Annotated in this window: 45 protein-coding genes and 8 pseudogenes (2 of these 53 cut by a window edge); 27 read left to right on the top strand and 26 right to left on the bottom strand. The window is 70.0% G+C overall.

The window, feature by feature from the left end; all coding sequences use genetic code 11:
• Positions 1-272: the 5' portion of a hypothetical protein gene (locus tag ACPT94_RS26370; protein WP_360351792.1), read on the bottom strand. It extends 166 nt beyond the left edge of the window; 272 of the gene's 438 nt are visible here — the first part of the coding sequence; it begins with the start codon at positions 270-272; its stop codon lies off the left edge, out of view.
• 84 nt (positions 273-356) lie between these two features.
• Here ACPT94_RS26370 and ACPT94_RS26365 point away from each other — a divergent pair, with 84 nt between their 5' ends.
• The 5 genes and pseudogenes from ACPT94_RS26365 to ACPT94_RS26345 all read left to right on the top strand — a co-directional run.
• Complete coding sequence (locus ACPT94_RS26365) at positions 357-1,055, top strand: helix-turn-helix transcriptional regulator (RefSeq protein ID WP_360351809.1); 699 nt, start codon at positions 357-359, stop codon at positions 1,053-1,055.
• Between the two features lie 309 nt (positions 1,056-1,364).
• Positions 1,365-1,493, top strand: a complete 129-nt coding sequence (locus ACPT94_RS26360) for a hypothetical protein (RefSeq protein WP_425246978.1) — start codon at positions 1,365-1,367, stop codon at positions 1,491-1,493.
• Positions 1,487-1,873 carry a hypothetical protein gene (locus ACPT94_RS26355; RefSeq protein WP_425246977.1) on the top strand — a complete coding sequence of 129 codons (387 nt, stop codon included), beginning with the start codon at positions 1,487-1,489 and terminating at the stop codon, positions 1,871-1,873. The genes ACPT94_RS26360 and ACPT94_RS26355 overlap by 7 nt, the downstream gene beginning before the upstream one ends.
• 131 nt (positions 1,874-2,004) lie before the next feature.
• Complete coding sequence (locus ACPT94_RS26350) at positions 2,005-2,898, top strand: phosphorothioated DNA-binding restriction endonuclease (RefSeq protein ID WP_360351787.1); 894 nt, start codon at positions 2,005-2,007, stop codon at positions 2,896-2,898.
• A 740-nt stretch (positions 2,899-3,638) separates the two neighbouring features.
• Positions 3,639-3,881: pseudogene (locus tag ACPT94_RS26345) on the top strand (hypothetical protein); the annotation flags it as partial.
• Here the strand turns inward: ACPT94_RS26345 and ACPT94_RS26340 are convergent.
• Positions 3,842-4,246, bottom strand: coding sequence for a winged helix-turn-helix transcriptional regulator (locus ACPT94_RS26340; RefSeq protein ID WP_360351784.1), 405 nt, complete (start codon positions 4,244-4,246; stop codon positions 3,842-3,844). The pseudogene ACPT94_RS26345 and the gene ACPT94_RS26340 overlap by 40 nt on opposite strands.
• Before the next feature lie 93 nt (positions 4,247-4,339).
• Between ACPT94_RS26340 and ACPT94_RS26335 the strand changes: the two genes are divergently transcribed.
• The gene (locus tag ACPT94_RS26335) at positions 4,340-5,167 is read left to right on the top strand and encodes an NAD(P)H-binding protein (RefSeq protein WP_425246976.1); all 828 of its coding nucleotides are present in this window, start codon (positions 4,340-4,342) and stop codon (positions 5,165-5,167) included.
• Between the two features lie 174 nt (positions 5,168-5,341).
• Here ACPT94_RS26335 and ACPT94_RS26330 read toward each other — a convergent pair whose 3' ends face one another.
• Entirely contained in the window at positions 5,342-6,676 is a 1,335-nt protein-coding gene (locus ACPT94_RS26330; protein ID WP_360351778.1) for an alpha/beta fold hydrolase, read from the bottom strand.
• 68 nt (positions 6,677-6,744) lie between these two features.
• Between ACPT94_RS26330 and ACPT94_RS26325 the strand changes: the two genes are divergently transcribed.
• Positions 6,745-7,362 carry a TetR-like C-terminal domain-containing protein gene (locus ACPT94_RS26325; RefSeq protein ID WP_360351775.1) on the top strand — a complete coding sequence of 206 codons (618 nt, stop codon included), beginning with the start codon at positions 6,745-6,747 and terminating at the stop codon, positions 7,360-7,362.
• 14 nt (positions 7,363-7,376) lie between these two features.
• Here ACPT94_RS26325 and ACPT94_RS42125 read toward each other — a convergent pair.
• The 4 genes and pseudogenes from ACPT94_RS42125 to ACPT94_RS26310 all read right to left on the bottom strand — a co-directional run.
• Positions 7,377-7,469, bottom strand: a pseudogene (locus tag ACPT94_RS42125) (integrase); the annotation flags it as partial.
• A gap of 568 nt (positions 7,470-8,037) precedes the next feature.
• Positions 8,038-8,487: pseudogene (locus ACPT94_RS26320) on the bottom strand (transposase); the annotation flags it as partial.
• Positions 8,488-8,570: 83 nt separating this feature from the next.
• Positions 8,571-9,086, bottom strand: a complete 516-nt coding sequence (locus ACPT94_RS26315; protein ID WP_425246975.1) for a GNAT family N-acetyltransferase — start codon at positions 9,084-9,086, stop codon at positions 8,571-8,573.
• A 350-nt stretch (positions 9,087-9,436) separates the two neighbouring features.
• Complete coding sequence (locus tag ACPT94_RS26310) at positions 9,437-10,117, bottom strand: hypothetical protein (protein ID WP_360352313.1); 681 nt, start codon at positions 10,115-10,117, stop codon at positions 9,437-9,439.
• Positions 10,118-10,154: 37 nt separating this feature from the next.
• Between ACPT94_RS26310 and ACPT94_RS26305 the strand changes: the two genes are divergently transcribed.
• Positions 10,155-10,673: a CGNR zinc finger domain-containing protein gene (locus ACPT94_RS26305; protein ID WP_360352310.1), complete on the top strand. Its 519-nt coding sequence runs from the start codon at positions 10,155-10,157 to the stop codon at positions 10,671-10,673.
• Positions 10,674-10,839: 166 nt separating this feature from the next.
• On the opposite strand, the gene ACPT94_RS26300 is transcribed toward ACPT94_RS26305, so the two are convergent.
• From ACPT94_RS26300 to ACPT94_RS26285, 4 genes are all read right to left on the bottom strand, one after another.
• The gene (locus ACPT94_RS26300) at positions 10,840-12,375 is read right to left on the bottom strand and encodes a carboxylesterase/lipase family protein (RefSeq protein WP_425246974.1); all 1,536 of its coding nucleotides are present in this window, start codon (positions 12,373-12,375) and stop codon (positions 10,840-10,842) included.
• Between the two features lie 445 nt (positions 12,376-12,820).
• Positions 12,821-14,320 carry a S1 RNA-binding domain-containing protein gene (locus tag ACPT94_RS26295; protein ID WP_425246973.1) on the bottom strand — a complete coding sequence of 500 codons (1,500 nt, stop codon included), beginning with the start codon at positions 14,318-14,320 and terminating at the stop codon, positions 12,821-12,823.
• A gap of 253 nt (positions 14,321-14,573) precedes the next feature.
• Entirely contained in the window at positions 14,574-16,922 is a 2,349-nt protein-coding gene (locus ACPT94_RS26290; protein WP_425246972.1) for a PKD domain-containing protein, read from the bottom strand.
• A gap of 856 nt (positions 16,923-17,778) precedes the next feature.
• Positions 17,779-17,946, bottom strand: a complete 168-nt coding sequence (locus ACPT94_RS26285; RefSeq protein WP_425247004.1) for an aldo/keto reductase — start codon at positions 17,944-17,946, stop codon at positions 17,779-17,781.
• A 170-nt stretch (positions 17,947-18,116) separates the two neighbouring features.
• Here ACPT94_RS26285 and ACPT94_RS26280 point away from each other — a divergent pair, with 170 nt between their 5' ends.
• Both ACPT94_RS26280 and ACPT94_RS26275 read left to right on the top strand, forming a co-directional pair.
• Complete coding sequence (locus ACPT94_RS26280) at positions 18,117-19,439, top strand: glycoside hydrolase family 36 N-terminal domain-containing protein (protein ID WP_425246971.1); 1,323 nt, start codon at positions 18,117-18,119, stop codon at positions 19,437-19,439.
• Positions 19,348-20,310 (top strand): glycoside hydrolase family 36 protein, encoded by a 963-nt coding sequence (locus ACPT94_RS26275; protein ID WP_425247003.1) that lies wholly within the window; start codon positions 19,348-19,350, stop codon positions 20,308-20,310. Before ACPT94_RS26280 ends, ACPT94_RS26275 begins: the two co-directional genes overlap by 92 nt.
• Before the next feature lie 15 nt (positions 20,311-20,325).
• On the opposite strand, the gene ACPT94_RS26270 is transcribed toward ACPT94_RS26275, so the two are convergent.
• The 3 genes from ACPT94_RS26270 to ACPT94_RS26260 all read right to left on the bottom strand — a co-directional run bounded on the left by ACPT94_RS26270 (position 20,326) and on the right by ACPT94_RS26260 (position 24,423).
• Positions 20,326-22,290 (bottom strand): glycoside hydrolase family 127 protein, encoded by a 1,965-nt coding sequence (locus ACPT94_RS26270; protein WP_425247002.1) that lies wholly within the window; start codon positions 22,288-22,290, stop codon positions 20,326-20,328.
• A 110-nt stretch (positions 22,291-22,400) separates the two neighbouring features.
• The gene (locus ACPT94_RS26265; RefSeq protein WP_425246970.1) at positions 22,401-23,411 is read right to left on the bottom strand and encodes a hydroxyacid dehydrogenase; all 1,011 of its coding nucleotides are present in this window, start codon (positions 23,409-23,411) and stop codon (positions 22,401-22,403) included.
• A gap of 400 nt (positions 23,412-23,811) precedes the next feature.
• Positions 23,812-24,423 carry a TetR/AcrR family transcriptional regulator gene (locus ACPT94_RS26260; RefSeq protein ID WP_425246969.1) on the bottom strand — a complete coding sequence of 204 codons (612 nt, stop codon included), beginning with the start codon at positions 24,421-24,423 and terminating at the stop codon, positions 23,812-23,814.
• A gap of 152 nt (positions 24,424-24,575) precedes the next feature.
• Here ACPT94_RS26260 and ACPT94_RS26255 point away from each other — a divergent pair, with 152 nt between their 5' ends.
• The 4 genes from ACPT94_RS26255 to ACPT94_RS26240 all read left to right on the top strand — a co-directional run bounded on the left by ACPT94_RS26255 (position 24,576) and on the right by ACPT94_RS26240 (position 30,041).
• On the top strand, positions 24,576-26,231 hold the full coding sequence (locus ACPT94_RS26255; protein WP_425246968.1) for an amidohydrolase: 1,656 nt from the start codon (positions 24,576-24,578) through the stop codon (positions 26,229-26,231).
• 80 nt (positions 26,232-26,311) lie between these two features.
• On the top strand, positions 26,312-27,799 hold the full coding sequence (locus tag ACPT94_RS26250) for an APC family permease (protein ID WP_425246967.1): 1,488 nt from the start codon (positions 26,312-26,314) through the stop codon (positions 27,797-27,799).
• A 346-nt stretch (positions 27,800-28,145) separates the two neighbouring features.
• The gene (locus tag ACPT94_RS26245; protein ID WP_360346789.1) at positions 28,146-28,580 is read left to right on the top strand and encodes a VOC family protein; all 435 of its coding nucleotides are present in this window, start codon (positions 28,146-28,148) and stop codon (positions 28,578-28,580) included.
• Positions 28,581-28,589: 9 nt separating this feature from the next.
• Complete coding sequence (locus ACPT94_RS26240) at positions 28,590-30,041, top strand: peptidase M16 family protein (protein WP_425246966.1); 1,452 nt, start codon at positions 28,590-28,592, stop codon at positions 30,039-30,041.
• A 354-nt stretch (positions 30,042-30,395) separates the two neighbouring features.
• Here the strand turns inward: ACPT94_RS26240 and ACPT94_RS26235 are convergent, their stop codons facing one another.
• From ACPT94_RS26235 to ACPT94_RS26205, 7 genes and pseudogenes are all read right to left on the bottom strand, one after another.
• Positions 30,396-30,659, bottom strand: a complete 264-nt coding sequence (locus tag ACPT94_RS26235; RefSeq protein ID WP_360346793.1) for a hypothetical protein — start codon at positions 30,657-30,659, stop codon at positions 30,396-30,398.
• A 580-nt stretch (positions 30,660-31,239) separates the two neighbouring features.
• Positions 31,240-32,136 carry an aminoglycoside phosphotransferase family protein gene (locus tag ACPT94_RS26230; RefSeq protein WP_425246965.1) on the bottom strand — a complete coding sequence of 299 codons (897 nt, stop codon included), beginning with the start codon at positions 32,134-32,136 and terminating at the stop codon, positions 31,240-31,242.
• 328 nt (positions 32,137-32,464) lie between these two features.
• Positions 32,465-33,280: pseudogene (locus ACPT94_RS26225) on the bottom strand (oxidoreductase).
• A gap of 515 nt (positions 33,281-33,795) precedes the next feature.
• Positions 33,796-34,365, bottom strand: coding sequence for a TetR/AcrR family transcriptional regulator (locus ACPT94_RS26220; protein WP_425246964.1), 570 nt, complete (start codon positions 34,363-34,365; stop codon positions 33,796-33,798).
• Positions 34,366-34,562: 197 nt separating this feature from the next.
• Positions 34,563-35,861 (bottom strand): SNG1 family protein, encoded by a 1,299-nt coding sequence (locus tag ACPT94_RS26215; protein WP_425246963.1) that lies wholly within the window; start codon positions 35,859-35,861, stop codon positions 34,563-34,565.
• Positions 35,858-36,982 (bottom strand): 4Fe-4S binding protein, encoded by a 1,125-nt coding sequence (locus tag ACPT94_RS26210; RefSeq protein WP_425246962.1) that lies wholly within the window; start codon positions 36,980-36,982, stop codon positions 35,858-35,860. The genes ACPT94_RS26215 and ACPT94_RS26210 overlap by 4 nt, the downstream gene beginning before the upstream one ends.
• A 214-nt stretch (positions 36,983-37,196) precedes the next feature.
• On the bottom strand, positions 37,197-38,696 hold the full coding sequence (locus ACPT94_RS26205; protein ID WP_360346805.1) for an MFS transporter: 1,500 nt from the start codon (positions 38,694-38,696) through the stop codon (positions 37,197-37,199).
• Positions 38,697-39,155: 459 nt separating this feature from the next.
• Here ACPT94_RS26205 and ACPT94_RS26200 point away from each other — a divergent pair, with 459 nt between their 5' ends.
• Together ACPT94_RS26200 and ACPT94_RS26195 are read left to right on the top strand one after the other, a co-directional pair.
• Positions 39,156-39,857: an SDR family oxidoreductase gene (locus ACPT94_RS26200; RefSeq protein WP_360346807.1), complete on the top strand. Its 702-nt coding sequence runs from the start codon at positions 39,156-39,158 to the stop codon at positions 39,855-39,857.
• Between the two features lie 26 nt (positions 39,858-39,883).
• Complete coding sequence (locus ACPT94_RS26195) at positions 39,884-40,759, top strand: alpha/beta fold hydrolase (RefSeq protein ID WP_425246961.1); 876 nt, start codon at positions 39,884-39,886, stop codon at positions 40,757-40,759.
• Positions 40,760-40,997: 238 nt separating this feature from the next.
• On the opposite strand, the pseudogene ACPT94_RS26190 reads toward ACPT94_RS26195, so the two are convergent.
• Both ACPT94_RS26190 and ACPT94_RS26185 read right to left on the bottom strand, forming a co-directional pair.
• Positions 40,998-41,174 (bottom strand): annotated as a pseudogene (locus ACPT94_RS26190) (MmyB family transcriptional regulator); the annotation flags it as partial.
• 105 nt (positions 41,175-41,279) lie between these two features.
• On the bottom strand, positions 41,280-42,281 hold the full coding sequence (locus ACPT94_RS26185; protein ID WP_360346811.1) for a LacI family DNA-binding transcriptional regulator: 1,002 nt from the start codon (positions 42,279-42,281) through the stop codon (positions 41,280-41,282).
• 294 nt (positions 42,282-42,575) lie between these two features.
• Here ACPT94_RS26185 and ACPT94_RS26180 point away from each other — a divergent pair, with 294 nt between their 5' ends.
• From ACPT94_RS26180 to ACPT94_RS26170, 3 genes are all read left to right on the top strand, one after another.
• On the top strand, positions 42,576-45,554 hold the full coding sequence (locus tag ACPT94_RS26180; protein ID WP_425246960.1) for a glycoside hydrolase family 2 TIM barrel-domain containing protein: 2,979 nt from the start codon (positions 42,576-42,578) through the stop codon (positions 45,552-45,554).
• Positions 45,555-45,693: 139 nt separating this feature from the next.
• Positions 45,694-46,065, top strand: a complete 372-nt coding sequence (locus ACPT94_RS26175) for a hypothetical protein (protein ID WP_360346815.1) — start codon at positions 45,694-45,696, stop codon at positions 46,063-46,065.
• Positions 46,066-46,216: 151 nt separating this feature from the next.
• Positions 46,217-47,398: an MFS transporter gene (locus ACPT94_RS26170; protein ID WP_425246959.1), complete on the top strand. Its 1,182-nt coding sequence runs from the start codon at positions 46,217-46,219 to the stop codon at positions 47,396-47,398.
• Between the two features lie 211 nt (positions 47,399-47,609).
• Here the strand turns inward: ACPT94_RS26170 and ACPT94_RS26165 are convergent.
• Positions 47,610-47,956, bottom strand: a pseudogene (locus ACPT94_RS26165) (transposase); the annotation flags it as partial.
• 126 nt (positions 47,957-48,082) lie between these two features.
• Between ACPT94_RS26165 and ACPT94_RS26160 the strand changes: the two are divergent.
• Positions 48,083-48,400, top strand: a complete 318-nt coding sequence (locus tag ACPT94_RS26160; RefSeq protein ID WP_360346819.1) for a DUF6234 family protein — start codon at positions 48,083-48,085, stop codon at positions 48,398-48,400.
• A gap of 172 nt (positions 48,401-48,572) precedes the next feature.
• Here the strand turns inward: ACPT94_RS26160 and ACPT94_RS26155 are convergent.
• Positions 48,573-48,866: pseudogene (locus tag ACPT94_RS26155) on the bottom strand (inositol monophosphatase family protein); the annotation flags it as partial.
• A gap of 61 nt (positions 48,867-48,927) precedes the next feature.
• On the opposite strand from ACPT94_RS26155, the pseudogene ACPT94_RS26150 reads away from it, so the two are divergent.
• Positions 48,928-49,173, top strand: a pseudogene (locus ACPT94_RS26150) (IS110 family transposase); the annotation flags it as partial.
• On the opposite strand, the gene ACPT94_RS26145 reads toward ACPT94_RS26150, so the two are convergent.
• The gene (locus ACPT94_RS26145) at positions 49,149-50,015 is read right to left on the bottom strand and encodes an alpha/beta hydrolase (protein WP_425246958.1); all 867 of its coding nucleotides are present in this window, start codon (positions 50,013-50,015) and stop codon (positions 49,149-49,151) included. The pseudogene ACPT94_RS26150 and the gene ACPT94_RS26145 sit on opposite strands and share 25 nt — an antisense overlap.
• Before the next feature lie 330 nt (positions 50,016-50,345).
• Between ACPT94_RS26145 and ligA the strand changes: the two genes are divergently transcribed.
• The 6 genes from ligA to ACPT94_RS26115 form a co-directional block, all read left to right on the top strand.
• Positions 50,346-52,433, top strand: coding sequence for an NAD-dependent DNA ligase LigA (ligA, locus tag ACPT94_RS26140; RefSeq protein ID WP_425246957.1), 2,088 nt, complete (start codon positions 50,346-50,348; stop codon positions 52,431-52,433).
• Positions 52,434-53,349: 916 nt separating this feature from the next.
• Positions 53,350-54,606, top strand: a complete 1,257-nt coding sequence (locus tag ACPT94_RS26135) for an ATP-grasp domain-containing protein (RefSeq protein ID WP_360346825.1) — start codon at positions 53,350-53,352, stop codon at positions 54,604-54,606.
• Entirely contained in the window at positions 54,603-55,466 is an 864-nt protein-coding gene (locus ACPT94_RS26130; RefSeq protein ID WP_360346827.1) for a Rossmann-like domain-containing protein, read from the top strand. The genes ACPT94_RS26135 and ACPT94_RS26130 overlap by 4 nt, the downstream gene beginning before the upstream one ends.
• Positions 55,463-56,551: a PLP-dependent cysteine synthase family protein gene (locus ACPT94_RS26125; RefSeq protein WP_360346829.1), complete on the top strand. Its 1,089-nt coding sequence runs from the start codon at positions 55,463-55,465 to the stop codon at positions 56,549-56,551. The genes ACPT94_RS26130 and ACPT94_RS26125 overlap by 4 nt, the downstream gene beginning before the upstream one ends.
• Positions 56,548-57,597 (top strand): dipeptide epimerase, encoded by a 1,050-nt coding sequence (locus ACPT94_RS26120; RefSeq protein WP_360346831.1) that lies wholly within the window; start codon positions 56,548-56,550, stop codon positions 57,595-57,597. Before ACPT94_RS26125 ends, ACPT94_RS26120 begins: the two co-directional genes overlap by 4 nt.
• Positions 57,581-57,671, top strand: partial view of an MFS transporter gene (locus ACPT94_RS26115; protein WP_425246956.1) — the 5' portion only. The gene runs 1,154 nt beyond the window's last position; only the first 91 of its 1,245 coding nucleotides appear in the window; the start codon lies at positions 57,581-57,583; its stop codon lies beyond the right edge, outside the window. Before ACPT94_RS26120 ends, ACPT94_RS26115 begins: the two co-directional genes overlap by 17 nt.

The raw sequence follows: 57,671 nt of genomic DNA, 5'->3' as shown, positions 1-57,671 counted from the left end.
CGCGGGACCAGGGCGACGACGAGGCCCGCCGCGATCTCGATGACGCCCACGGCGTACATGGCGGCCTGAGCGCTGCCGGGAACGACGTCGTTGATCCACGGCGCCAGGTAGGTGGGCCAGTCCACGAGCAGGTTGGTGAATTTGTCCAGCCCGAACAGGATCGGCGCCACGGTGAACCCCGTACGCAGGATGACGAACGCCTGGTAGCCGGGGTCGGCGAGCACACGGTGCCGGGAGCCGGCGGACGTGGTGGTTGAGGTTGCGGACGACATGACGCCCTTCTTTCTATTGACAACTCTCACTAACCATAGAAGCCCCCAAACCTTCTTTAGTCAATGGCTGTGGCTTTTACACTGATGCTCGTGGACCACCCGAAAGAAGCACCCCACTCCGACATCTCCGCCGTCGCCGCTCTCGACGAGCCGACCCGCAGGAGGCTGTACGACCACGTCGTGCGCCGGCCTGGACCGGTCAGCCGCGACGAAGCCGCCGCCGCACTCGGCCTCGCGCGCCAGACCGCGGCCTTCCACCTGGACCGCCTGGCAGACGAATCACTGCTGGACGTCGTCTACGAGCGGCGCAGCGGGCGCACCGGGCCGGGAGCCGGCAGACCGGCCAAGCTCTACAAGCGCTCCACCAAACAGGTCTCCGTCAGCCTGCCCGAGCGGCACTACGACCTGGCCGGACGGCTCCTGGCCCAGGCGCTGGAGGAATCCGAGGCCACCGGCGAACCGGTGCGGACCGCCCTGCACCGAAAGGCCCACGAGCTGGGCAGACAGCTCGGACATGAGCAGGCAGGTGTCTTTGCCCTGCTGGAAAGCAACGGGTTCGAACCCCGCTACGACGATGACGCCATCGTCCTGGGCAACTGCCCCTTCCACGCGCTCGCCCGCGAACACACCCGGACGGTGTGCGGCATGAACCTCCACCTGCTCAGCGGCCTACTGGAAGGGCTCCACGAAACCACGCTCCAGGCGTGCCCAGCGCCCACTCCCGGTCACTGCTGCGTCCGCCTGGAGCCGGCTTCCTCCCCGCCGACGACCGCGGATTCCTGACGCAACACTCGCCGCCCTGCAGCCCCATTCCCATCACACGGGGAGAACGTCACGTACGTCGCCGCATCACTCACCGACCATGCGTCGCAGAGCGCTGACCTGCACGCAATCCGGACGGTGGCGGAGACGACCGGCCCCACTGCGACGTTCCCGAAGTGGCCCGCGCGGGATGAGCAAGAGGTGGCCCTCGCCGCAGCCGCGGCGGCCACATCTGTCGCCTCGGGGCAGCGTCGGGTACCCGGGGCTGGACAGCTGGTCCACCCCGACGGACCTCGCCGTCCACACCCTTCCGCCGGGCGTCCGAGCCTGATGCCGAGCTTCGAGACGTGGTTCCGCCTGCTCGACGAGCAGTTCGGCGAGAGGTCGGCGTACCCCCTCGCGACCCTGGTGGACCTCGTCGTCGCCTACTCCCGGCTCGCAGGGACGAGGACGTGGTGAACGCGTTCCAGAAGGTGACCGGCTGCCGGCGTAACGAGTTGCTTCGGGGAGCGGCCCCTTCAGCGGCCATCGGCTGCAATCGCTCCTTCCTCGGTGCGCCGGCCGCCGCCGGGCCGTCCCCCTACGAGGGCGGCGAATGCAAGACGTGCTTCGCCAACTTCCAGTCCCGCTACCGCGGCCCCAGGGATGCCGCGGCCCTGGAGGGCGCGCTGTACCAGTGCCAGGACGCCAGCTTCGTCAACACCGGCGCCGGGCTCGGCTACAACACCTACGCCAACCCGTTCGTGTGCAAGCCCGCCGCCCGGCAGTCCGTACGGGAGAGGTACACCGGCAGGGAGTTCATCGTCCCCAACGCCTCGTTCGCCGCTCTCCCGGCGTGACGCATCTCTTCTCCGGCCGGCTCCGCGAACGTCGCTGCGATTGGCTCCTGCGCGAGGCCGTGACCGCCCGACCCTCGGTTTTTGCTGGGGCCTCCCCCATGCCCAGCAGAACCTCACTACGATCACCAGTCATGGACTGGCTCGAGCGCGCCGCGAAGCTCCGACAGTGGGCCAGGAGCGGAACGCGCGCCCCGCACAAGCCGCTGCTGTTCCTGTACGCGCTCAGCCGGTTCCAGCAGGACGCCGACAGCGAGCTGCGATACAGCGCGGTGGAGGAGGAACTGCAGCGGCTGCTGACCGAGTACGGGCCGCCGAACAAGACGACGCCTGCCTACCCGTTCCACCATCTCGTCAGTGACGGTGTGTGGGAGGTGCGTACCGACCGCGGGCACGGGAGTCCAGGAAGCGGAGTACGAGATCTCCGGGCGACGGGTGCCACCGGCCGGCTCGCACCAGAGCTGAGAGTTTCTCTGCGACGCGAACCCCAACTGCTGGGCCGTATAGCGCGGTTACTGCTCGATCTTCACTTTCCGCCCTCGCTCCACGGCGAGTTGTGTGAAGCCGTGGGCTTGGACCTGGAGCCGATGGAGAACGAGCGGCTGACGACTGTGCGGAGGCAGCGGGACCGGCGCATGCGCGAGCTGGTGCTGACCGCTTACGAGTACCAGTGTGCGTTCTGCGGCTACGACGGCAGAATCGGCGCCGTTCCGGTCGGTCTGGAGGCCGCGCATGTGCGCTGGTGGGCGTTCGGCGGCCCGGACGACGTCGACAACGGGCTGTGCCTGTGCCCACTGCACCACAAGCTCTTCGACAAGGGCGTCCTCGGCGTCGACGACGGCCACCGCATCCTGGTCTCCCAGCGCTTCGTCGGTCACAGCCCCGCCGCCCGCGAGCACGTCATAGCACTCGCGGGCCGCCCGCTGGTCGGCCCGCAACCGGGCGCACGCCGTGTCGCGGCGGACCACCTCGCCTGGCATATCAGCCAGGTCTTCCACGGCACTCCACGCCCCGCCACCGCGGCCTGATGGATCTGCCGTTGTCAGGCTTGTTTCCGCTCAGAAGCAATTGCAGGACCAGGCGTAGGCGATGAGTAGCGCTGCTACGGCAAACGTAGCGGCCGCTACGCCAGCCAGTCGGCCGCTCCGTCCTGGCTTGGGGGAACGAAGCAGCTCCCAGCCGCCATAGCCAAGGAAGGCCAGCAGGGCACCACCAACACCCCCCGTGACGAGCGAACTGCGCTCCCATCCCCAGACAAACGCCAGAGCCAGACCCGCCACGGCAAGGCAGGCGACCACCGTCAGCGCTGCTTCTCCGAGAAGCTCGCCCAGGAGCTCTTTCAAGAACGAACCAACGCCGCGGATCACGCGCAGGACCCGACTCCGCACCGCATGAACAGCCACACTCCCCCCAGAGTCAGTCTCGAATGTTCGGACCCTACGAAATCGCGTTGCGTCGGGGAAGAGTGATCAAGGCCATCTGTCCAGCAGCGCAACAGCGCGACCAGCGGTGGTCGGCGACAGCTGTTCCCGCTCCATACCACCACCGCACTGAGGGTCTTGCTGTCCAGCAGGCAGACGCAGCAAGCGCCCCAGCCGGTAGCGCCCTCCCCGGCCGTGCATCGCCATCAGCTTGCAGGCGAAGCCGGTTCGTCACTACAACCGGTTCTGCTGACAAGCAATCACCTCGGTCCAGAACGAACCAACCTGAACTGGCAAGGCACCGCCATGACCAAGCAGAACGCCGCCTGGTCCGGGCTCTCGGCGTGAAGCCACTGATCTCCCGCCGCGGTAGCTTGCACGGCTCCGGCCTGGGCACCCGCCTGGGTCGTGGAGTGCCCGCTGGCGCACCTGCACTGGTTCCGCCGTCTGCGGATCCGATGGGAGATGCGCCCGACGACGTCCACGAAGCCTTCCTCATCCTGGGATGTGCACTGATCTGCTGGAGGCGGTTGAACAGCGTGTCCCGTCGTCAGGTGGAGCGGCTACCGGTCCGTTCCCTTGCGTCGTAGGCCCGGCGGGCTTGTTCGACGTTGTCCAGGTTGGGCGACCACTCGGCGAGGGCCGCGAACAACGGCGCCAGACTGCGGCCAAGTTCGCTGATCTCGTATTCCACCCGTGGCGGGACCTCGGGGTGATAGGCGCGCAGGACGAGTCCATCGCGCTCCAACTGCCGCAGTCGCTGGGTCAGCACCTTGGGCGTGATGGTGGCGATCCGGCGTTCCAGCTCCACGAATCGCTGTCGTCCGTACTCGTTGAGCGTCCACAGGATCGGCGTGGTCCAGCGGCTGAAGACGATGTCGACCACCGGAGCGATCGGGCAGGCATTGTTCGGCGAGACCTCAATCCGGCCGTCTTGAGCTGTGCTCTCCGTCACATCGACCCCTTTCGCCCATTACTTTCCTCTAGGTACCTACTGGCCTCGCGATAGTAGCTTCGCCGTGCACCAGAAACTCGGAAGGGAGAGAACATGATCGTGGTGACCGGCGCAGGGGGTAATGTCGGGCGGCCGCTGGTGCGGGCGCTCCTCGCAGCGGGTGAGCAGGTGACGGCAGTCTCCCGGCGGATCTCGATGACACAACCGTCGGCGGGGGTACGACATCATCAGGCCGACCTGACCGAACCCAAGAGCCTGAAGCCCGTCCTCGACGGAGCTGAGACGCTGTTCCTGCTGACATCCGGCGACTTCATGGCCGCCGGCGGCAACCTCAACGACGTCGTCGAGGTCATCGGCACCGCCGGCGTCCAACGCATCGTCCTGCTGTCCTCGCAGGGTGTCAGCGCCGGAGTGCACACCTCCGCGTTGGAGGACGCCGTCACGCAGTCGGGCCTGGATTGGACCATCCTGCGGCCGGGGAGCTTCCATTCCAACACGCTGCAGTGGGCGGATACGGTGCGCGGGCAACGGACGGTGATGGCTCCGTTCGGTGATGTCGCGCTGCCGACCATCGACCCAGCCGATATCGCCCAGGTCGCCGCCGCGGCGCTGCGGGATGCCGCCCATGCCGGCAACGTCTACGAGCTGACCGGGCCGGTTGCGATCTCACCCCGGGAGCAGGCCGCCGCGATCGGAGACGCGCTGGGCGAGCCGGTGCGGTTCGTCGAGCAGACCCGGTCCGAGGCCAAGGCAGCGATGGTGCGGTTCATGCCCGAGCCGGTCGTGGAACACACGCTCGACATCCTCGGTGCACCGCCAGCCGGTCTGCGGCGGGTCAGCCCGGACGTCGAACTGCTCCTGGGCCGCCCGCCCCGCACCTTCGCCCAGTGGGCGACACTCAACATCGCAGCCTTCCAGTGACCCGCAGCCGACGAACGTGACCCGTCATCGGACCCGACCCAGTAGCGCCACCTGCCTCCGAAGCCCGTCAACGATTTCTGTTGTCGGTACAAGAGGTCGTCCTTGGCTGTACCAGGCGCAGGGCCGGGCGGCTTCGAGGGTTCGCCCGCCGTGCTGGTGACGGCTGCGACGTCTTCATTTGTTGTCGCGCAGGAAGGCAGGGATCTCGTCGCGGGTCGGGTAGTTGGGCAAGGGCGCCGGCTTGTCCTGAAGGAACGCCGTGATGACCGCGGCGGCTCGGTCGTTGTTGTCGTCCAAGCCGTTCCACATGTGGTGTCCGACGCCGGGCATGTACTGCGTGCGCTGGACGGCGGGTCCATTGGCAAGGATGGCGGTCGCCCATTGGCGGACCTGGGAGGAGCACTCGGCGATCATCAGCATCGCGGGGATCCGGGACTGCCTCAACTGCGGTGCGATGGAGGGCGAGTCCTTGACCGTCTGCTGGACGCGGAGGCTGGCGGCGGGGCTGAAGGAGAAGTTCTCTGCGGTGTCCTCGGCGGGGATGCGGTGTGCGTCGCGCGCGCAGTAGGCGGATGCGGTGTCGCTGCCGAGGTCTGCGGCGGTGAAGGCGTTGTCGCCTTCGGCCTGTCCGATCAGCCCGGTCTCGGAGGTGAGGAGTCCCAGTCGCATGAGGCCGAATGCCACGGCGTACCGGGGGACGTGCGTCGATCGCGGTCCGGTCATGGCCGGCGCGAGGCCCCGTGCGGATTTTCGGCCCTTGTGCCCGGTGATGCTCGCCGTGGGCCCGTCCATGGGGCCGGGCTCGGCGATGATCGCCCTGTGCAAGCGCGCAGCGACGCTCGGGTCGGCCAGGGCTCGTGTGAGCACCACCCCGCCTGAGGAGAATCCGACGATGTCGACCTTGCCCTTGTCCAGGCGGTCGACGAAGGCGGCGAGGTCACGGACCGACCTGGAGATCGTGTACTGGCCCATGGGAAGCAGGTCGCTGCGCCCGCCGCCGGCCTGTTCGTAGGCGTAGACGTCGTAGCCCTGGCGTGCCAGGAGTTGCAGGAAGCGGTGGTCGAGCACAGAGATGCCACGGACTGGCCCGCCGTTGAGGTACACGAGCGGGATGGGATGCCGGGTGCCGGGGTTTGCGGGCGGGTAGTGATACACCGCGACCCGGCTGCCTGTGGCCAGGCTCCAGTACTGCGTGGCCACGAACGGCAGGGCCGGGGGGTACCGCCGGGCCGTCGGCACGGTCGGGATGCAGACCGTCGCCGTTATCGCCGCCGCGACAACCACCGGCAGGAACGGCACGAGCCGCGTCGGCCAGGTGTGGCGCCGACCCCGCCACATCGCGAGGACAACGCCGGCTCCGAGGGTCGTCAACCATGCGGCGAGCCCGGAGCCTGCCCCGTCTGTGAGGGCGATCAGTGCGAGAAAGACGACGACCAGCGTCGCAACGGCGGCCAGGGCAAGCAGTAAGCGTGCGGTGCAGCGGACGAGACGTATGGCGGGCGTGGGCACGGCAGACCTCCGACAGTTTCAGAACACTGTTTCAAAACGACGTTATCAGAGACGGTAGGCTGCTGGTCGTGGGTAGGCCTAGGACAAACGACGACGCTGTCAAAGAGCGGCTTGTGGTGTGCGCGACCGAGATGCTCGCCACCCATCCGCAGGAGTCGGTAACGGTCCGCGCCGTGGCCGCTGCTGCCGAGACGTCGACGACGGCGGTGTACTCCTTGTTCGGCGGTAAGGACGAGTTGATCGCTGCGGTGCGCGACAGAGCCGTCGCCGGCCTGTTCCAGGACGTGTCGGCGGTGCAGACCTCCACGGACCCTCTCGCCGACCTCCATGCGCTGGCCGTCGCCTACCGTCGTTGGGGGCGCGGACACAGCCACCTGTACACCGTGCTGTTCGGTGGTGTGCAGTCCTTCGATCCGTCGGGGGAGGTCGGTGCCAGTGACCCGATCCATCCGCTCCTCGCGGCGATCGATCGCGCCTTGAACGCGTCCGTCCTCGCCGGCGAAGCAACGTCCATCGCCCTGTCGATCTGGGCAACCATGCACGGACTTGTGGCTCTCGAGCTGGCTGGGGCCCTCGACGCCGCCACGGCCGAGGCCGCATTCCGATCGACGATTCACGCCACGCTGCGCGGATGGACGACCCCCGAGGTGTTCCGCAGCCTCCGCCAAGCCGAACTCGCTCCTTGACAGGATCCGAGTCTCTGGAGGACGGGGCAATGGATGCAGGCGTGCTCGTGCTCGCAGGCGGTTCCGTAGGGTCGCCCACAGGTGCCGAGCGAAACCTTGCGGAGTTCTTGATGCACCGGGATCTCGCCGGCCGGACGGAAGGCCGACCAGGTGTACGCCGACCGAGTCGAAGCCGGCCCCGCGGCACGGGGCATGACCTCTGGGACGGCACCGTAAGCGTGCGGGTGTGAGTTTTGGGGCGCAGGAAGGCCGCTGAGATTGGTCTTGGTCGGACAGCGCACCGTCCGGCCGTGCCGGTGAGGCCCGTAGCCCCCGTCCCCAGTCAGCCGTGGGCGGCGAGGCGGGTTTCTTGATCCGCATCAGATACGCCCGGCACGGGGCGTGCCCCCGCACAGCACGGCGGCCGTTCGCACCGGCACGCCTTGAACCGGACCGCGGGAAGATCCGTTGTGGCGTGCGAAATGCCATGCCGATCAGAAAGACTGCCAGTGTCCCTGCCCGCTCTGCACGTACCGCCGGACGGCGGCTCTCCCGTCTTCCTCGTGGGAGACACCTACACGACTCTTCCAGGTCGTGTCTTCAATCGTCACGCCCACATCAGCAGTGATGCGAGGATGACGGCTGCCTGGTAGGACTCGGCGGTCTTGTCGTATCGGGTAGCGATGCCGACGCCGGGCCCAGGCGGGGCACCCGGATCGCCTCCATCACAGCGGTGAACTGGGTGCAGTCGTTGGTGTTCCCGCCCGTGAGGGTGAACGCCAACGGCCGGCCGACGGAGTCGCAGGCGAGATGCATCTTGCTGGTCAGACCGCCCCGGGAGCGTCCAAGCGCTCGGCTGCAGGCCCCCCTTTTTTTTCGGGCCCCGACGGCGTGCTGGTGGGCGCGCACGACGGTGGAGCCGACCGACCCCAGCCAGTCGATCTCGCCGACCGCGTCCGCCCCGTATCGCTCGGGCACGTCCCGCCGGGCCGAACCGGTACGGAACTTCCACACCATTCCGTTCAGCACGGTCCGGTCGTCCAGCCGTTTCCTGCCCCGCAACGACACAGGCAGCAGCGGCCGACCGAACTCCCACTCAGCGCCCGACAGTTCATGGCGACGTATCACCCGACCACGATCCACCATTCAAGATCAATTGAAGGCACTCCCTCCAAGCAGGGCACTTCCGCGTCGCGTGTCGGTGGCGGGCGGGCGGCGGGTTCGTTCCGTCAGGCCGGGTTCGGTTGACCCCGCCGCGCCTCCGGCCGGGCGAGCACCGTGGCGTCGGGCCAGGTGAAGCGGAGCTTGGCGGGGGAACCGGTGAGCCGGGACGAGACTCCGCCGGGGGCCGCCACCGCGGCCCGTTCCACGCAGGTGCCTCCCAGGGCCAGGTAGAACTCCTGAGCCGCCGTATTCTGCTCGAGCACCCACAGGTACAGCGCGCCGCCACGCGCGCGTTCGGCGACGGCCTCGGCGGCGCGGGACAGCAGTTCGGTGCCGAGTCCGGTGCGATGGCGGCGCGGGCTGACGTGCAGGCCGTCGATGAGGCTGCCCCAGCGGCCGTCCTCGTCGAAGACGACATGGACGAGTCCCGCGAGCCCGGCGTCGTCCTCCGCCAGGACCGTCGAGGTGCCGCACGGGCTGGACAGACGCGAGGACCAGGCGGTGCGCCACTCGGCCACCAGATCGCCGTCCAGGAACGTGTCGGAGAACGCGCCGCGGTAGTGGCAGCGCCAATTGGCCACCTGCAGCCGTGCGATGGCATCGGCGTCGCCGGAACCGGCCGGCCGAAACCGCGGTGGCGCCGGAGGCGAACCCGTGAAGTGCGTGGACACTGACGGCTCCGGGGCCGCCGCGTTCCTCCTGCCGAAGTTGCTCTTGCCCAACCTGAACAGCTCCCTTCGCTGTGAGACATCAAGGGCTGCCCGTACGACCAGTGCGCAAGCGCTGCTGCGCGGGCCGAGTGGCGGCCGGGGGGCCGTGAGGCCCGTATTGCCATCGCCCTGAGTCGGTGCGGGAGACGGGGATGCGGCAACGCGGCCGGGGCCTCGGGCCGGCCCCGGCGCGCTCCGTCCTGGGCCCGGCGCTCGGCGCCTCAGTCCTCGAACAGGAGCCAGGCGATATGCAGTTCTTCCGCCCCCGGGCGGAAGATCCGCAGGAGCTCGGCGCGCTCGGGGTCACCTTCGGGGAGGTACTCGGCCAGCAGCGCCTGCGCGGCGATCGTCTGCGGGCGGGCGCCGAGCGCGGCGCGCAGATGGAGCGAGCGGCGCAGCATCGCCAGCCGCTCCGCGGGCTCCTTGTGCGGCGCGAGGTGGCGGATGATGTAGGACTCGAAGAGCCCGTCGCCGGACTTCGTCGCGACCTCGAGCGCCGTCTCGTACCGGGGGAGAGCGCCGACCGCATCTTCGTCGATGTTGTCCAGCAGGACGGCCCAGTGGTACTCGGCCCAGGCGCTCAGTATCTCGTCGCCGTCCTCGGCCGCCGCGCGGTAGGCGGCCTCAGCCGCGGCGCGGTCGTCGGCGCGGGTGTCGCGCCGGAACAGCAGGCGGCTGTAGGCAAGCCGTCCGGTGAGCAACTGTGCGATCGGTGACGCGGGATCAAGTGCCGCTACCGCCTTCTCGGCCTCCGCGTGATTTTGCATCCGGAAGAACCACCGGTCGACGGCGATCTCCGCGCGCAGTTCCGGCGCGGCGTCCGGGCCCAGGACGGCGAGCGCGGCGTCCCACTCCCCGAGCAGATGCAGACGACTGGCCATGTAGGCGTCGTTGGATATCATGGCGCCTACAGTACGAAGGGGCCATGTAGGGGGTCAAGTGCAATACGGTGACTACATCGGGAACGTGACGCGGCTGGCCGTCGAGCTGGCCAATACCGGAACCCTCGACCAACACGGCGAACTGGTCGCCGCGTTCTTCGCAGAACACGAAATCGTCCCGCCGCCGGAGGGTGACTACGGCGACCTTCCCGAGCTCGTACGCACGGCCCTGGCGCAGCTGGTCGACGGCACCGCCCCCGACGCCGTACACCGCCTGCTGCGCGACTATCCGCCGGAGATGCACCTGTCCGACCATGACGGCCTCGGCGGCTGGCACATCCACTTCAGCCGCAACGGCGCCCCGGCCAAGCGCTGGGTCGGCCAGCAGATCGCCGCCAAGTTCGCCCTGGTCGTAGCCGGGGATCCGGCGGTGACCCTGGGACGGTGCGCCGCGGTCGGGTGCGGGAACTACTTCGTGGACCAGTCACGCAACCGCACGCGGCGGTTCTGCTCCAACGCGTGCGCGAGCCGGACGACAGTCGCAGCCCATCGGGCCCGCGCGGCGAAGAACTCCTAGGGAGTGCCTTCGATTGGTCCAAGATCGCGGCGGTCAGGGCGAGGATGCGTTGCATGACGCGGGCTATGACACCCCCGGGTGTGCGCCCTCGGTGCCGTTACCAACGCATTCCTGGAGTCCTCACTCGGACAGAACCAGTAGCCCCTTCCGGCCGGGGTGGTTGGCGCTACCGGCTGATCAGCGGCAGCACGGGGAAGGTGTGGTTCTGCCAAATCAGACGGGAGGGCTCTTCCGGGTAGGCGGTGACAGCCGACCGGCTGTCGAAGCGCTGAACGAGACGTTCATCGGTGTCGTACGCGGGCCAGCCGGGATCGCCGTGGGCGGCGAACCCGGCCCATGCGGCGCGCATCCGGGCGGACAGGGCCTCTGCTTCCGGGGAGGGTGCTTCGCCTATCAGCATGGCAGGCTGGCCGCGGTCCAGATTGCCGAACACGAGTGGTACGTCGAGGCCGTGGCAGGCGCCGAGAGCGCCGCCCATGCCCGGGGCCGGCCAGGCCAGCTCGTAGACATACGCGCGGCCGTCGGCAGCCGTCTGGGCCTCGGCGAGGTGGAGCGAGGGCATGCGGAACAGCCAGTCGGAATGGACCAGTTCGTACAACTCGCCCGCGCCCGCCGCCGGGAAGGCGTCGCGGTAGCGGCGCGCGCCGTCCGGGCCAGGTGCGAAGACATGGAGGGCGTTCACCGCCTGCTCCTCGCTCACCTCACCGAGAAGACCGTTGAGGGCGGTGAACAGGCGCTGCTCGTCGCGGGTGTGGCCGACGAGGAGGTCGATGTCGCGGCCGGCGCCATCGGTCAGGGCCTGCCACGGTGTGACGGCCAGGACCTCGCCGTCGACGACGGGCGAGAAGGGGATCGTTCTGTGCGCGGGCCGGCCCCAGCGTTGCGCCCACTGGCCCATCTTGGCGCCGACCGCGTCAGCAGCGGCGGACAGCTGGTGCGGAGCAACACCGGACAGGTCGGACACCGTGGGCTGCAGCCCCAGCTCGGCGGCGCAGGCGGCAGTGATGTCCGCGGCAAGCTCCGGCGAGAAGAACGTGCCCGGCACACTCTGCGCGACGGCCCGGCGAAAGAGCCCTGCCGCACTGTCCATCGCCAGCAGCGCGGCGACCGATCCTCCACCCGCTGACTGGCCGAAAATCGTGACCCGGTCAGGGTCGCCGCCGAAGGCCCGGATGTTGTCGCGCACCCACTCGAGAGCGGCGACCTGGTCGAGCAGACCCCGGTTGGCAGGAGCCCCCTCGATCTGCGCAAAGCCCTCGATGCCCACGCGATAGTTGAACGTCACCACGACGACGCCGTTGTCCCGCGCGAGCCGGCCACCGTCGTACTCGGGGAGGCCGGACATGCCGACCACGTAGGCGCCGCCCTGGATCCACACCATCACCGGCAGCCCCGCGCCCGGGTCGGGTTCGGGCGACCAGACGTTGACCGTCAGCCAGTTGTCGCCGGCATCCTGCGACAGCGCGTCCATGCCGAAATGCCCGCCCTGCGGGGGCGGTGGCCCGTACGAGACGGCCTCCCGCACCCCGCTCCAGCCCCCCACCCGTCGCGGCGCGGCATAGCGCAACGCGCCGACCGGGGGCTCGGCGAACGGGATGCCACGAAAGACCGCCACGCCTGCCTCCCGGCTACCGCGCAGCTTCCCGGTCGCCGCACGGACTTCGGGCCGGGACCCGGATGGCTCGGACTCGGCAACGGTCATCACGACTTCCCGTCGGGCAGGCGGAGAGGGCTCGCAGGGGCCCCGGACCCTGCGGATCATCCACCGCGGTCGGATGCCGCGCCAGCGATTTACGGCTGATCATCACGGCAGCGACCCTCGTGTACGCCCGGGTCCTGTTCCGCCTGGCTCGCCGGGCCGAGGCAGAGGTCGGGTGAGGGATGTCCGTGCACCACGGCGTGTCGCTCGAAGACGCGCCCGATGCGAGGGCGGACGCGGGGGCTGCCGCCCGTGCGGTGCGACGCATGGGCAAGAAGCACCAGCCCGCCAGAAAGATGTGCTTGACAGACCCGCATGACCTCCAAGTACGTGCGGCTGCTGAGTTATCACCCTCTCTGCAGGCATCCCTGCGGCGTACCACGAACCCGACGGCGGTCGTCGAGTCGGCTTGGCCGGTCATGTCGCGGAGCCGATGACCTTGGCTTGGTCAAGGCCCTCCGTGCGCGAGAGCCGGCAGGTGGGAGAGAGTGATGCGTCGTCGTGTGGGGTCGACGTCGAGAATCTTCACGGTGAGAAGGTCGCCGACGCGGATCACGTCCTCGGGGTTGGCAACGGGTTCCTCGGCCAGCTCGGTGTTGTGTACGAGTCCTTCGAAGCCATCCTCTCGGTCTTCGACACGGACGAAGGCGCCGAACAGCACAAGCTTGGTCACGACACCGGTCACAACCTGGCCGACCTGCTGCATGAGCTGCGGCATCGGGTCCGCCTGCAGTGCCTTCAAGGACAGCGGCACACGCTCTCTCACCATGTCGACGTCGAGGACTCTGGCCGAGATCTCCTGGCCGACGGTGACGACGTCGGTCGGGTGATCGATGGGCCTCCAGGACAGCTCCGGAATGTTGATCATTGCGGTGAAGCCGCCGATGTCCACGAAAGTGACACCGAAGTCGGCGATCGCCGTGACCACGCCGGTGACGATCTGCCCGCGGCGGAGAGTCTTCAGAAAGGCCCAGTTCCGGTCGCTGGGAGTCTGCTCGGTCCGCCACCGGGCCCGCAGAACGCCGTCACTGTCGGGCAGCACAGCGGTGAACAGCGGGTGACGCGAGTCGACGTCCAAAGGCAGGGCGACAGCGGCCCGAGCGCCCGCCACCTGCACGGCGAGTGCCCGGTACTCGGTCTCGTCGGCGATCGTGCTGGTGACAACGCCATTGCCGTCCTCCCAGACGAGCTCCACCGGGCCTTCGGCGGGGAGCGTGGCGAGAACTGTGTCGACGTCGGCGGACAGGTCCGGCCAGACGGTCAACTTGGCACGGGGGGTGAGCTTGGCCCGTACCGCGTCGAGGGTGTTCTCCGTGAGGCGGTGCCAGCGGGAGGCGCTGTCGACGTACCCCTCCTCCAACACGACCGCCTGCCGCGTCGCGACGGACCAGCGCAAACGGGCCCAGAAGTCCTCATCGGCGGGTCGCTGTACGCCGGGCTCGTCGAAGTCCGCCTCGTAGGGTGATGCCTGCAATCGTTCCGGGAAGAGCCCGAGTGCCCGGGTGTGTGCAAGGGCGCTCTCGCAGAGCTTGTCGCCACTGACGTAGAGGTACTGGTCCCAGCCGACGTGCACGGCGAACGTGTCCTCGGCTTCCAGACGGCACCAGGCACCGTTGCCACGGAGCATGGCGCGCACCAACTCCAGACCGACGGAGAGGGAGATCTCCGCGCCGTCGTGGAATCCGCTGAGATCGGATGGGAAAAGCCCGCCCAGGCCGTGGCCTTCCATGGCCGGCTCCAGTCCGAAGTGGGCGACGCCTGCGATCTGCGGCTCACGGATGGCCAGGCGGTCGATCCCTGCGCCCGCGGCGAAGGCAGCGACAGCCTGCAGGTAGGCCTCTTCCACGGCCCCGTGGTCGCTGGTCGGTTCCTCCAAGCCGATGTAGTGGCCGTGCTCGTCGCGATCGGCGGGGTCGTACTTGGTGATCCGGTAGACGAAATGTGGCACTTTTGGGTCCCTCGGTGTTGACAATGCGTGCTCAGCGGTCGATCTCGTGACCGGGAGCGCGCGGCGGGATGGGTCAGCGCATCACCACCCACTTCGCCTTGCCGCCTGACTGATCGTTTCAGATTGAGCCCCCAGTGAGGCGACTGCGGCCTGCCTGACCGCGCGGCGACTTCGCCTCACCGGGGCGGGGTGCTGGATCACCTACGTGCCCGAATCGTTCCCTGCGCGGGCGCCGCAGCGCCCGCGCAGGGGGTCACACGGGCGGGTGGATGGTGACGATGCCGGAGCGCAGGGGCTGGGGGCGGGCGACGTCGAGGTCGTAGTCGGCGGTGGGCACGTTGTCGTAGACGACGTCCCCTTCGGGGTTCGGTCCTTTGCTGAGGGGCCAGACCACCATCCGGAAGCGGTCGGGGCCGGGACGGCAGCCGGGGGTGGTTCCGTTGGCGCAGCCGTCGTAGCCGTAGAAGACGAAGCCGTGGCGCCCGGACTGGTTCTGGAGGGTTCCGGTGCCCTTCGCGGCGGTCATGCCGTCCGGGGTGGCCACCAGCCATTCCAGGTTGCCGTCACCGGCGTTGAAGCGGAAGCCAGTGCCCGCCAACCAGGTTTGGGCGGTGCCGACGGGCACGTCGGGGCGGGACGGGTAGTACTTGGCGGTGAGGTGGAACCATGCCTCGCCGGACGTGTCGGGTGAGGACGTCCAGGCGCCCGTGGGAGAGGCCAGCGAGCCGTCGGCGTTGGTGAATCCGGCCTCGGGATCGTAGACGACGATCATGACGCCGGCGTTGTCCTGGCCTTCGTCGTCATCAGCCACGTCGAGCTTGATCGTGTACATGCCCGCGTGGTGGTAGGTGTGGGTGCGGTTGCAGCCCGAGTCGGAGGCGGGGAAGGAGTCGACGGTCCCGTCGTCCCACACGATCCGGCACGTCTGGGTGTCGTTGCTGCCCGGGTCGACGAACGGCGCGGTCACCGTGACGGACTGGCCGGCCCGGAAGAGCTGCCAGGGCCGGGGGGCCGAGAGCTGCGACGCCGCCTGCGCGGTTCGCTGCCCCGGGGCCAGTCCGGGCGCGACGTTGGCCACCCGCACGATCGCGTCGTCGTGGACCGCCGCGTTCACCCCGTCGTCGGCTGTCAGCGAAATGACGAAGGCGCCGTCGTCATTGCACGTCACCGTGGTGCGCAGGGCGGTCGGGTCGGCGAAGGTGCAGGACCCTCCAGGGTCGACGTCAGCGCCGGGCCGGGCGGACCACTGCACACGGGGAGCTCCGCCGTCGTCGTTGGCGAAGCCCGTGACGCTGACGGGCGAGCCTTCCTCACCGGTGCGATCCGGCCCGGCGTTGACGGTCGGCGGCTGGTTCGCGTCGGGATCCGGCGAACCGCCGGTGTGGTTGTAGAGAGCTCCGCGGTCGCCGCCGTTGGCGGCGTCGGTCTGCAGCCGCAGGATGTAGCTCCCGTACAGTCCGTACACCGTCTTGTCGCAGACACACGACGGCCCGCCGACGGCGTCACCCTCGTCGACCACGATCCCGTTCGCCGCGTCGACGAGTTTCCAGTGCACCGTGGAGCCGAGCTTCGCGCCGATGTCCACCCGTATCCAGTGCTGACTGCGGTGGGAGCGGACCGGTTCGTCGGTCTCACAGCTCATCACCGGCGACGGCATGATGCAGTCGTCGCTCTTGAAGCTCCAGCACGACGTGTCGCCGTTCAACTCCCGGATGCCGCAGTTGATCTGCTTGCCCACCTGGTCGAGCCGCTCGATCCCGTTGAACGGCCACGGGTTGTGCGGGATCTCTTCGTTGCGGTCGCTGAGGAGCGCCACGATGTAGTCGTAACCCTGCGCGCCGCCGTGAACCCGCCCGGCGGCGTTCACCCGCCAGGCGTCGCTGTCCTCGCCCAGCTTGGAGAACCCGACCTTGAGCTGCTGCACCGTGCCCGGCGGCGCGGACGACGTGACACCGAACCGCGGTTCGGCACGCTGCAACAGGTCTTGCGCGTACGCCCGTCGCTCCGCGTTGATCACCGCGTTCTCCGCGCTGAACAGCTTGAAGAGCCGGACCTGGTCGCGGGCCGTGGTGTAGGTGTCGCCGAAGGCGCCTCCGTCGTCGGGGTACGTGCCGTCCATCCCGGCCGCGTCCAGGAAGTTCCGGTACAGGGTGCAGGGCCGGACGTCGCCGTTCTCGTCCTTGCCGCAGCCCAGGCTGTCCTTCCACAACGTCAGCGCGGTGTCGTTGTCGGACTCGAGGATCATCTTCTGGACCAGCGGACGCTCCGCGTCGCTGATCTCCTGCGGCCGGTAGAGCAGCGCACCGAGGATCGACGCCTTCACCAGGCTGGCGGTCTTGAAGATCTGATCCGGGCTGCTGTAGCACTCGATGCCGGTGGCGCGGTCGTAGAAGGCCACGCCGGGTCTGTGCGGACCGTCATACCTCACGACGGTTCCGACGTTCACGGCGATCCGGACGAAGTCGGCCATGTCCGAGGCCAACTGCGGGTACTCCTCCGACGTGCAGGTCACATCGGGCTTCTCGTCGAACACCGCGGCCTGGGCGGGACGCGACTGCCCGGTCAGGCCGGTGATCTGCACCGCGACCGCGACCAAGAGCACCGCGGCTCTTCTCATTGCCCTGATCACGTCGGTTCCCCCTCCTGCGGACGTCACGAAACCCACACGGCCAGGGCATGGTCGGTGCCGGCCGAAATGATGAGCTGCCAGTCCGCGGGTATGTCGTGGAAATGGTTTCCGGCTGTCAGTGGCCAGCCGGTACAGCACTGCCGCGTGATGTCTCCGATCGGGGCGGACATGAGTCGTCACCGCCGACCACAGGCGATCCGGCACCCGCCATGAAGCGACCCGGGCGCTGAGTAAGGCGAGTATGTCCCCGGGCCACAGGGGTGACAAGGGACACAACAAACCTTGTTTGAAAGCGGTACTGACGGATGCGAGGACGCTGACGACGGCGGCGCGGCGACGAAACCGACCGGACGCTGATATTCCGGCCGACCCGACGTCAGGCACCCGTGGAGATGCGAGTTGCCGGGTCGCCCGGACGGTGCCGCGGCCGAGGTCGCGCATGCCCAGCAGCGTCTGTTCCACGGCGGCCATCGGCCCGAACAGAGAGAAGGCAAGCGGTCCTTGCAGGTCGGCGGAGTTCGTGTGCTGGACGTGTTTCATGAAGTCCTTGTGCGGAACGGGCTGTACAGCCGGACCTCGATGGGCTCGAGAGTGGCGGTCACCGCGTCCAGGGCCGCGGTGAAAGCTGTGAGGTCGCGTACGTCGGCGGCGGAGACGCTCGCGTTGAGCCCGCCCTGCTGCAGGGCGGCGGCCAGGGCATCGACGTGTTCCTGGCTGCGGGAGATGAGCGCGAGGTCGAAGACCTTGCCAGCTCATCGACGTGAGCGGCATCGAAGTTCGACATGCCGATCGCACTCGCCCTGCCGCACTTGTAGGCCTCAACCAGTCCCTACCACTGCTCCAGGCGCCGCTGACGCCCGAACGCGGCATGGGTGAGATAGAGGTCGACCTGCTCCAGACCGAGCCGATCAAGACTCTCGTCGATGGACCGCAAGGTCTCTTCCGCCGTCTTGGCGCGTTCCTCCGCCAGCGGCCACAACTTGGTCGTCACGAACACGTCGCTGCGGTCGAGACCTTCGCCGGGAGCCGCAGTAGAGCCATGTCCATCCGCTGTCACACCTTGACGTCACTGCGTCCCGCATCCTTGCGGATCCTCAGAAACGATTACTAGTCTGGCAACAACAGTAAACGTTTACCAACCTCCCGCACACCCGTCACGGAGTCATCGTGTCCGTCACCTTTCTTCGCTGGGGCTGCGAAGAGCTTTCCCTGCTCATGTCGTACGAGACCGCGGGGCCGATGTCGCTGCTGGCAGCCGGGGAGGCCGCGACGCTGCCCGACCCGTCCCGCGAGCCCGGTGCCTGCGACCGTCTCGCACGGGCCGCCCTGCCCCTGGTCGAGATCCAGACGGCCGGCAGTGGGCGGCTCGGCACCTCGGGCAAACGCCACGTGGACGGCGCCGCCTCCCTCGCCCTGCGCTACGCCGGACACTTCGAGGACGCAGGCCGGTCGAAGGACGGCCGAGAGACACGGACTCTTCGTGTCCTGCTGGCGGACGATGCCACCGGCCTGCGCGTCACTGCCGCGTACACCTTGTGCGAGGGCACTCCTGTCCTGTGGGCCGAGGCGCTCGTCGAGAACACCGGCGATCGCTCGGTGACCCTCGAGTACGTCTCCTCCTTCGTGCTCTCCAACCTGGCACGCCACCTTCCCCCGGGCACCCGCTGGGAGGACGGGCTGTACCTGTGGACCGCGGCCAATCCCTGGGGCGGCGAATTCCGCTGGTCACGGGCCATCCTCGCGCAGCACGGACTGCACGACGTCGGCATGGTCGCGTACGGCCAGACAGGTTCCAAGAACCGGATCGCCCTCACCAACACCGGCTCCTGGTCCTCCTCCGAACACCTCCCGATGGGATGCCTGGAGGATGCCTCGACCGGCCGCGCCCTGATGTGGCAGATCGAGCACAACGGCTCCTGGCACGCCGAACTCGGCGACCGCTTCGACGACGTGTACCTGGCGCTGTCCGGTCCGACCGACCGCGAACACCAGTGGCGGCGGCGCCTCGCACCCAGCGAGGCCTTCCGCACGGTGCCGGTCGCGGTCGCCCTGGTCCCCACGGGCGGCTGCGAAGCGGCGCTCGGGGCACTGACCCGCCACCGCCGCGCCGTCCGTCGTCCCCATCCGGACCACCAGGGCCTGCCGGTGGTCTTCAACGACTTCATGAACTGTCTGATGGGCGAACCCACGACCAAGGCCCTGCTGCCCCTGGTCGACGCCGCCGCGGAGGCCGGCGCCGAGATCTTCTGCATCGACGCCGGCTGGTACGACGACGAGCCGCCCGGCACCGTCGGCCCCGGCGGCGTACCGGGCTGGTGGGACTCGGTCGGCGCGTGGGAGGAGTCCGCCACACGGTTTCCCGGTGGTCTCGGTCCTGGACCGGATCCGCTCGGCCGACATGGTGCCGGGGCTGTGGCTGGAGCCGGAAGTGGTGGGCGTTCGCAGCCCGGTCGCGTCCTCGCTTCCGGACGAGGCGTTCTTCCGGCGTGACGGCGTACGGCTCGTGGAGTGGGGCCGCCATCAGCTCGATCTGCGCCATCCCGCCGCTCGCTCGCACCTCGACGCGGTCGTGGACCGACTGGTGGACGACTACGGCGTGGGTTACCTGAAACTGGACTACAACATCGACATCGGCGCCGGCACGGACGGCGGTGACAGTCCGGGCGACGGACTGCTCGGTCACAACCGCGCCCATCTCGGCTGGCTGGACGGCGTACTCGATCGGCATCCCGGCCTGGTCCTGGAGAGCTGCGCCGCGGGCGGCAGCCGTACGGACCACGCGATCCTCTCCCGTCTGCCGATCCACTCCGTCACCGACCAGCAGGACGTCCGGCTCCTGCCCGCCATTGCCGCCGCCGCGCCGACCGCGGTCACGCCCGAGCAGGGCGCGTTCTGGGCGTACCCCCTGCCGGGGCACGACGTCGCGGAACTCGGCACAGTGCTCGTCTCGGCGCTCCTCAGCCGCGTTCACCTCAGCGGGCGCCTCGACCTGCTGAGCCCGGAGCAGTCAAGCGTGGTGCGCCGTGCCCTGGAGGCGTACAAGTCCTACCGGCACCTCCTGCCCGGCACGCGTCCGAGCTGGCCGCTGGGGCTGCCCGGCTGGCGCGACGGCTGGGCCGCGCTCGCCCTCACCACGCATCACGGTTCGACGCTGTTGGCTCTGTGGCGCCGTGACGGGGCCCCGGAGACGATGGCCGTCCCGCTGCCCGGTCTTGCCGAGGACGCGGCCCCGTACGTCCTGTTCACGGCGGGACCGCGGCCTCAGTACACATGGAACGGCCGGGAGCGCACCCTGCGGGTGACCCTCCCGGCCGAACGCTCGGCGCTGCTGCTGGCCTTCGGGCCGACGCCCCTTCGATGACCGGTGGGCCGGCCGCTACCCGCGGCCGGCCAGCGGAAGCCAGACCCGCATGGCGCCCGCCTCGCGGTTGGCCCAGGCGTAGTACGGCACCGCCGTCAGCTCGACGCTCTCCCGGAATTCGCCTGAAGCCGCCGAGGCGTACGGCGGGTAGGGCCAGTCGGCGGACGTGTCGTCGGCGGGGAGCAGGCAACCCGCGACGGTCACCGTGCTCACCCCGCCGAGCAGTTCGGGGCGGCTGCGGACGGTCAGTGGTGCGTCCGGCACCAGGGCGACCGCGTCCGGGTCCATTCGGCGCGGCTGGTCGGTCTGCTCCAGGCAGTAGACCAGCGGACCCCGTTCGACGGCGGCGCAGCCCCGGACGGCGTCGACGCGCGAGGGCGGGACGGTCAGCCGGGCAGGCATGGCGAGGTCGAGCCGGACGGTGTCACCGGGGGTGAACTCGCGGGTGATCCGCAGCCAGCCGGCTTCCGCCCCGCCTTCGACGATGGTGCCGTTCACGGTCAGGGTGTGGTCCGCGCACCAGGCCGGCAGGCGCAGGGAGAGAGTGCGCGGCAGGGCGGTGGGAGCGTCCTCGACGGTGACCGTCACCGCGCCGTCCCACGGGTACTCCGTCGCCACCCGCACGGTGAGGCCGTCACCGCCGTAGACGCCGGCGGCGTACTGGTGCAGCCGCAGTCCGCTGTCGTCGGTCGTGGCCATGTAGTGCGGGAGGCCGGCGAGCAGTCGCATCACGTTGGGCGGGCAGCACGCGCAGCGGAACCAGGGGGTGCGGTGGGCGGTCTGGTCGCCGGGACGTTCGTGCGAACGGGCCCGCCGGTGGAGCGGGTTGACGTACAGCCAGGTGCGGCCGTCGAGTCCGGCGCCGGCGAGGAACCCGTTGAACAGGGTGCGCTCGACGAGGTCGGAGTAGCGGGCCTCGCCGGTGAGCAGGGCCATGCGCCAGGAGAAGTGGACGGAGGCGATGGCGGCGCAGGTCTCGGCGTAGGCGCGGTCGGCGGGCAGTTCGTGGGCGTCGCCGAAGGCCTCCCAGTCGTGCCGGGAGCCGACGGCGCCGGTGAGGTAGGTCTTGGTCCTGATCATGTCCCGCCACAGCCGCTCCAGAGCCGCACGGAGCTCCGTGTCTCGGGTCTCCGCGGCCAGGTCGGCGGCTCCGGCGAGGAGGTAGAGCTGGCGTACGGCGTGGCCGGTGACCTCGTCGGCCGTGCGGATCGGCGTGTGGTCCTGCCAGTACTCGGGTCCCGGGTCGCGGTCGTGGCCCCGGTCGGCGCCGGAGGATAGGGTGCCGTGGCCGCGACGCTCCAGGAAGTAGCGGGCGAGGTCCAGATACCGCTTCTCGTCGGTCGTCCGGTGGAGTTCGACAAGGGCGGTCTCCACCTCGGGATGACCGCAAACGGTGTCCACCTGCTTGCCGGGGCCGAAGACGGAGTCGATGTGGTCGGCGAGCCGACGGGCCACGTCGAGCAGCCGGTCGGAGCCGGTGGCCCGGTGGTGCGCCACGGCGGCCTGGATCAGATGCCCCGCGCAGTACAGCTCGTGTCCCCAGCCCAGCTCGGTCCACGGGATGCCGCCGCCGAGCTGGTAGTACGTCTGGAGGTAGCCGTCCTCGCGCTGGGCGGCGGCGATCAGCTCGACAACGGCCTCGACCTCGGTGGTCAGCGCCTCGTCGGGGGTGTCCGCGAGCTGCCAGCAGGCGGCTTCCAGCCACTTGTAGACGTCGGAGTCCTGGAACTGGAAGTCGCCGGAGAAGTCGGTGCCCGACGGGGCGTCCGGACCATCGGTGCGCAGGGCCGCGGCGGCACGGAAGTTGGCGAGATTGCCGGCCTGCTCCAGCCGCGCCGGGCCCTCGGCGAGGGAGACCTGGGCGTTGATCCGGCGGCGCTCGGCCCAGAACCCGCCCTCGATGCGGGCCACGGAGGCGGGACGCAGGGGGGAGACGGCGCGCGCGGAGGGGTGGACCGGTCCGGTCTGGGTGGTGTTCAGGGGTGCCTCCGGAGGAAGGGGGTGTGGGCTGGAGTGGGGTGACGGCGTCGGCGTTGCGGGGCCCGGCGGGCGGGTCGTCGTCCCCGGCCGCCGCGTAGGCGTCGGAGTCCTCAGGCGCTGATCGCCAGTTCGGCCCGATGGACCGGGTGGGCAGGCGGCAGCCCCGTCGCCATGCGTTCCAGTTCCGTCACGACCGTGCCGCCGAGGCGCGCCGGTTCGTTGCCGAGGGAGCCGACGATGTGCGGCGTGAGGAACACGTTCGGAAGGCGGGAGAGCGGGGAGTTCGAGGGCAGCGGCTCCAGGTCGGTGACGCCCAGGATCGCGCTGAGCCGGCCGCTCACCAGTTCGTCGGTGAGCGCTGTGTGGTCGATGAGGGCGCCCCGTGAGGTGTTGATCAGGACGCCCCCGTCGGGGATGAGCGCCAGCCGTTCGCGATTGAGCATGCGGTGGGTCTGCGGGATGTCGGGGGCGTGCACGCTGACGATGTCGCTGGTGCTCAGCAGCTCGTCAAGGTCCAGCGGGACGGCGCCCAGTTCCGCCGCCTCGCCGGCCTCGACGTAGGGGTCGTAGAGGCTCACCGCCAGATCGAGGGGCCGCAGCAGTTCGAGGACCCGGCGGCCCACCCGGGAGGCCCCGATCAATCCGACCCGACGGCCGAGGTTGCCGACCCCCGCGTACTCCGTCGGAGCGGGGTGGCCGTGCTCGGCCCGGAAGCGTTCGCGCAGTCCGAAGGCGTCCTTGCCGGCCAGCAGGATCATGGCGAGCGTGTACTCGGCCACGGGCAGGGCGTTGGCCTGCACCGCGCTGGAGAGGGTGAGGCCGCGCTCCCAGAACGGCTCCCCCACGAGGTGGCGGACGCTGCCGTCGGCGTGCAGGACGGCGCGCAGTCGCGGCGCCGCCGCCAGTGTCTCCGCGCCGAGGTGCGGGCAGCCCCAGCCGGTGACCAGCACCTCGGCGCGACCCAGGGCCTCGGCCACGAGGACCGATGTCCAAGTCCCGTGTCCGCCCCAGAGTGCTTGTCCCGGTGGCCGCCGCCGCTTCTCTCTCCCTGCTGCGGCCGGGGCCACCGAGATCGTCGGCGCGCTTGCGAAGAGGGCGAACGGCGGCGCTGACGTATGCATGGTGCTCCTGCGGAGAGGGTGCCGGGGTGACGGGCGACAAGCCCGAGCGTCACAGTAAACGTATTCCACGCTAGAAGCCTAAGAGAGCCCGGTCAATGGCCAGCTCTGCGGCACGGGGGCGGCGCAGGTAGTCCACACCCATCCCAGCATCATGCGAACAATGCTGGTCAGTGGCCCGGGGAGTAACCCCTTGAAGAATCCGGCGCCTCCTCTTGTGGATCCGTCTCCTCCAGTCGTACGGTCCACAGAAACAAACGATTACTGCCTTCGTCGCGCAGTGCCAGTTCTTTCTTCCCTCACGTCGCACCGACCACGCCGTCTCCCCCACGTGCAGAACGTGGAACGAGGCGGTCATGATCAGCCCCTCGGGCTGTGGGTGATGCCGGCTCTGTTCCCGCGGTCAGCGGTCGAGCAGGTCGCGGAAACCGGTGAGCAGAGCACGCAGCCCAAGGTCGAAGGCCAAGGGGGCGCGGCTGCGGTCGGCGGGGGTCTGGTCGAGTACGGCGCTGAGGTGCGGAGCCGTGTCGCGTGCAACGTCGGAGACCATCACGGGCGGCGCCACCAGGTCGAGGGCGGAGCCGAGTACGAAGCTCTCCAGTGCGGTGATCAGCGGCATGACCTCCTTCGCGGCGAAACCGGCGTCCAGCAGCAGCTCCGCGACCTTCTCGTACATCGCATGCATGAAGGGTTCGGCCAGCGGGGCGGTGGCGAGCAGGGGGACCGCTCCGGGGTGGGCGGCGAAGGCGGCGAGGTAGGAACGGGCCCAGCCCTCCAGGGCCTTCTCCCAGGGCTGTGACCAGTCCTGGTCGTCGCCGGTCGTCAGGGCCAGCTCCTCGCGCATCAGCGAGACGATGTCGTCGCGGCCGGCGACGTGGTGGTAGAGCGCGGACGGGGCGACGCCCAGGGCTTTGGCCAGGGCCGGAATGGAGAGAGCGCCCTTCTCGTCGGCCAGGCGCAGTGCCGCGGCACCGATGCGCCGACGGTCCAGCAGGGGTGTACGCGGCCGTCCCACAGTGGCTCCTCGTTCTCGCGTGCCGTAACCCAGACGTTACCGAATGGCATTCAGTAAACCTCTTCCCAGTCTCCCGGGCGAGGCCTACATTACCGGAAACCGAATGCCATTCAGTTAGGCAGCCGGCCGAAGGAAAGGCAGCGCCGCACGCCATGCACGCCGACATCGTCTTCACCGGAGGGACCGTCCGGACCGGGGCCGCGGACGTCCCCACGGACCACGCCCTCGCCGTCACCGGCGGCCGGATCACCGCCCTCGGCGCACAGGCGCTGGCCGCCCGGGGACCGCGTACCGCCGTCGTCGACCTGGCCGGCGGGGCCCTGCTGCCGGCGTTCGGCGACGGACATGTGCACCCCGTGATGGGCGGACTCGGGCTGGCCGGGGTTCCGGTCCGGGACCGTACGAGCGTCGATGAGATCGTCGAGGTCGTCCGAGGCTGGGCCGCCGAACACCCCGACACCGAGTGGATCACTGGCGACGGCTTCGACCCGTGGCTCGCCCCCGACGGCCGGTTCGACGCCCGGTGGCTGGACGCCGCCGTACCCGACCGTCCCGTCGTGCTGCGCACCATGGACCACCACACGGCCTGGGTGAACAGCGAGGCCCTGCGCCGGGCCGGTTACACCGCCGGCACCCCGGATCCGGCGGGCGGGGAGATCCTGCGCCGGGACGGATCCGCCGAGCCGCTGGGCACCCTGCGCGAGTTCGGCGCCCTCGGCCCGGTGCTCGCGCTCATTCCCACGGCGTCCCACAAAGCGCAGGTGGCGGCGCTGCGCGAAGCCGCCGCCCGGTTCGCCGCGGCCGGCGTGACCTGGGTGCAGGACGCCTGGGTCGAACCGCACCACGCCGACGTCTGGATCACCGCCGCGACCACCGAGCCGGGGCTTCCCCTACGGGCCGACCTCGCCTTCGTCCTGGAACCCGACGGCTGGCGCGAGCGCATCCTCCGGTTCACGGCGGACCGGGACAAGGTGGAGAGCTCCGCCCCCGGGCTGCTGACCGCGCGGACCGTGAAGTTCTTCGCCGACGGCGTCATCGAGTCCGGCACCGCCGCCCTCCTCGAACCGTACACGGACTGCCCGCATTCGCACGGCATCGCCAACTGGTCCCCCCAGGAGCTGGCCGAGGCCGTCACCACCGTCGACGCACTCGGCTTCCGCGCGCACCTCCACGCCATCGGCGACGGCGGAGTCCGGGTCGCGCTGGACGCGATCGAGGCCGCCACCCGCACCAACGGCGCCCGCGACCGCCGTCCGGTCATCGCCCACGCCCAGCTCATCCACCCCGCCGACCTGGACCGGTTCGCCGCACTCGGCGTGGTCGCCAACCTCCAGCCGCTGTGGGCCCAGCCCGACCCCCTGATGACCGAGCTGACCCTGCCGAGGATCGGCCCGGAACGCGGCGGGCGGCAGTACCAGATCGCCGCCCTGCTCGCCTCCGGCGCCCGGCTCTCGTTCGGCAGCGACTGGCCGGTCACCGCCCATGAACCACTGCGGGGCATCGCCACCGCCGTGACCCGCCAGACGCCCGAGGGTGTTCCCGAGGGCGGCTGGCTCCCCGAGGAGCGGATCGACATCGACGCCGCTCTCACCGCCTACTCCGCAGGATGCGCCTACCAGGCGTTCGAGGAGAAGGAATGGGGCGCGCTGCGCCCCGGAATGCGCGCCGACCTGGTGCATCTCGCCGCCGACCCGGCCGAGACCACCCCCGGTGACCTCGCGCACCTCCCCGTCCTGGGCACCTGGCTCGCCGGCCGGCGTACCCACGACGCCACCACCCCCCGCAGCACGCGTGCCGGGAGACGATAGACCCACGTCGTCGTCACGACCGGTCTGCGTCTCCCGAACGTTCCACCCGCTCCTCGACCACACACCACGCGGAGACCTCCATGACCGAGCCCCTCGTCCCCACCGCTCCCCAGCAGCCCCCACCGGCCGCCGGGACCGATCAGGGCCATCACCTCCAGCGCGGCAGCCTCGGCGTCGCCGACATCGTCTTCTTCGTCGTCGCCGCGGCCGCCCCGCTCACGGTGATGGCCGGCGTCGCTCCCCTCGCCATCCTCTTCGGCGGCATCGGCGCCCCGGTCGCCTATCTCGCCGTCGGCGTGGTGCTGGTCCTCTTCGCGGTCGGCTTCACCGCGATGACGCCGTACATCCGCAACGCCGGCGCCTTCTACTCGTACATCGCCCGAGGCCTCGGACGTCCGGCAGGGCTGGGGGCGGCGTTCCTCGCGGTGTTCTCGTACAACTCCCTTCAGATCGGCATGTTCGGCGCCTTCGGCTTCTTCGCCTCCACCACGGCGAACGACCTTCTCGGCGTCGATTTGCCCTGGCCGGTGTACGCCTTGGCCGGGATCGCCGTCGTCTGGTTCCTGGGCTTCCGCTCCATCAACCTCGGCGCCAAGGTCCTGGCCGCCCTGCTGATCGCGGAGACCGCCATCCTGGTGCTGCTCGCCGGCGCCGTCCTGGTCAAGGGTGGCGCGAGCGGGCTGAGCTTCGACTCCTTCACGCCCTCGAACATCTTCGTCTCGGGGATGAGCGGACCGCTCGGTCTCGCCGTCGCCGCGTTCATCGGCTTCGAGGCCACCGCCATCTACCGCGAGGAGGCCCGCGACCCCGACCGCACCGTGCCCCGTGCCACCTACCTCGCGATCGGCTTCCTCGGCCTCTTCTACGCCTTCATCGCCTGGGTCATCGTGCAGGCGTTCGGCAGCGACCAGGCCGTCGCGGTCGCCGCGAAGAACCCGGCGGAGATGTTCTTCACCGCCATGACCCAGTACGTCGGCGGCTGGGCGACCGACGTCCAACGCGTCCTGATCGTCACCAGCGTGCTCGCCGCCCTGCTCGCCTTCCACAACGCCATCACCCGGTACGTCTACGCCCTGTCCGTCGAGAGTGTCGCCCCCGCGGCGCTGGGCCGGGTGCACCCCCGGCACGGCTCACCGTGGGTGGCCGGCATCGCCCAGAGCGTCCTGGCGGTCGTGGTCGTCGCCGTCTTCGCCTTGATCGACGTCGACCCCTACACCAAGTTCTTCCTGTGGGTGAACACTCCCGGTGTGATCGGCGTCCTCGTCCTACAGGCGCTGGCGGCCTTCGCGGTGGTCTCCTTCTTCCGCCGCAACTCCGCCGAGCACGGCGAGGGACGCATGCGCACCCTGGTCGCGCCCGCCGCGGCCGGCGTCCTCCTGACCGCCGCCACCGTGCTGGTCTGCAAGCGCCTGGACCTGTTCACCGGCGCCGGCCCGACCGTCAACTGGACACTGGTCGCGCTCACCCCGGCAGTGTTCCTGGCCGGCATGGCTCTCGCCGCACGCATCCGCCGCACCCGGCCCGACGTCTACGTCAAGCTCGCCACCACCGACGTCGACACCGCCTGACTCCCCGGCGCACGGCGGTCCCGTCGCCCGGCCCGAGCGCCCGGGCACGGTACCGCCCCGCGCCCGTGCACCCGACCACGAGACAGTCCACGGAGAAGGCGCACGACCATGCTCCTCGGCCGCAGCAGGAAGCCGACGCCGCGCCTCGCGGCCGAACTCGATGACCCGAACTGGGCGGGGCGTGTAGACAGTCAGTTGGCGGGGCGGGGCACCGCACGGACCCCGGGAGGTGTCAGATGAACCCGACGCCGGGGAAGACCGGGTGATCAGGGCCGTCGTCCCTCCCGCCAACATGCGGATCCACGCCGGGAGATGAGCGACTGAGTCCCCCTGCTATGGTGCGCCGATGTCTTCGATCAAGCAGTTCCAAGTCACCTTCGACTGCGCAGAACCTGCGCGCCTCGCCGGTTTTTGGTGCGAGGTGTTGGGGTACGTCGTACCGCCGATCCCGAACGGGTTTGCCACGTGGGAGGACTACCATCGCTCGCTGCCGCCTGAGGATCAGGTCATCTACTTCGCATGCAGTGACCCCTCGGGTGTGGGCCCGCGTCTGCTCTTCCAGCGCGTTCCCGAAGGCAAGATCGTCAAGAATCGGGTGCACCTCGACGTGCGGGTCGGCACCGGACTCGTGGGTGAAGAGCGCCTCGCCACACTGGAGGCCGAATGCGCACGACTGGTCGCGCTCGGTGCGGTACACGTGCGAACGCTGTTGGCCGATGACGACAACGAGTCGTGCATCCTGATGCAGGACATCGAGGGCAACGAGTTCTGTCTCGACTAACGTGCGGCCATGCACCACAGCCACGTCGACGGCGTACCCGTCCTCCGGTTCTCCGAGCCCGGTCCGCTCCGCGCCACCCTGCGCTTTGGCGTCGGTGCCCGCGACGAGACGTACCGCACCCTCGGCATCAGCCGCCTGGTCGCCGCCCTCGCTGTGCATGCGACGCAACGGCGGCTCCCGCAGGAGGCCGAGCCCGTCGTGTCCACCGGCCTCGAGGAGACCCGGTTCACCGTCTCGGGTTCCCGCGAGGAAGTCTCCGACTGCCTGGAGGCACTCTGCTCGGCTCTGTCCGACTTGCCGACCGACCGGCTCGGTGAGGTGGCCCGCGCGCTCGGAGGCGAGGTCGCCCGGTCCCTCGACCCGCGGGCCGTCGGTGCTCTCAACGCCCGGTACGGATCGCAGGCCGCCGGCCTGGAGGGCCACGAACGCAGCCGGCACCACCTGCCGACCGCGGAGATGCTGCTCGGGCACGCCGCAGCCTGGTTCACCCGCGGCAACGCCGTCCTGACCTTGACCGGACCGGCCCCCGTCGGCCTGCGGCTCCCGCTGCCCCCGGGCGAGCGCCCGCGCCGTTCCGCACCTCAGACTCGCCACCCGCGCGCCTCCTGGACCCACCGGAACATCGACGGCGTCGCGCTGTCCGTCGAGGCCTCCGTCGGGTCCGCGGCCGCAGCGGTGGCCCACCGAATCCTTCGGGAACGGGTGACCGCCACGCTCGCCTGCCAGCCAGTGTCGGCTGCCCCGGCTGAGGCGGCCACAGCGCTGCTCGACTCCGGCACGGTCGTCCGGCTGCTCCTCGCCTCAGCCCGTACGAGCGATGCTGAGGGCGTAGCTGCGACGGTGTGGTCAGAGGCGCTGAGCCTGGCCGGGGAAGAACCCACCGCGGCCGAGGTGGCCCGGCACTGTGCCCCGCTGGAGGGCGCCCCGGCGCGGCTGCGTACGCTCGACGACGCCGCTCGTTCCGAGCTGTTCGGGACGCCTTGCCTCGACGAGGGCAGCCCACGCCGCGCCTTGGAGGGTGTCACCCCGCGGGACGTACGCGACTCCTGGCAGCAGGCCATGGAGCGGGCCCAGTTGGTCGTCCCGAACGGTCTGCTCCTCGACTTCGCCGGCCCGGACGGTCGCCGGCTGTGGTGCACCTCCTGCTGGACGTGGGACGAAATCCCCCCGTGGGGACAGGTGTTCCGCGAACCCCTGGTGAAGCGCGCGTTCAGGCGCGCTGCGGAACGGCACTGGGTGGTTCTTACGCCGGAGTCGGTGGTGTCGTGCAGACCCGGCATGTACCACGAACTGCGCTTCGACGACGTCATCGCGCTGGAACGGTGGGGTGCCGAACGCAACCTGATCGGCCGGTGCGGCTGCAACGTCGGGATTGACCCGGGCTGGTACCGCGACGGGCAACGGCTGGCCCGCGCCGTGGACGAGGCCGTCCCAGCGGAACTCGCCTTCGACGGCGCTTGATGACGAGTGCGCGCGATCCAGCAGTCAGCTGTAGTCGAGCGGGGACTGGCGTTCGGTGAGGTAGTCGACCAGGAGGTCGCGGGCGGGCCGACATTGCAGCTGGTAGCGGTTGATGAGCCCGGCAGGAGAGATCTGTCCGGTGCGGGCGGTCTGGTTTGCCCTCGCCGTCCTTGGTGAGGGACGTGACGCTCTCCTGCACGGTGGCCAGGCATCCCTCGCCCACGGCCACGACCACCGGGGCAGCGACCGAAGCGAGAGGCCAGTGCGGGGTTCTTGTGAGGCCCGAAGCACGACACCCGGTGCGGACGTCCACGACGGAACGTCTGCACCAGGCGCGGTTGCCGGCTTCCGGGGTTAGTGCCGCCCCGCATCGATGGTCAGCGCATAGTCGACGCTGACCCGGTGGCTGCCAGACTCACCGCGAATCTTCAGGACGTGTGCGCCCGGCTCCAGAGGCGACAACTGGATCCACAATCCGCACCCGGTGGTCTTGAAACCACTGTCCACGCCTATGACGCGACGGCCCGCGAAGCGGCTTATCTGAATCGTCTCCCCATGATAGGCCTCTGGGTCCAGCCGCTTGCCGTCGAGGACGGCCCACCCGGTGGCGCTCACCATGAAGTCCGCGCATTCCTGAGAAGTACCCCACCTGTTCACGACAGGGAAGGCGACCGGCCGCCCGAAGGGAAGAGCGCAGGCCCGCTCAGCCGACCCCCCGTACGTGCCGGCAAGGAACCACACATCGTCCGGTTGGTACCGAGCACATGAGCTTCCGTCCTGGTCCGCGATGGGATCGGTTTCGTCAGGTCCGGCGGATACCCAGGCCCACCACCTACTCTGCAGCTCCGCAGATGAGAGGACAGGTGTCCCTCTGGTTCCGCACCCCACCACGGCCGTCAACACCGCGACGGCAAGCATCACCCTGCCCGCCCGCAACCTCATCCGCACTCCCATGTCACGTACGCCACCATTTGTACACGCCTACTAATCGGGACATCGTTCAATGCCGTTGCACAGCAGCGGAGTACAGCGCCTCGTTGGCGCTGAGGAGAAGCTCCGCCGGCTCGGTCGGGGCCACGGGCAGCGTACGGCCGTGGACCTTGCCATCCCCACCACGCGTCGTGATCGGTGAACCCACGAAGGTGGACTGCCGCATGGGCCTCAATCAAGATCGAGAACAAGTTCAGAGAAGCGTGCGTCAAACGCCCTTCAGAACACGATCAAGTGCCGCCCGACCTGCAGGTCCCCAGTGCGGCTTGCCGCCGGGAAGACCTCGATCTCCGTTCTGCCCCATGAGCATCAGGAAGAGGCTCTTCATAGCGGCCAGCCCGCGGGCGCGCCGGATCGCCGCCTCGTCTGCACGCTCGTACATGTCGAAGAACCGTGAGGCCGTGCCCGCGGGTAGCAGCACCCACGCGGCGGCGAGGTCCCACGCCGGATCGCCGGCGAACATGTCACCGAAGTCGACGATGCCCGAGAGCGTTCCGTCCGAGACGACGACGTTCGCGGGATGGAGGTCGCCGTGCACCCACACCGGCGAGCCCTCCCACGCGTGGGCCGCAACGGCGTCGTCCCAGACGGCCCGGACGTCGGCAGCGACGTCTTCGGGCGCAACGGCCTGGAAGAATCTCTCGAAGCCGTCCGTGCAGTTCTTGGGATGGGCACCGCGGTCCGTGGCGATCGGCGCCTCGGCGGGCGCCTTGACGTGGAGCGCCTGGAGGAAGCCCGCCAGCGTCTCGGCCGCGTGGTCGCCGCGGCTGATCGAGCCGTGGTCCAGTGGCTCGCCGGGAACCCACGTCATCACGGTCCAGTGCTTGGGGAAGCGCTCGGACGGTTCACCGAACCGCACCGGCGTCGGCACCGGGAGCGGCAGGCGCGGGGCCAGCACGGGGAGCCACCGCCGCTCCTTGAGCTGGGGCTCCGGCGTGGCGTCCATGCGCTGCATGCGCACGGCCAACTCGTCCCCGAGGCGCCACATTTGGTTGCCCCAGCCGCCCGCCACCTCGCGGATGGCCAGCCCGGCAAGGTCTGGATGTTGCTCCTGCAGCAGGTCGCGGACCAGGTCTGCGGTGATCTCGATCTCGGTGTCGGTCATGCGAAGTCACATTACTGAGGCGGCGGGCGGAGCGGTTCTCGCTCTCCGGAACATCTCGGTGGGCGGGTGTTGCGCTCGCGGCGCGGCGGTCGGCGAAGGCGTCGACGCCACCGTGGTAGGCGTCGATGGCCAGCGAGAAGCCTTCCTGGCCGTCATCACCGTGGTGACCGACACCGACACCGACACCGAGGCGCAACGGCTGAACTGGCTCAGGAGGGCCCTGATGGCGCGCCGGGCCCGCACCGGCGCCGCTGCGCAAGTGCCCACCCCGAGCCATCATCGCGGACCCCCACGCCCGGGCTCGGAAACCCCAGGCAGCGCCTGGGCGTCAGCCGGCCAGCTGGTTCATCTTGCGGATCTGCTTGTCGAAGACCGCGGCGGGAGCGAGGCGGCGCAGAACCCGTGCGCGTCTGGCCAGGGGGCCGGCGGTGTAGCGCGGCTTCGGCTTGGCGTCGGTCGCTGCCGCGACGATGGCCTGGGCGACGACGGCGGGGGCGTCGCCGCCCCTGACCGCCTCCGCCATCACGCGGTCGACGGTCTGGCGCTGCTTCGCGTACACGTGCAGGGGGGTGTCGGGCTTCGCGCTGTTGGCCTCGAACCCGGTCCTCGTGTAGGCGGGTTCGACGATGAGCGCCCTGACGCCGTGGTCACGGACCTCGTGGTCCAGCGACTCGGTGTAACCCTCGATCGCGTGCTTGGAGGCGGCGTAGGCGGCCATGTAGGGCTGGGGCAGGAACCCGAGCACGGACGAGATGTTGATGATGCGCCCGCGTCACTGAGCACGCATGTGCGGCAGGACCTCGTTCACCATGCGCATGACCCCGAAGACATTCGTCTCGAACATGCCCTGGGTCTGCGCGAGGGAGGTTTCCTCGGCCGCACCCATCGAACCGACGCCGGCGTTGTTGACCAGGACGTCGATCCGCCCGAACCGCTCGCTCACCTCCTGGACCGCTGCGGCGACCGAGGCGTCACTGGCGACGTCGAGTCCGAGGAACGTCACACCGTCGAGCGGCGTGACACGTGAGGTGTCACGGCTTGTGCCCACCACGGTGAAACCGGCCGCGACCAGCGCGAGCGCGGTTTCCTTCCCGATACCGGATGACGCACCCGTCACGATTGCCACCGGCCGACCTGTCGTCATCATGAACTCCCGCACCCTCTCGAAACCGATCGGTTTCCACTACAGTAAACCGATCAGTTTCCGTCTGCAAGTCCCAGAGGGAGTGGGGACGTCACGGCGGGATCGGCGCCCACGGGAGGCGTGAGAGCGGGCAAGAAGGCGATCTTCGTCGCTGCTCGGTACGGAGCATGGAAGACACCGCCCGGCTTTCGAGGGAGCGGCCAACGGCGTGGAGGGCGGCGAGCCCGCCCTCCAGGCGATGACGAACGCTTACGCACAGCTGATCTCGACGCGCCTCGAAACGCTCCTGATGCAGATGCAGGGATACGCCGTCGTGGCGCAGGGCGATGACCTGATCGGCGAGGTCGTCCGGGCCGGCTGGATGAGGATTTGGGACACCGTGCACCTGACGCCGGGCGCTGCCACCGACCGGCCCACGACCTTCTTCGCCTGCGGCACGCTCGGCAACACGCTCACCGCCATCGGGCTTCCCGCGAGTGCAGGGGATCGAGGCAGCTCTACGAATGAGCGATGCGTCAGCGCACGCCCGCCGCGTCGAGCAGGGTGGTCACCGTGGGCGCGACGAGCCCGGTCAAGTTGTCGGCCTGAATTCCCGCGCGGGCACTGGCGCCGTCGAAGACCAGGCTGAGCTGCCGGGCCAGCAGATCGGGATCACCCGCGCCTCCCTGCTCGGCCTCCGCGCGGAAAAAGGCGGTCAGGTTCGCCTTGACCCGATGGGCGACCTGGCTCGCGGGGTGGCTCTGATCCTTGAGCTCGATCTGCACGGCCAGGTACCGGCAGCCGCGGAACTCGGGCGCACCCGACTGCGCTTCCACCTGCTCGAAGACGTGCAGGATCCGCTCCCGGGGCGACCGGCCGTCGTCCGCCGCAGGCAGGAGAGTCGCAACGTAGGCGGAGGCGCGCTCCTGCAGGCTCACGGCCAGCAGTTCGTCCTTGCTCTCGAACAGCTGATACATGGACCGCTTCGACACCCCCGCCGCCTTGCACAGGGCCTCGACGCCGATACCGACACCGTCTCGGTAGGTGAGCGTGGCCGCCGCCTCCAGCAGCCGCTCCCTGGGGGTGAGTTTCACTTCGGTGGTCATACCGCGAGATTAACTCGAAGCGGCGCAAAAGAAAACCGATCGGTTTTCGTAGGTGCTGCGCAGAGGCTCGGCGACGGTCCGGGGGAAAGACCGTCGCCGAGCCCTGAATGGTGCGCGCCCGTGGTCCCGTCAGGGCGGCACACCGGGGCCACTCCGAGTGATGGCCCCGTCCCCGGGTGATGTGGGGGCGCCTCCCGCTATGCAGGGACCGCGGTCTTGTCGGGCGTCGTCTCCGCCGGGACGCGGTGCAGCCCCTTGCGGTCGTACCAGCCCAGTACGCCGAAGCCGAACAGGGCGGCCGCCACCAGCGCGGCGGCCATCATGACCCAGCCGCGGGTCAGGCCCGCGTCGCCCTGGGCGTCGTAGTAGAGGATCGAGCGGATTCCGCCGGTGATCTGCCGGAGCGGCTCGAACTCCGCGAGGAAGCGGTAGAAGCCGGGCAGCGCCTCGATGGGGGTGGTGGCCCCGGCCGTCGGCACCGCCATCCCGATAAAGACCAGCGTGACCACCAGCATGCCGGGCGTACCGAAGGCCGCGAGGAGGGAGAGCGCACCGATCCCGGTGACGGCGATGGCGCACACCGAGTACAACCACAGCAGGGGCAGATGGGAGGCGTCCATGCCCATGATGCCGATCGCACCGACCATGACCAGGGTGCCCATCAGCAGGGACAGGCCGATCATGAGGGTGCTGCTGATGGCGAGGGTCTGGACCCGGGTCGCCCGGATCAGCGGGCGGTGCAGGCGCAAGGGGCCCATGTCGTTGTGGGTGTAGCCGAGGGCGTGGTCGACCTGGCCGCTGATGACGTTGGCGGAGAGCATGCCGCAGACCACCAGGACGAGCGCGTAGTAGAACGCTGTCAGGCCCAGGCCGCTGTGCGAGTCGATCGGGTGACCGTCCTCGACGGTGACTGCGGCCGGGTCGGCGAGCAGGACGCGGGCCGCGGCGGGCAGCTTCGCCTGCGCAGTCCCGATCTGGGCGGCCAGCTCCTTGCCCACCTGGAGTGAGGCGTTCTCGGCCGCCCGGGTCGTCGCCGTCCGGGCCAGGCCGGAGCCCACGCTGCCGGCGGACTGGTTCGTCAGCACCGTCAGCGTCGGGCGGGCCGGGGCCCCGGTGGGCGTGGTGCCGGTCAGTGCGGCAGTGGCTGAGGTGAAGTCGGCGGGCACGACGAGCGCGCCGAACAGCTTGCCCTTGCCGAGCTCCTCCTTCACCTCCTTCTCGTCCATCACCTTCCAGTCGATCTTGTCCCCGCCTGCGGTCGACTTCTTGATCGACTCGGTTATCCGAGCCCCGAGGTTGACCTGCTTGCCGCCGACAGCGGCTCCCTCGTCGGCGTTGACCAGGCCGACGGGCAGCTTCGACATGTGGCCGGCCGGGTCGATGTTGGCGCCGACGTAGAACACGGTGAACAGCAGCGCGAGTACGCCCGTGATGGCGCCGTTGGCGATCCACAGGGGTTTGGCGCGCAGGACGCGGAAGGGGTGAATGCCACTCATGACGTACGTTTCTCTGGTTCGGTGGACGCGGCGCGTTTCGCCGGGGGCTGCCAGCCGCCGGTGACTTCCTTGACGGGCTTGTGGGGGAAGCGGCGCCGGGCGTACTCCTGCGCGTGGGAGCCCGGCAGGACGTACAGCGTTTCCTTCTTGTCCTGGAGCGGGCGCAGCACGGTGTCCATGAAGGTCTTGCGGTCGTCCAGGTAGGGGCCGAGGACGTCCTCGCCGGCGGGGCAGACGGCAAGGCAGTAGCCGGACTTGTAGCCGGGGGGTGAGGTCAGGCTCTGCCACAGGGAGGCGCCCTCGGAGTCGGTGACCCGGGAGCGGTAGTCGGCGGCGTCCTCGCTGTCGGCCACGGTCTGCGCCCAGTCGGTGAACCCGCTCATGAACTCGCGGTAGTTGTGCGTGGTGCAGGCCAGCGCGTCGAAGGCGCCGTCCTTGGCGATGGCGCCGACGGGGCAGGCGGCGACGCACAACTTGCAGTCGATACAGGGGTTGTAGTCCAGCGCCTGCCCGTACTCGCTCACCTCCGCGTCCACCAGCACGGTGACCAGCAGCACGAAGCTGCCGAACTTCGGGTGGATGACGTTGCGGTGCAGACCCATCACACCGAGCCCTGCGGCCACCGCGACCGTCTTGTGCGCCACCACCCAGATCCGCTCCCTGGGGAAGCGGTCCATCTCCTGCGGGAAGCCGACGGACGGGTTGAGCGCGCGGTAGCCGGCGTCCTGGAGTGCTCGGGTGACGCTGCGGGCGGCATGGTTGGCCTGTTCGTCGGTCTGGTGGAACTCCTGGTTGGCCACGCTGCGCGCCGGGGAGCGGCAGTTGTCGCGGTTCATCCGGACCGCCATCGCGATCAGGGTGCGAGTGCCGGGCAGCGCGGCCTGCGCGTGCTCGCGCTCACCGGCCAGGTCGGGGTGGTCCAGGCTGACCGCGGCGGCGTCGTCCGCGCCGGCCGCCAGGCACAGCTCGCGCAGCCAGGCCGCGTCGATCACCGCCGGCGGGCCCGCCGCCGCACCGGCCCCGCGCCGGGCAAGTACGGCCTGGACCGACGGGTGAGCGGCCAGCTTCACCGACAGCCTGGAACCCGTCGGTTGCCTTTCGGTGTCATGCGCGGCAGTCATCCGTCCCCCTCCGAGAAACCGATCAGTTTCACCACCGTAAACTGATCGGTTTCAGCGTGCAAGCCCAAGCGGCGAGCGTTCCCTTCGGCCTATCGGTCAAGCTCCTCGCGGCTGTCGACGCCGATCGCCAGGCGATTGGAGCCCTGCCCTGCGAGTTCGTGCGGGCCAGCCGAATGACCGGAGACAGCCTCGGCGACCCGGGCAACCTTCAGGCTCAGTGGGCGATCACCGGCTCGCCCTCCGACGGCACCAGAGGCGCATTCGGTATCAGGAGCGCCGACAGGACAGCACCGACCACGAAGAACCCGGAGCCCCACGCCAAGGTGGCCGTGTAGCTCTCGACGCCGGCCTGGGCCATGGTCAGCGCGCCCGGCTTGTGCGAGGACAGGTAGTCGGTCGCGGCCGACGAGGCAACGGTGGTCAGCAGCGCCGTGCTGATCGAGCCACCCACCTGCTGGCCGGTGTTGATCAGCGCCGAGGCGACGCCCGTGTCCTCGTGGTGGACGCCCGCGGTCGCACCCTGGAACGCGGTGGTCATCACCCCACCGAGACCGAGCCCCAGCAGGATCATGCCGGGCATGATGTCGGCGACGTAGCCACTGTGCAGCTCGAGCTGGGTCAGCAGGGCCATACCGGCTGCGGCGACCAGGAAGCCGGCGCTGACCACGATCTTCGGACCGACCCTGGGCAGCAGCAGCGCAGGCGCCGTGGTCGACGCGGCAACGATGCCCGCGACCATCGGCAGGAACGCCAGGCCCGTCCTGATCGGCGAGTAGCCGATGCTGGCCTCCAGGTAGTAGGTCAGGAACAGGAAGATCGAGAACATCCCCATGCCGATGACGAACACCGCCAGGAACGAGCCACCGCGGGTCCGGTCCAGCACGAGTCGCATGGGCAGCAGCGGATGCGCGACCCTGGCTTCCAGCCATACGAACACAGCGAGCAGCACCGCGCCGACGATCATGGAGCCGAGGGCGACCGGGTCGGTCCAACTGGTGGATTCGACGTGCGCGAACCCATAGACGATGGCGAACAACGCGGCACTCACCACGAGGGTGCCCGGAACGTCGATCTTGGGCCGCTCGGTGACCGCAGGCTTGGCCAGCAGCAGCACCGCACCGACCAGCGCGACGGCCGCGAAGATGACGTTCACGTACATCACCCAGCGCCACGTCGCCCATTCGGTGAGCATGCCGCCGAGCAGCAGACCGACCGCGCCGCCCGCACCGGCCAGCGCACTGAAGATGCCGAAAGCCTTCGGCCTCTCGGTCGGGTCGGTGAAGGTCACACTGAGCAGTGAGAGTGCCGCGGGCGCAAGCAGCGCGGCGAAGAGTCCTTGGGCCACACGCGCCGTGACGAGGATGTCGAAGCTGCCTGCCGCGCCGCCGAGGACGGACGCGCCCGCGAAACCGATCAGGCCGGTCACGAAGGTGGTACGTCGGCCGAACAGGTCACCGAGCCGGCCACCGATCAGCAGAAGGCTGCCGAACGCCAGGGCGTAACCCGTGATGACCCACTGCCGGCTGCCGTCGCTGAAACCGAGGTCATGTTGGGCTGCGGGCAGCGCGATGTTCACGACGGTGGCATCGAGCGTGACCATGAGCTGCGCCGTGCCCAGCACGACAAGCACCCACCAGCGCATGGCATGTGAGCCGCGGCGGCCCGAATCTGTTGTGCGGGAGGCAGGCGCCCCACGGTCGAAGGTGGTACTCACTTTTCCCCTTGGTTGCTGGTCACAGGACTGACCATCGGCTGGAAACCGATCGGTTTCCGACTAGGGAAACAGATCGGTTTCCGCAGCGCAAGTGAACGGGTCGCCTCCGATCACGGAGCAACCCGACAAGGCTGAAGCCCGCTCAGGCCGGTGGCGCCGTCTCGACACGCGACTGGCTGCTCGACGTTTCAACACGGCAGCCCTGCCGACGGAGCGCCCGCATGAGCGTCGACACCTTGTGCCGCACCAGCCCGGGACCGCGGGGCGCTCGGGCCCTACTCGGGCGGCAAGCCGGCGGCCTGTGGCGACACGGGGGCGCCGCGGCGCGGGGGGTTCGGCGAGGCCTGACACCCCGTCACGGCCGCCCGACGCGGATGATTCCTCGTTGACCTTGCATCGCGAAACCGATCGGTTTACAGTGATGGAAACCGATCGGTTTCCGATGTTGTGGAGGCAGTCATGACCGCCTTGAAAGGCGCGAACGTTCTCGTCACCGGCGGCAGCCGTGGCATAGGCAAGGCCCTGGTGGAGGAGCTCTACGCCCGCGGCGCCGGCACGGTCTACGCCACGGCCCGCGACCCGCGCAGCGTGACGCATCCGGATGCGGTCCCGGTGGCCCTGGAGGTCACCGACCCCACCTCCGTGGCGGCCGCCGCTGCACAGGCTCAGGACGTCACCGTGCTGATCAACAACGCCGGCGCCTCGGTCGGCGCGTCCTTCCTCGACTCTCCACTTGACGACGTACGCCGGGAGTTCGAGACCAACTTCTACGGCCCGCTCCTCGTCACCCGGGCCTTCGTGCCGGTCATCGAACGCAACGGCGGCGGCCACATCCTCAACGTGCACTCCGTGCTGTCCTGGCTGGCCCTGGGCGGCTCCTACAGTGCGTCCAAGGCCGCTCTGTGGTCGCAGACCAACTCCCTGCGCCTGGAGCTCGGGCCGCGCGGTATCGCTGTCACCGGACTGCACGTCGGCTACGTCGACACGGACCTGACGACAGGTGTCGACGCACCCAAGTCCGACCCCCGCGACGTCGCCGCACTCGCCCTCGACGGCATCGAGACGGGCGCGTACGAGGTCCTCGCCGACGACATCTCCCGTCAGGTCAAGGCGGGCCTCGCCGGCGACCTCGCGGCGCTGTATCCCCAGCTGGCCAACTAAGCCCCTTCACCCAGGGAGACGGCGATATGCCCACCCACGACCCCCGTCCCAGAATTCACATTCCGGGGACCACCAGCCACACCATCGCTCCACGGGCAGGCCGCAGCCGCGAGGGCACCCTGCGCTACCTCAAGGCGGGCACCGGCGCCCCGGTGGTCCTGCTGCACACCGTGCGCACCCAGGCCGAGCACTTCCGCCTCCTCATCCCGCTGATCGCGGACCAGTACACCGTCTACGCCCTCGACCTGCCGGGCATGGGCTACTCCGAGATCGTGCCCGGTGCGTCGTACGACGAGCCGGCCATGCGTGCGGGCGTCGAGCGGCTCCTCGCCGAACTCGACCTCCACGACGTCACGTTGGTCGGTGAGTCCATGGGGGCCGTGCTCGCCCTGACCACCGCGGCCGATCTGCCGGAGCGGGTACGGCGCGTCGTAGCGGTGAACACCTACGACTTCCGGGGTGGGATCGCCCGCTCCGGTCTCCTGGCCCGTGTGGTGGTCAGCGGTGTCCTCACCCCGGGAGTGGGGCCGGTGATCGCGGGGGTGGAGCCGAAGCCTGCCCTCCGCACGATCCTTCAGGGCGGCCTCGGCGACAAAAGCGCGCTGCGGGAGGACTACGTGGACGAACTCCTCCAGGTGGGCCGCCGCCCTGGCTACCCGACCGTCGCCCGGGGCGTCTATCAGAACCTGCCCACCCTGATCGCGGCCCGCTCGCGCTACCCCGAGGTCAAGGCCCCCGTCCACCTCGTCTACGGCGAAAAGGACTGGTCCCGGCCCTCGGACCGGGAGGCCAACAAGCAGCTGCTGCCGGCCGCCGCGTTCACACAGGTGCCGAAGGCCGGCCACTTCATCGCCCTGGAACAACCCGACGTACTGGCCGACCTGTTGAACGCGGCGGCCTGACCGCCCCGAGAGCGCAGGGCGCGACCGCGCACCGCGCTCCCGCCCAGCCGCCGTACACCCCTTCGGTACCAGCGGCTGGCCGAAGACCGTGGCATGCCGGCCGATGCCTCGGATGGGCTCCGGCCGCGATCAACGCGTGAGGCGGGCAGCGAGACGCACACGTAACGACGTGGATCAGCTGGACCGACGCGTCTCCTGCTGAGGTGCGACGATCAGCCGCGGTCGACGACGCGGCCGGTGTCTGGGTGTCCTCGGTGGTCGCCCAAGCAGTCAGCAGCGGAAGTGCGTCGTGGTCCGGGGTGTCGGGTGCGGCACTGTAGGCGGTCAGGACGAGGCCGGGCTGCGCGGACAGTTCCATGGCGTCGAAGTCGAGGGTGATTTCGCCGATGGCCGGGTGGCGGAAGGCTTTGCGGCCAGGGCGTACCAGGAGGTGCGGCCCGATTCGAGGGCCGCGACGAAGGCCCGTTCGTGTCGGCCTGCGCACGTCGGCGGCGCGGTCCCGGCGGCTACCAGGACACCTCTATGCCGATTCCCGCAGCCGCAGCTCCGCCCCCACCGTCAGTTCGTCCGTGCGCAGGGGGCCTCTTCCGGTCAGGAGTCTGGCCGCCTCTTCGACGGCCAGCGCGCCGAGACCGCGCGTGTCCAGGGCCACCGTGGTGAGCGGTGGCTCGACCAGCGTGCCCAGGCGGAGGCCGTCGAAGCCGATCACCGCCAGGTCCCGGGGGACCTGGCGGCCGAGCCGGCGTGCTGCGCGCAAGCCCCCGATGGCGATGATGTCGTTGAACATGAACACGGCGGTCAGGTCGGGGTGCCGGGCGAGGAGTTCCTGAAGCGCGCGTTCCCCGCCCTCCACACTCTGGTCGGCGCGGGCCACCGCAGTGGCGTCCAGTCCGCACGCGGTCATCGCGCCGTCGAACCAGTCGCGCCGGACGCTCGGCTCGGAGCGTTCCGCGTGGTCCAGCATGCCGATGTGCCGGTGGCCCGCTCGGGTGAGGTGCTGGATCGCCGCGTGGACGCCCGCCTCGCCGTCGATCAGGATCGAACTGAACCGCTCGGTGTGGTGCTTCCGGTCGATGAGTACCACGGGCAGCCCCCGGGTCAGCCTGACGATCTCGTCCTCCGGCAGGCTCAGGTAGCCCACGACCGCGTCCACCTGCGAGGCGATCACCTCCAGGGTGCCCCGTTCCTCCTCGACGCGGTCGCCGGTGTCGTACACGACCACGTGCCAGCCGAGCGTCCGCGCCGCGTCCAGGGCGGCGGCGGCGACCTCGGTGAAGAACGGGTTGAGCAGATCGGGGATCACCAGGCCGACGCTGAACGTGTCCTGACGGACCAGCCCCCGGGCGAACCGGCTCGGCCGGTATCCCAGCGCTTGGGCGGCGTCGAGGACGCGCTGCTTGGTGGCGACGCCGATCTCGCCCTTGTCGTTGAGCGCGCGGGACACGGTCTGCCGGGACACTCCGGCGGCCTCGGCCACATCGTCGATCGTCACCCTGCGGGGTCCGGTCTCCGACGACGCCATCACTCACCTCCGCCTCATTGCCGACGCGCCCGCGTCGCACGGACACCGAGTATGCCCGAGCCCCGGCGCCGTCCCGGCCCCAGCCCGGCTCCGGCCGGCGTCCACCCTGGCTACACCTCGGCTCCGTCCCCCGGTCCGTCCAGGGTCCGCCTTGGCTCCACCCCCGAGTCCCGGCCCCGCCCGGACGCCCTGAGCCTTGACATTCCGCCGGGCCGCGGCACACACTCCCATCGCCTCCCGTTACCGCTCCCGTGAGCGCTCACGGTACCTCTTCCCAACAAGGTTGTGAGCCCCTTGCCCTCCCAGCTCTCCACGCACGTGTCGGACACCGCACCGTGGCGGGGCGCCCTGCGTCCGGCCCGCTCCTGGCTGCACTCCGACGCCCCCTCCCAGTCGCTGAACGGCCCCTGGCAGTTCCGTCTGTCGCCCACGGCGGCCGTCGCCGAGGACTTCGCCTCCGAGGACTTCGACGACCGGGGCTGGGACAGCATCCCGGTGCCCGCGCACTGGGTGCTGGAAGGCGACGGCGCCTACGGCCGGCCGATCTACACGAACGTCCAGTACCCGTTCCCGATCGACCCGCCGCACGTCCCCGACGAGAACCCCACCGGCGACTACCGCCGCCACTTCGACCTGCCCGAGGACTGGTCGGACGCCGAGCGGGTCCTGCTGCGGTTCGACGGGGTGGAGTCGCTGTTCAGGGTCTGGGTGAACGGCGTCGAGATCGGCAGCGCCAGCGGCAGCAGGCTGGCCCACGAGTTCGACGTGACGTCCGCGGTGCGACCGGGCGACAACGTCGTCGCCGTACGGGTGCACCAGTGGTCGGCCGCCAGCTACGTGGAGGACCAGGACCAGTGGTGGCTGCCGGGCATCTTCCGGGACGTCACCCTGCTCGCCCGCCCGGCCGGGGGCGTCGAGGACGTCTGGCTGCGCACCGGCTACGACCACGGAAACGGCCGTATCGACCCGGAGGTCACCGCCGACGCCGCCGCGTTCCCCGTCACCCTGCGCATCCCCGAACTCGGCGTCGAGCGGGTCTGGGCCACCCCGGCCGACGTGGCGCCCCTCGACATCGCGGGCGTGGAGCCGTGGTCGGCCGAGCAACCCCGCCTGTACGACGCCACCGTGTCCTCGGCCGCGGAGAGCATCGCCCTGCGGGTCGGCTTCCGCACCGTCGAGATCCGTGGCGACCAATTCCTGGTCAACGGCCGCCGTGTCGTCTTCCACGGGATGAACCGGCACGAGGCCCACCCCGAGCGCGGCCGGGTCTTCGACGAGGAGCACGCCCGCGCGGACCTGGCCCGCATGAAGCGGTTCAACGTGAACGCCATCCGCACCAGCCACTACCCCCCGCACCCCCGGCTGCTCGACCTCGCCGACGAACTCGGCTTCTGGGTCGTCCTCGAATGCGATCTGGAGACCCACGGCTTCGAGAACGTCGACTGGGCCGGCAACCCGAGCGACGACCCGGCCTGGCGCGCGGCCTACCTGGACCGCGTCGAGCGCACGGTCGAGCGGGACAAGAACCATCCCGGCATCGTGATCTGGTCCCTCGGCAACGAGGCCGGAACCGGCGCCAACCTCGCCGCCATGTCGGCCTGGGTCCACGCCCGCGACCCCGAGCGTCCCGTGCACTACGAAGGCGATTACACCGGCGAGTACACCGACGTCTACTCCCGCATGTACGCGACGGTCCCGGAGATCGAGCAGATCGGCACGGACGGTTCCCGCGCGCCGCTGCTCGGCTGCACCCCGGCCCAGGGCGCCCGGCAGCGCACCAAGCCGTTCCTGCTCTGCGAGTACGCCCACGCGATGGGCAACGGGCCGGGTGCCCTCGACCAGTACGAGGAACTGGTCCACCGGTTCCCGCGGCTGCACGGCGGCTTCGTCTGGGAGTGGCGCGACCACGGCATCCTGGCCACGGCCCCGGACGGGACGCCGTACCACGCCTACGGCGGTGACTTCGGGGAGGTCGTGCACGACGGCAACTTCGTGATGGACGGGATGGTGCTCAGCGACGACGTGCCGACGCCGGGCCTGCACGAGTTCAAGGCGGTCGTGCAGCCGATCCGCTTCGCCTTCGACGGCGACAAGCTCCTGATCACCAACCTGCGGCACTCGGTCGACACGTCCGACCTGCGCTTCCGCTGGCGCGTCGAGCACGACGGAAACCTCGTGGACTCGGGACAGTGGGATGCCCCGGTCCTCGCGGCGGGCGAGTCGGGGCGGGTGCCGCTGCCGCCGGTCGCCGTGGCCCCGGACGGCGAGACCTGGCTGACGGTCGAGGCGGTGCTGGCGGCGGCGACCCCCTGGGCACCGGAGGGGCATGAGATCGCCACCGCCCAACTGGACCGCTCGGTACGGCGGCCCGTGCCCGCCGCCCGGCCCCGGCGCGACTGGCGGCCCGGCGAGGGAACGCTCGCGCTCGGCATCGCCGAGTTCACCGGCGGCTCCCTCACCCGCCTCGCCGGGCGCCCAGTGACCGGCCCACGCCTGGAGCTGTTCCGCGCGCCCACCGACAACGACGAGAGCCGGGCCGACCGGCTGGAGGGCAGCGACAACAGCGTCCTCGGGGTGTCCAGCGCCGACACGTGGCGCCGCGACGGCCTGGACCGTCTGACCACGCGGCGCCTCGGCGTGGAACAAGCCGCGGACGCCCTGCGCACGGTCGACCGGGTCTCCGCCGCGGATTCCGCCCTCTCGGTGACCGTGGAGTCCGTCTGGTCGATCGAGGACGGCGAACTCGAACTGCGTGTGGAGATCGAGCCCTCGCGCGGGTGGCGGTCGGTGTGGCCGCGGATCGGGGTGCGCTTCGAACTGCCCGACGACACGGCACCCGTGGACGGCGCGGACTGGTTCGGCCTGGGCCCGCTGGAGTCCTACCCCGACAGTCTCCGCGCGGCCCGCACCGGCCGTTTCTCCGCCGGCATCCGGGACCTCGCGGTCGCCTACGCGCGCCCCCAGGAGACCGGCCACCGCTCCCAGATGCGCCGCCTCACGCTGACCAGTGGCGGCACCGAGGTACTGCGGCTCGTGGCCCTCCCCGACGCCCGCGGCCGGCGCCCCGGCTTCACCCTCGGCCGCCACACCCCGCAGCAGATCGCCCGGGCCGCACACCCCTTCGAGCTGCCGGAGTCGACCACGAGCCACCTGATCATCGACGCCGTCCAGCACGGACTCGGCTCCCGGGCCTGCGGGCCGGACGTGTGGCCGGAGTTCGTGCTGCGCCCCGAAGCCCGCACCATCAGGCTGCGTATCACAGCGGGCGCCTGAGCACGGGACCCGCCGGCGACGGTGCTGCACGCCGAGGGCCGGCGGGCAGCACCGGGCGCCGCACGGCCCGGTGACAGCGCGGGTGGCCCGCGGTTCCCCGAACGGTGGTCCTGGACCGCGGGCTGCCCTCGCCAAGAGCATGCCGCTCGCCGACGAGGTGCGGGAGTTCGGGACCAGGGTGCCGAATGGCAATCAGATCGACACCGCTCCGTCCTACGTGGCGAAGGGCGGGAGGGTGGTCCCGCTGGGTTGCGACGACAGCTACACGGCCGCGGTGAGGCCGGTGGATCTCATCGACAACGGCATCGGCATCGTGGGCGCCGTGCCCCTGCACGACGCCATCGGACCAGCGATGGAATTCGCCCGCCGACCGCCGGAACTCGAGCGCATGGTCACCACGGAGGTTCCGCTGGAACGCTTCATGGAAGCGTTCCAGGCAGCCATGGGCGTGGACTCCGCCACGGGCGAGTCTCGCCCTCTCACCGCCGTGAAGGCGCTTCTCCTCTCCTGACCGACGCCCGCCGCTCCGCCCTCTTGCGGCGGGGCGCGTCCAGGCTTCCCAGAACGGACCCCTCGTGAGACCCATCCTGCTGAAGGACCTGCCTCCGAACGCTCGGTACTGCGTCCTTCTCGAACCGCTGTGGGCACTGACCGGCACGGTCGTGCTCTACTACGCCACGCTCTACATGAAGTCCGTCGGACTGAGCAATCTCTCCATCGGTGTCATCCTGTCAGCGAACCTTTACACTGCCTTCCTCTTCCAGATCATCGCCGGAGCCGTGACTGACCGGCTCGGGCGCAGGATGACATCCCTCGTATTCGATCTGATCGGCTGGGCGCTGCCCATGGCACTCTGGGCGATCGCGACGAACTTCTGGATCTTCCTCATCGCCGCTCTGTTCAACGCCTGCTCAAGCATCGTCAACACCTCCTTCAACCTCCTCGCCACCGAGGACACCCCGAAGGACGGCCAGCCCCGTGTCTTCGCCGCGATAAAGCTGATCGCCATGGGCGCTGGGCTTCTCACCCCGATCGCCGGCGCCCTCATGGGCCAGTACGGCGTGGTCTCCACCCTGCGGGTCATCTACGGCGTCGGCGCAGTCATGATGTCCGTCCTCTTCGTCTGGCGCCACCGTCTGGTACATGAGACAGCCGCGGGCAGGGCCGCCATGAAGCGGCGCGGTAACACCGGCATGGCCCGCAGCGTCGCCACGAACCTGCGGCTGTTCTGGCAGTTGTCACGACAGCGCCGGATGTGGCCTCTCGTCGGCCTGTACGTCGCCACCAGCCTGGCAGTGACGATCAACGTCTTCCAGGTCGTCTACCTGGCGGACAACCTCGGGATCGGCGCCGACACCATCTCCTGGATCCCGGCGCTGACCGCGGCTGTGGCACTGCTGTGCTTCCTGGTGTTGCTGCCCCGGCTGCGGGGACGCTCCGTCGTGAACACCGCCCGAACAGCCCTCGCGCTGAGCGCTGCGGGATGGCTGCTGTTCCTGCTGGTGCCGAGGCATGGAGTCTTCCTGCTGATGCTGAGCAGCACGCTGATCGCCGCCGGCGTGTTCCTCACGGAGTCCTATCGCGACACCATCGTCGTGGGGACACTCGATGACAAGGACCGGGCCGCGATGTTCGGCGCCCTGCAAAGCGTGACCGCCATGATGGCGATTCCCTCCGGCTATATCGCGGCACTTCTGTACGACACACGGCCCCGACTGCTCTTCGTCGTCATCTTCCTGCTGTACACGGCCGGCGCGATCTTCGCCTGGATGCTGCGGCCCGCGTCCGCGCCTTCCGAAGAGGTCGATCCCAGTACAGCGGAGGCAGCGTGGTCAGAGGCCTGATCCTCGACTTCGACGGGTTGATCGCCGACAGCGAGTCGATCTGACACCACGTCCTCAGCAGCATGTACTCCCTACACGGGGCTGTACCGTCCCAGGAGGACTGGCTCAGAGGAGTCGGCTCCACTCTGGCGGAGTTCGACCCATTGGAGGAGCTCGCGGTACTCCTTGGCGCTCCCGCGCTACGGGGCGCGCCGCGCTGGGGCCGCGCCTACTCCGCCACCACGACCGGCGGCACAAGGTGCCATGTGGCCAGTTCGTCCAAGGCGTCCAGTGCCAGCCGCCGCTTCTCCCGGTGCCCGACGTTCTCCGGCACGCCGGCCCGCCAGCGCCGGACGGCTCATCCGCCCACTCCCTGGGCAGGAACAGCCGCCAGTTCAGCGGCCGTTTGCCCAGCGCACCGCAGTAGTTGGGGAGCAACCGTCACCGACATCCTTCCGTCCTCGGGGGAACGAGACGTCATCGACCTCCCAGGCGTTCCGGACCGATCCGCGGCACCATGCGCTGCACGATCCGCCGCTGCACCGGCATCGGATCCCACGTGGACTGGTTCACGAACTGCGTGCGACCGCTCTACAGCGGGGAGGGGCATCTGAGTACCTGTGCTCATGTGCAGTGCCCGCTGCAACACCATGCTGACCGCATGCACTTAGAAGATCTTCATCCGAAGACGGGACGGCAGTGGGCGTGAGACAGACGAATGAGCCGTCAACCGGTCAGCAGATCGGGGCCGGCGTGGCACTACTCGTCATCGACTTCATGGTCATCGCTTGGATGGTGTACGGCTATGGGATGGCGGGATGGGCCGACAGCTACGAAAGCGACAGCGTCAGTCCGTCGAGTGCGTCGGGGGTGGCGTCGCAGGCATCGTGGCTTCTGGGAGGCGGCGCAGTGCTCACAGGCGGTGGCCTCCTCGCCCTGGGATGGCGTATTCCCGGCGTCGTGCAGTTGGTTGTCCTCGGAGGCGGGGCGGTGCTGTTCTCTTCTCTTGCTGCCGGTGGATAGTGCGCCTGCCAAGCCAGAGGGTCCGGTCGGCCGGGCCGTGGCCATGCTCCGTCCCGTCAGCAGGGGCCAGCACCTCGCCGACTCGCCGGCGGGCGACGGCCCATCCCTTCCAGTCCCGCTCGGCCAGGGCCAGTTCGGCCTGGATGCGGTCGGCCTCCTCACAGCACCACCTTCAGCTGCGCATCATCGACAGCAACAGCCCGTGGGTCTCGTGGTCGGCGGCGACCACGAGCCCACGACCCGTCTCACCGATCGGGGCACCGTCGATCCCGGTGACAACACAGCCGGCAGCCCGGCACAAAGCGATGCCGGCTGCGAAATGCACGCTTCCGGAGAGGTCGCCGCCATCGGTGACATACGCGGCGCGCTTGCCGGCAGCGACCCATGCCAGTGCCAGCGTCGTGGACACGACGCGCGGCCGGAAACGTTCGACGAACTCAGGGTGGGCCAGCAGATCAACCGCCCGAGGTCGGCGGTGAACCCGCCCTCCTACTCGCCCTACTCGTCAACCACGGGCAAGAGGTCTCAACCTGCGCCGGCCGCGCCACTACCACCGGGGTCTCCAGCGCGTCCTTTACACGGCCGCGCTGATGAGCGCGCGCTACGCCCCCAACTCCCGGACGCACCACGACCGCAAGCACGCCGAGGGCAAACGCCACTCCCAGGCCGTCATCTCTTTCGCCCGGTGCAGAGTGAACGTCTGGTGGGCCCTGATCCGGGACGGCCGCCGCTATGAAGTCGCCGCGCCTCAGCCCATCGGTTGGTCCGGGTGATCGTCCGACCGCCACAGCCAGCGGAGGGCATCGGGAAGCAGGACACCGCCGTGGTTGGGGCTGTGGCCGCCATCGCCCAGGACAAGGCGGAAGTCGTAGCCGGCTTCTGCGAGCGCGGCAGCGACGCGCAGGTTGTTGGCGAGCCAGTTCGCCTCGGGCTCGTTCCAACGCAGGTCACGATGGCCCGCTTGCATGAAGATGCGCAGCGGTTTGCGAGGGACACGGGGGATGAGTTCGGGGTATGGGTTGCCGCCTGGCATCTGCGCGAAGCTCGACAAGTACCCGATGACCCGGCGGAATTTGTCCGGGCGTAGCCAGGCTGCGGTGAAGGCGCAGATTCCGCCACTACTGCCACCACAGATGCCCCTCCGGTCGGGGTCCTCGGCGATCGAGTAGCGCTTCGTGACCTCAGGAATGATCTCCGTCAGGAGAAAGCTGACGTACCGATCGTCGTAGGCGTCGTACTCGGTGTTGCGGTTCTTCGGCTCGTCAGCGTCTGGGAAGACACCCGGGTCGACGAACACGCCGATGGTCACCGGGATGTCACCGCGGTGGACGAGATTGTCCAGAACGATCGCGCCGCGGACCTCTCCTTCAGGGTCCAGGTACCACCATCCGTCCTGGAAGACCATCAGCGACGCCGGCTCCGAGGGGTCGTACCGCGCGGGCACATGCACCCAGAACTTCCGTGATGTTCCCGGGTAGAGCGCGCTGTCGCTCCAGTTGAACCCGATCGTCTCGCCGGCGGGTACGCCTGGCTGCACGGCGGAGTCGGGGCCGTGGGCGTAGCGCACGTCCGACTGGTGAATCGGAAGCGGCTGGTGGGGCACCTCGATCGTCACGCGGGCCAACCTAGGAGAGATCACGAACGGCCTCAACGGGGTTTATGGCTGGTGTGCTGGTCAGCCCCGCCACGGAAGACCACCGCACCGCCCGCACCGTGCTGCGTACGGACGGTGTCGGCCGCCTGTGGCCGTCGGCCGCCCCCGGCGACCGATGCCCGGCATGCGGGGCATCGGTCGCCGGACATCCCAGCGGACAGAAACTCGACCGCACCGCACGGGTGCTCCCGCCAGGTCACGTCGTCCTGATTCCGGACCCCGACCGGCCAGGCATCCGGATCCGCTCCGCTGCATCGGGCATTGTCAGTGGTGGCAGGCAGGATGACGGGTATGACAACACCTGCAGCTGTGATCATGGATGCCGCCGCTTACGCGCAGGCGGTCGAGGACGCCGTGAAGGCGTCGGCCGCCTACTACGCGGGCGGGACGTCGGCATTGGACGATGACGCCTACGACCGGCTGGTGCGAGGCATCGCCGCGTGGGAGGCCGAGCATCCTGATCAGGTGCTGCCCGACTCCCCGACGGGGAAGGTCGCCGGCGGCGCCGTGGAGGGCGATGTCCCACACACAGTGGCGATGCTGAGTCTGGACAACGTGTTCTCGCCGGAGGAGTTCACCGCCTGGACCGCCTCCCTGGCCCGGCGGATCGGCCACGAGGTCGAGCGGTTCAGCGTCGAGCCGAAGCTGGATGGGCTCGCGGTCGCCGCCCGTTACGCCGGGGGTCGCCTGAGACAGCTGATCACACGCGGGGACGGGACAGCCGGGGAGGATGTCTCGCACGCGATCGGCACCATCAAGGGCCTGCCGGACGAACTCGCCGAGCCGGTCACCGTGGAAGTCCGGGGCGAAGTTCTGATGACGACCGCTCAGTTCGAGCACGCAAACGAGGTGCGCACCGCGCACGGCGGGCAGCCGTTCGCCAACCCGCGCGGCGCCGCTGCGGGCACCCTGCGCGCCAAGGAGCGTGCCTACACCGTGCCGATGACGTTCTTCGGCTACGGCCTGCTGCCCATGCCCAACACCGAGACGGCGCTCGCCGCGCGGCTGGGCGAACTCGCGCACAGCGAGCTGATGGCGCAGGCCGCCGCGTTCGGAATCAACACCACCGCCGCCACCGCGGTGCCCGGCATCACCGCCGACACCGTCGAGCAGGTGCTGGCCCGGGTGCAGGAGATCGCCGCCCTGCGGGCCGAGCTGCCGTTCGGGATCGACGGGATCGTCATCAAGGCCGACCTGGCCGCCGACCAGCAGACGGCAGGATCGGGTTCGCGCGCTCCGCGTTGGGCGATCGCCTACAAGCTGCCGGCCGTCGAGAAGATCACCCGGCTGCTCGAGGTGGAGTGGAACGTCGGCCGCACCGGCATCATCGCCCCGCGCGCCGTCCTGGAACCGGTCGAGATCGACGGCGCCACCATCACCTACGCCACCCTCCACAACCCGGCCGACATCACCCGCCGCGACCTGCGCCTGGGCGACCACGTCATGGTCCACCGGGCCGGCGACGTCATCCCCCGCATCGAAGCCCCCGTCGCCCACCTGCGCACCGGCGACGAACAGCCCATCGCCTTTCCCGAGACGTGCCCGCGCTGCGGGGCCGGCATCGACACCAGCGAGCAGCGCTGGCGCTGCGAAAACGGGCGCAACTGCCACCTGGTGGCCGCCCTGTCCTACGCGGCCGGCCGCGACCAGCTCGACATCGAGGGCCTCGGCCACACCCGCGTCGTCCAGCTCGTCGACGCCGGCCTCGTCGCCGATCTCGCCGACCTGTTCGCCCTCACCCGCGAGCAGCTCCTGGGCCTGGAGCGGATGGGTGCAACCAGCACCGACAACCTCCTCGCAGCCATCGCCACGGCCAAGGGCCGGCCGCTGTCGCGGGTGCTGTGCGCGCTCGGGGTCCGCGGCACCGGCCGCTCCATGTCCCGCCGTATCGCCCGGCACTTCGCCACCATGGACAACGTCCGCGCCGCGGACGCGGAAGCGATGCAGCAGGTCGAGGGCATCGGCACCGAGAAGGCCCCCTCGATCGTCGCCGAACTCGCCGAACTCGCCCCACTCATCGACAAACTCGCCGCCGCCGGGGTGAACATGACCGAACCCGGCGCCACCCCATCCACCCCATACGACGGCGACACCGGCGACCACGACGAGAACACCGAGCGCACGGGCGGACCGCTGGCCGGGATGACCGTGGTCGTCACCGGCGCGATGACCGGCCCCCTGGAGAAGCTCAGCCGCAACCAGATGAACGAGCTCATCGAACAAGCAGGCGGCCGCTCCTCCTCCAGCGTCTCCAAAAAGACCACCCTCGTCGTCGCCGGAGACGGCGCGGGGTCCAAACGAGCCAAGGCCGAGGATCTCGGTATCCGTCTGGCCACCCCGGACGAATTCGCCGCCCTGGTCGCCGACTACCTCAACTAGGCCTCCACCAAGGGGGTGTTCCCCAGCTCACACCGGAAGTCGGGGCTGCCCGGGAACAACCCGAGACCGGTGACCGTTCACCTACATGTGGCTCGCGGAGGGGACAGTGTCCCCGGGCCTCACCCATAGCCCATGGGGACGATCGTCCGGCTGAAGCCCCATGGAGCCTTCCGCCGAGAGGCGACCGCCCTCCGCACGCCACCGCCATACGCCCCAGCTGGTCTCCCCCGTCCAGCTGGGGCTTTTGCGCGCTGACGGCGGGCCCGCAGCCTGGTGTCCCCCGGGTACGAGACCCTCGAACACGCCCATCTCCTCGAGGCGCTGCCGTGCCCAGTCCAGCGCATCCTGGATGTCCTCACCCACCAGCTGCCTCTCCCCCGTGATTCCCCGCTCCCCCTCTTCTCGGTCTCACCGGCGCGCTCCCGTACTGGAAGCGCAACGCCCGGGCCCTGACAGAAGTGGTCCAGTTGCGGGCGCTCGCCCACTTCGGACGGCACAGTTCTGCGCCGTGTGCGGGCAACCGGATGCTCGCCGCCATGGCCTGCGCCCTCACCCCACCAGGTCGGCGCACCGTCATCGACGACTCCCCCTAAGCGATCATCGCGTTCTGGTGGCCCGGCCCGTACGAGAACTGTCCGGCGTGGGCGCGAAGACGGCGGCGGCGCTCGCCGAATGCGGCCTGCACACCGTCGGCGATGTCGTCGACGTCCCCCGGGCAGGACGGCGTCCGTGGGAGCAGGGGCGCACAGCGGTGCGCTGGGGCGGGGCTGTGGTCCGTCTCCCGACGGCCTCGACAAGGGACTGGCAACTGAAAATGATTATCGATAGCGTGTGCGTGCGCAAGGCCCGGCCCCTCCCGCCCGAGGGCTCTCCGGGCTGCCCTGACGCCTGAACCGATCGCACGAAAAGGGGAGTTGTGGCTCATCTGCTGATGGTCGAGAGCTGGGTCGGGTCGATGAGCAGGCTGCTGCCACGGGCGATCCGGGAGGGCGGGCACGAGTTCACGTTCCTCACCCGCGACCTGCACCACTACCTCCGCTCGGCACCCGAGGGGGCGGCGCACCCGCTGCTCGGCGCCCGCAACGTCATCACCGCCGACACCAACGACACCGACGCCCTTCTGCCGGAGATCGAGCGGCTGCACGCCGTGCTGCGCTTCGACGGTGTGATCACCTCCTGTGACTACTACCTGCCGACGGTGGCCCGGATCGCCGGGCATCTGGGGCTGCCCGGCCCGAGCCCGGAAGCGGTCGAGAACGCCTGCCGCAAGGACGCCACCCGCCGGGTCCTCACGGACGCGGGGGTGCCGGGGCCCCGCTTCGCCGTGCACGAGGAGTGGGCCGACCTCGTCCGGGCCGCGCGGGAGATCGGCTGTCCGCTGGTCGTCAAGCCGGTCGACCTGTGCGCGGGCATGTACGTGCGCCGCGTGGACGACGAGGCGCAACTCGCAGCCGCCGTAAGGGCGCTGGCCGACTTCCCGGTCAACGCCCGCGGGCAGCGGCGGGAGCCCGCCGTCCTGCTGGAGGAGCTGCTGGACGGCCCCGAGGTGAGCGTGGAGACGGTGTCGCACGCCGGCGCGGTCCACGTTGTGGGCGTGACCGACAAGAGCGTCGGCGGGGCGCCCGCGTTCATCGAGACCGGGCACATGTTCCCGGCGGCCCTTCCCTCCGCCGACACCGAGGCCGCCGCGCAGACCGCCCTCGCCGCGCTCAAGGCCCTCGGCCTGACCGACGGCGTGGTGGCGCACACCGAGATCAAGCTGACCTCGGTCGGGCCGCGCGTGGTCGAGGTCAATCCGCGGCCCGCCGGGAACCGCATCACCGAGCTGGTCCGCCACGTGACCGGCATCGACCTGGCCGCGGCCTCCGTGGAGGTCTCCCTGGGCCGCGAACCCGACCTGCGGGGCGGCGACACCGGGCTGCGCAGCGCGGCCATCGGCTTCCTCGTACCGCACACGTCGGGCACGCTCAAGTCGCTGAACGGCGCTGAACTCCTCGACGCTCCGGGCGTGTTGGAGGTGCAGCTCGCCGAGCCCGGCATGCAGGTGACGGCGGCGGGCAGCAACAACGAGTACCTCGGTCACGTCATGGCCGGCGACGCCGAGGGGCTGGGCGCCCGCGACCGTGTCGAGGCCCTGCTCGGCGAGCTGCGGTCCCGGCTGGTGATCCGATGACCGCCCCCGCCGGCACAGCCCGCACGACAGCGTTCGAGACGTGTGAGTCGTACGACGAGCTCGTGGCGCGCGTCCGTGCCGGGGAGCTCGGCCCGGATCCGGCAGCGCAGCGGGTCTCGGTGGCCTTCACCACGCGTCAGGCGGTACGGCACGACGGGCGCGGTACTGGTTACCGCAACGAGGTCCTCAGCCTGCGTGTGGCCGGGGCTGTCGGCTCGTGCGCGGTCGAGCCCGGGGCGCTGCCCGACGGCGCGATCGACGATTGTGTCGGCGCCGACGTGGCCCGGCTGCTGGAGCATCCGCTGCTGCCGGTGCGCGTGGCCGCGCTGGACGCCTATCTGCTGTATGTCACTCCGCACCTTCCCGAGCACGGTGCGTGGCCCGTTCCTCTCTCCGCCGGGACCTCGCTGGAGAAGTCCCGGGCCCGGGCGAAGGCCGTCGTCGAGCTGCTCGATCTACCGGCGGGCGCGTCCGTGCTGGTGGTGGGCGTCGTCAACTCCCTCCTCGAGGCCCTGCGTTCACGAGGACTCAGCTACGTACCGTGTGATCTCAAGGGCGGGCTGACCGAGTGGGGCCAGGAGGTCGTCACCGACGCGCTCGCCGCGGCCGACCGCTGCGACGCCCTGCTCGTCTCCGGCATGACGCTGGGCAACGGCACCTTCGAGCCGCTGCGGCAACACGCACTGGCGCACGACAAGCAGCTGGTGATGTTCGCCCAGACCGGCAGCGCCGTCCTGCCCCGCTTCCTGGGCCACGGGGTGAGCGCGGTGTGCGCGGAGCCGTATCCCTTCTTCTGGCTCGACGGCGGTGCCGGCACCGTGCACCGCTACGGCAGTCCATGTCCGGAAGGCGGGCGATGACCACGACGGCCGTACGTCCCACGGCCCGCCCGGAACTGCTCGCCCTGCTCGGCCGCACGCCCCTGGTCCGCATCAGCGCCGACCTGCCCGGCCCGCACCCCGGCTTCTGGGCCAAGCTCGAAGGGATCGCGGCGGGCGGCATGAAGGCGCGGGCCGCCGTGTCGATGCTGCTGGGCGCCCGGGAGCGCGGTGAACTGCGTCCCGGAGCACCGGTGGTGGAGTCCACCTCCGGCACGCTCGGTATCGGGCTCGCCTTCGCGGGCCAGGCCCTCGGTCATCCCGTCGTGCTGGTCGGCGACAGTGAACTGGAGCCGTCCATGCGCCAGTTGCTGCGTGCTCATGGTGTGCGGCTGGAGATCGTGGACCGGCCGGCGGCCCCGGGCGGCTGGCAGGCAGCGCGGCTGGACCGGCTGCGGGAGCTGCTCGCCGTGTTGCCCGGCGCGTACTGGCCGGACCAGTACAACAACCCCGACAACAGCGCCGGTTACGCCTCGCTCGCCGCCGAACTCGTCGACCGGCTCGATCATCTGGACATCCTGGTGTGCAGCGTGGGCACCGGCGGCCACAGCGCGGGCATCATCGGCCCGCTGCGGCGGCGCTGGCCCGCGCTGCGGCTGATCGGTGTCGACTCGACCGGCTCCACCATCTTCGGCCAGCCCGCCCGGCCGAGGCTGATGCGCGGCCTGGGCAGCAGCATCCACCCACGCAACGTCGCCTACGACGCCTTCGACGAGGTCCACTGGGTCGGTCCGGCCGAAGCCGTGGACAGCTGCCGCCGACTCGCTCAGAGCAGTTTCGTCAGCGGCGGCTGGAGCACGGGTGCCGCCGCCCGCGTCGCCGCCTGGGCCGCCCGCGTCCACCCCGGCGCCGTCGTCGCCACCGTCTTCCCCGACGGCCCGCACCGCTACCTCGGCACCGTCTACGACGACGACTTCGCCACCGCCCACGGCCTCGACCCCGCCGCGGCGGCCACCCGACCGGTCCAGATCCCGCACCCCAGCGCGGCCGAGGCCACCGGCTGGGTGCGCTGCACCCGCGTCTTTGACCCGCTGAAGGCCGTACCCCACCCGGAAAGGACTCCGTGAAGGCCAGCCTGCGCACCGTACGCCTCGAACTCACCGAGCCGCTGCGCATCTCCCGCTCCACCATGACCGCCCGCGACGCCGTGTGGCTGACCGTCGAACACGACGGCGCGACCGGACACGGCGAGGCCGTCACCAGCGTCTACTACGGCCTGGACACCGACACCCTCGGACGGCTCCTCGCCACCGCAGGCAGCGACCTCGCCCGCTTCCCCGACCCCGAAAGCGCCCTGAACTCGGGCGAGTCGACCGACAAAGGCACTCCCCCGGCCGTGACCGCCGCCGTCGAGGCCGCCCTGCTCGACCTCGTCGGCAAGCGCGCGGGCCGCCCCGTGCACCGGCTCCTGGGTGCCCCGCAGGCTCCGCGCGCCGCCACCGCCCGAACCGTCGGCATCACCTCCCTCGCCCACGCGGCGGCTCAGGCCCGCCGTCTCGCGGCGAGCGGCTTTGAGGTGATCAAGGTCAAGGCGGGCGCTGCCGACCCGGAGGACGATGTGGAGCGCGTCCGCGTGATCCGCGACGCCGCACCCCGGGCCCGGCTCCTGCTGGACCCCAACGGCGCCTGGACCGTGGCGCAGGCCGAGGCGCTGCTGCCCCGGTTCGCCGATCTCGGCGTCGAGGCCGTCGAACAGCCCCTCACGCCCGGCGACCCGGAGGCGCTGGGGGCGCTGGCCGAGCGCTCACCGCTGCCGGTCATCGCCGACGAGGACGCCGTGGACCTGGAGGACGTGCGCCGCCTGGCCGGACGTGTCCAGGGCGTCAACGTCAAGCTCGCCAAGTGCGGCGGCGTGCACGCGGCCCTGCTCATCGCCGAATTGATCGACGGCAGCGGTACGGAGCTCATGCTGGGCTGCCTCACCGCCAGCAGCCTGGGCCTGGCGCCCGCAGTCCACCTCGCCGACCGGGCTCGCTGGGCCGACCTCGACGGACACCTCCTGCTCGCCCACGACCCGTGGACCGGCATCGGCGGCACCGACGGCGTCGTAGGCGCAAGTGACCGGCCCGGCCTCGGGGTTCAGGAGGTGGGGGCCCATGAGGACGTGGCGTGAGATGCGCCGCTTCCCGCTCGCGGTCCAGCTCCTGCTGGTCAACCAGCTCGGCGTCAACACCGGCTTCTACCTCC

It is taken from the genome of Streptomyces aurantiaciflavus (genome assembly GCF_049808595.1).
In the GTDB taxonomy this organism is placed as follows: domain Bacteria; phylum Actinomycetota; class Actinomycetes; order Streptomycetales; family Streptomycetaceae; genus Streptomyces.
Note: the sequence above shows the minus strand (reverse complement) of the source record. Positions and strands in the feature narration are given on the sequence as shown.

Bases quoted from the DNA above. Each gene is read 5' to 3' on its own strand.
- ACPT94_RS26265 (WP_425246970.1), bottom strand. From the start codon at position 23,411: ATGCATACGTCAGCGCCGCCGTTCGCCCTCTTCGCAAGCGCGCCGACG.
- ligA (WP_425246957.1), top strand. From the start codon at position 50,346: ATGACAACACCTGCAGCTGTGATCATGGATGCCGCCGCTTACGCGCAG.
- ACPT94_RS26210 (WP_425246962.1), bottom strand. From the start codon at position 36,982: ATGACTGCCGCGCATGACACCGAAAGGCAACCGACGGGTTCCAGGCTG.
- ACPT94_RS26310 (WP_360352313.1), bottom strand. From the start codon at position 10,117: ATGATATCCAACGACGCCTACATGGCCAGTCGTCTGCATCTGCTCGGG.
- ACPT94_RS26250 (WP_425246967.1), top strand. From the start codon at position 26,312: ATGACCGAGCCCCTCGTCCCCACCGCTCCCCAGCAGCCCCCACCGGCC.
- ACPT94_RS26200 (WP_360346807.1), top strand. From the start codon at position 39,156: ATGACCGCCTTGAAAGGCGCGAACGTTCTCGTCACCGGCGGCAGCCGT.
- ACPT94_RS26255 (WP_425246968.1), top strand. From the start codon at position 24,576: ATGCACGCCGACATCGTCTTCACCGGAGGGACCGTCCGGACCGGGGCC.
- ACPT94_RS26300 (WP_425246974.1), bottom strand. From the start codon at position 12,375: ATGACCGTTGCCGAGTCCGAGCCATCCGGGTCCCGGCCCGAAGTCCGT.
- ACPT94_RS26125 (WP_360346829.1), top strand. From the start codon at position 55,463: ATGACCACGACGGCCGTACGTCCCACGGCCCGCCCGGAACTGCTCGCC.
- ACPT94_RS26350 (WP_360351787.1), top strand. From the start codon at position 2,005: ATGGACTGGCTCGAGCGCGCCGCGAAGCTCCGACAGTGGGCCAGGAGC.
- ACPT94_RS26230 (WP_425246965.1), bottom strand. From the start codon at position 32,136: ATGACCGACACCGAGATCGAGATCACCGCAGACCTGGTCCGCGACCTG.
- ACPT94_RS26245 (WP_360346789.1), top strand. From the start codon at position 28,146: ATGTCTTCGATCAAGCAGTTCCAAGTCACCTTCGACTGCGCAGAACCT.
- ACPT94_RS26195 (WP_425246961.1), top strand. From the start codon at position 39,884: ATGCCCACCCACGACCCCCGTCCCAGAATTCACATTCCGGGGACCACC.
- ACPT94_RS26275 (WP_425247003.1), top strand. From the start codon at position 19,348: ATGGTGCCGGGGCTGTGGCTGGAGCCGGAAGTGGTGGGCGTTCGCAGC.
- ACPT94_RS26175 (WP_360346815.1), top strand. From the start codon at position 45,694: ATGCCGCTCGCCGACGAGGTGCGGGAGTTCGGGACCAGGGTGCCGAAT.
- ACPT94_RS26235 (WP_360346793.1), bottom strand. From the start codon at position 30,659: ATGGTGAGCGCCACCGGGTGGGCCGTCCTCGACGGCAAGCGGCTGGAC.
- ACPT94_RS26220 (WP_425246964.1), bottom strand. From the start codon at position 34,365: ATGACCACCGAAGTGAAACTCACCCCCAGGGAGCGGCTGCTGGAGGCG.
- ACPT94_RS26240 (WP_425246966.1), top strand. From the start codon at position 28,590: ATGCACCACAGCCACGTCGACGGCGTACCCGTCCTCCGGTTCTCCGAG.
- ACPT94_RS26130 (WP_360346827.1), top strand. From the start codon at position 54,603: ATGACCGCCCCCGCCGGCACAGCCCGCACGACAGCGTTCGAGACGTGT.
- ACPT94_RS26185 (WP_360346811.1), bottom strand. From the start codon at position 42,281: ATGGCGTCGTCGGAGACCGGACCCCGCAGGGTGACGATCGACGATGTG.
- ACPT94_RS26360 (WP_425246978.1), top strand. From the start codon at position 1,365: ATGCCGAGCTTCGAGACGTGGTTCCGCCTGCTCGACGAGCAGTTCGGC.
- ACPT94_RS26215 (WP_425246963.1), bottom strand. From the start codon at position 35,861: ATGAGTGGCATTCACCCCTTCCGCGTCCTGCGCGCCAAACCCCTGTGG.
- ACPT94_RS26335 (WP_425246976.1), top strand. From the start codon at position 4,340: ATGATCGTGGTGACCGGCGCAGGGGGTAATGTCGGGCGGCCGCTGGTG.
- ACPT94_RS26365 (WP_360351809.1), top strand. From the start codon at position 357: ATGCTCGTGGACCACCCGAAAGAAGCACCCCACTCCGACATCTCCGCC.